Annotated in this window: 47 protein-coding genes and 9 pseudogenes (2 of these 56 running past the window's edge); 29 read left to right on the forward strand and 27 right to left on the reverse strand. The window is 38.4% G+C overall.

The window, feature by feature from the left end:
* From JO40_RS08615 to tpiA, 8 genes are all read right to left on the reverse strand, one after another.
* A protein-coding gene (locus JO40_RS08615; RefSeq protein ID WP_044978983.1) for a tetratricopeptide repeat protein crosses the window boundary here: on the reverse strand, nucleotides 1-638 show its 5' end (the start). Its footprint begins 1,339 nt before the window's first position; 638 of the gene's 1,977 nt are visible here — the first part of the coding sequence; it begins with the start codon at nucleotides 636-638; the stop codon falls past the left edge of the window.
* 11 nt (nucleotides 639-649) lie between these two features.
* Nucleotides 650-1,426, reverse strand: a complete 777-nt coding sequence (locus JO40_RS08620) for a hemolysin family protein (protein WP_044978984.1) — start codon at nucleotides 1,424-1,426, stop codon at nucleotides 650-652.
* 2 nt (nucleotides 1,427-1,428) lie between these two features.
* Complete coding sequence (gene ybeY / locus JO40_RS08625) at nucleotides 1,429-1,896, reverse strand: rRNA maturation RNase YbeY (protein WP_044978985.1); 468 nt, start codon at nucleotides 1,894-1,896, stop codon at nucleotides 1,429-1,431.
* Nucleotides 1,889-4,192: an HD family phosphohydrolase gene (locus JO40_RS08630; RefSeq protein WP_044978986.1), complete on the reverse strand. Its 2,304-nt coding sequence runs from the start codon at nucleotides 4,190-4,192 to the stop codon at nucleotides 1,889-1,891. The genes ybeY and JO40_RS08630 overlap by 8 nt, the downstream gene beginning before the upstream one ends.
* Nucleotides 4,179-5,120, reverse strand: coding sequence for a PhoH family protein (locus JO40_RS08635; RefSeq protein ID WP_044978987.1), 942 nt, complete (start codon nucleotides 5,118-5,120; stop codon nucleotides 4,179-4,181). Before JO40_RS08635 ends, JO40_RS08630 begins: the two co-directional genes overlap by 14 nt.
* 130 nt (nucleotides 5,121-5,250) lie before the next feature.
* Nucleotides 5,251-5,607 carry a preprotein translocase subunit SecG gene (gene secG, locus JO40_RS08640; protein WP_044978988.1) on the reverse strand — a complete coding sequence of 119 codons (357 nt, stop codon included), beginning with the start codon at nucleotides 5,605-5,607 and terminating at the stop codon, nucleotides 5,251-5,253.
* Nucleotides 5,608-5,686: 79 nt separating this feature from the next.
* Nucleotides 5,687-6,055 carry a hypothetical protein gene (locus tag JO40_RS08645; protein WP_044978989.1) on the reverse strand — a complete coding sequence of 123 codons (369 nt, stop codon included), beginning with the start codon at nucleotides 6,053-6,055 and terminating at the stop codon, nucleotides 5,687-5,689.
* Nucleotides 6,056-6,226: 171 nt separating this feature from the next.
* On the reverse strand, nucleotides 6,227-6,979 hold the full coding sequence (tpiA, locus tag JO40_RS08650; protein WP_044978990.1) for a triose-phosphate isomerase: 753 nt from the start codon (nucleotides 6,977-6,979) through the stop codon (nucleotides 6,227-6,229).
* A gap of 133 nt (nucleotides 6,980-7,112) precedes the next feature.
* Here tpiA and JO40_RS08655 point away from each other — a divergent pair, with 133 nt between their 5' ends.
* The 3 genes from JO40_RS08655 (at nucleotide 7,113) to JO40_RS08665 (ending at nucleotide 11,673) form a co-directional block, all read left to right on the forward strand.
* On the forward strand, nucleotides 7,113-8,255 hold the full coding sequence (locus JO40_RS08655) for a glycosyltransferase (RefSeq protein ID WP_044979768.1): 1,143 nt from the start codon (nucleotides 7,113-7,115) through the stop codon (nucleotides 8,253-8,255).
* A gap of 76 nt (nucleotides 8,256-8,331) precedes the next feature.
* Nucleotides 8,332-9,900 (forward strand): hypothetical protein, encoded by a 1,569-nt coding sequence (locus tag JO40_RS08660; RefSeq protein ID WP_245608819.1) that lies wholly within the window; start codon nucleotides 8,332-8,334, stop codon nucleotides 9,898-9,900.
* A gap of 36 nt (nucleotides 9,901-9,936) precedes the next feature.
* Entirely contained in the window at nucleotides 9,937-11,673 is a 1,737-nt protein-coding gene (locus JO40_RS08665; RefSeq protein WP_044978992.1) for a hypothetical protein, read from the forward strand.
* A 3-nt stretch (nucleotides 11,674-11,676) separates the two neighbouring features.
* Here JO40_RS08665 and JO40_RS08670 read toward each other — a convergent pair whose 3' ends face one another.
* The 4 genes from JO40_RS08670 to JO40_RS08685 are packed head-to-tail and all read right to left on the reverse strand — an operon-like array spanning nucleotide 11,677 to nucleotide 13,778.
* Nucleotides 11,677-12,099 (reverse strand): hypothetical protein, encoded by a 423-nt coding sequence (locus JO40_RS08670; protein ID WP_044978993.1) that lies wholly within the window; start codon nucleotides 12,097-12,099, stop codon nucleotides 11,677-11,679.
* Nucleotides 12,100-12,101: 2 nt separating this feature from the next.
* Nucleotides 12,102-12,689 carry an MBL fold metallo-hydrolase gene (locus JO40_RS08675; RefSeq protein ID WP_044978994.1) on the reverse strand — a complete coding sequence of 196 codons (588 nt, stop codon included), beginning with the start codon at nucleotides 12,687-12,689 and terminating at the stop codon, nucleotides 12,102-12,104.
* Nucleotides 12,686-13,213 (reverse strand): pentapeptide repeat-containing protein, encoded by a 528-nt coding sequence (locus tag JO40_RS08680; RefSeq protein WP_044978995.1) that lies wholly within the window; start codon nucleotides 13,211-13,213, stop codon nucleotides 12,686-12,688. Before JO40_RS08680 ends, JO40_RS08675 begins: the two co-directional genes overlap by 4 nt.
* Nucleotides 13,206-13,778: a GNAT family N-acetyltransferase gene (locus tag JO40_RS08685; RefSeq protein WP_044978996.1), complete on the reverse strand. Its 573-nt coding sequence runs from the start codon at nucleotides 13,776-13,778 to the stop codon at nucleotides 13,206-13,208. Before JO40_RS08685 ends, JO40_RS08680 begins: the two co-directional genes overlap by 8 nt.
* Before the next feature lie 215 nt (nucleotides 13,779-13,993).
* On the opposite strand from JO40_RS08685, the gene JO40_RS08690 reads away from it, so the two are divergent.
* Complete coding sequence (locus JO40_RS08690) at nucleotides 13,994-15,385, forward strand: aspartate ammonia-lyase (protein WP_044978997.1); 1,392 nt, start codon at nucleotides 13,994-13,996, stop codon at nucleotides 15,383-15,385.
* On the opposite strand, the gene JO40_RS08695 is transcribed toward JO40_RS08690, so the two are convergent.
* Nucleotides 15,382-16,689 (reverse strand): OmpA family protein, encoded by a 1,308-nt coding sequence (locus JO40_RS08695; protein WP_044978998.1) that lies wholly within the window; start codon nucleotides 16,687-16,689, stop codon nucleotides 15,382-15,384. The genes JO40_RS08690 and JO40_RS08695 overlap by 4 nt on opposite strands.
* A 161-nt stretch (nucleotides 16,690-16,850) precedes the next feature.
* Between JO40_RS08695 and JO40_RS08700 the strand changes: the two genes are divergently transcribed.
* The 5 genes from JO40_RS08700 to JO40_RS08720 all read left to right on the forward strand — a co-directional run bounded on the left by JO40_RS08700 (nucleotide 16,851) and on the right by JO40_RS08720 (nucleotide 21,378).
* Nucleotides 16,851-17,615 carry an Rpn family recombination-promoting nuclease/putative transposase gene (locus JO40_RS08700; RefSeq protein ID WP_044978999.1) on the forward strand — a complete coding sequence of 255 codons (765 nt, stop codon included), beginning with the start codon at nucleotides 16,851-16,853 and terminating at the stop codon, nucleotides 17,613-17,615.
* 137 nt (nucleotides 17,616-17,752) lie between these two features.
* Nucleotides 17,753-19,882, forward strand: coding sequence for an ATP-dependent DNA helicase (locus JO40_RS08705; RefSeq protein WP_044979000.1), 2,130 nt, complete (start codon nucleotides 17,753-17,755; stop codon nucleotides 19,880-19,882).
* A 32-nt stretch (nucleotides 19,883-19,914) separates the two neighbouring features.
* Nucleotides 19,915-20,670: a lysophospholipid acyltransferase family protein gene (locus JO40_RS08710; protein WP_044979001.1), complete on the forward strand. Its 756-nt coding sequence runs from the start codon at nucleotides 19,915-19,917 to the stop codon at nucleotides 20,668-20,670.
* A 100-nt stretch (nucleotides 20,671-20,770) separates the two neighbouring features.
* Nucleotides 20,771-20,953: a type II toxin-antitoxin system HicA family toxin gene (locus JO40_RS08715; protein ID WP_044979002.1), complete on the forward strand. Its 183-nt coding sequence runs from the start codon at nucleotides 20,771-20,773 to the stop codon at nucleotides 20,951-20,953.
* A gap of 20 nt (nucleotides 20,954-20,973) precedes the next feature.
* Complete coding sequence (locus tag JO40_RS08720; protein WP_044979003.1) at nucleotides 20,974-21,378, forward strand: type II toxin-antitoxin system HicB family antitoxin; 405 nt, start codon at nucleotides 20,974-20,976, stop codon at nucleotides 21,376-21,378.
* A gap of 29 nt (nucleotides 21,379-21,407) precedes the next feature.
* Here the strand turns inward: JO40_RS08720 and JO40_RS08725 are convergent, their stop codons facing one another.
* Both JO40_RS08725 and JO40_RS08730 read right to left on the reverse strand, forming a co-directional pair.
* Nucleotides 21,408-24,149, reverse strand: coding sequence for a hypothetical protein (locus JO40_RS08725; RefSeq protein WP_044979004.1), 2,742 nt, complete (start codon nucleotides 24,147-24,149; stop codon nucleotides 21,408-21,410).
* A gap of 25 nt (nucleotides 24,150-24,174) precedes the next feature.
* The gene (locus tag JO40_RS08730; RefSeq protein WP_044979005.1) at nucleotides 24,175-24,585 is read right to left on the reverse strand and encodes a hypothetical protein; all 411 of its coding nucleotides are present in this window, start codon (nucleotides 24,583-24,585) and stop codon (nucleotides 24,175-24,177) included.
* A gap of 239 nt (nucleotides 24,586-24,824) precedes the next feature.
* Here JO40_RS08730 and JO40_RS08735 point away from each other — a divergent pair, with 239 nt between their 5' ends.
* From JO40_RS08735 to JO40_RS15345, 5 genes and pseudogenes are all read left to right on the forward strand, one after another.
* The gene (locus tag JO40_RS08735; RefSeq protein ID WP_044979006.1) at nucleotides 24,825-26,735 is read left to right on the forward strand and encodes an adenylate/guanylate cyclase domain-containing protein; all 1,911 of its coding nucleotides are present in this window, start codon (nucleotides 24,825-24,827) and stop codon (nucleotides 26,733-26,735) included.
* Complete coding sequence (locus JO40_RS08740) at nucleotides 26,689-29,466, forward strand: FecR domain-containing protein (RefSeq protein ID WP_044979007.1); 2,778 nt, start codon at nucleotides 26,689-26,691, stop codon at nucleotides 29,464-29,466. The genes JO40_RS08735 and JO40_RS08740 overlap by 47 nt, the downstream gene beginning before the upstream one ends.
* A pseudogene (locus JO40_RS08745) lies at nucleotides 29,456-30,672 on the forward strand (fibronectin type III domain-containing protein). Before JO40_RS08740 ends, JO40_RS08745 begins: the two are co-directional and overlap by 11 nt.
* Before the next feature lie 41 nt (nucleotides 30,673-30,713).
* A pseudogene (locus tag JO40_RS08750) lies at nucleotides 30,714-32,953 on the forward strand (hypothetical protein).
* Between the two features lie 353 nt (nucleotides 32,954-33,306).
* A pseudogene (locus JO40_RS15345) lies at nucleotides 33,307-34,008 on the forward strand (hypothetical protein).
* A gap of 118 nt (nucleotides 34,009-34,126) precedes the next feature.
* On the opposite strand, the gene JO40_RS08765 reads toward JO40_RS15345, so the two are convergent.
* On the reverse strand, nucleotides 34,127-35,293 hold the full coding sequence (locus JO40_RS08765) for a haloacid dehalogenase-like hydrolase (protein ID WP_044979009.1): 1,167 nt from the start codon (nucleotides 35,291-35,293) through the stop codon (nucleotides 34,127-34,129).
* 162 nt (nucleotides 35,294-35,455) lie between these two features.
* On the opposite strand from JO40_RS08765, the pseudogene murG reads away from it, so the two are divergent.
* The 6 genes and pseudogenes from murG (at nucleotide 35,456) to JO40_RS08795 (ending at nucleotide 41,643) form a co-directional block, all read left to right on the forward strand.
* Nucleotides 35,456-36,633: pseudogene (gene murG, locus JO40_RS08770) on the forward strand (undecaprenyldiphospho-muramoylpentapeptide beta-N-acetylglucosaminyltransferase).
* A gap of 32 nt (nucleotides 36,634-36,665) precedes the next feature.
* Nucleotides 36,666-37,133, forward strand: a complete 468-nt coding sequence (locus JO40_RS08775; protein WP_044979010.1) for a CvpA family protein — start codon at nucleotides 36,666-36,668, stop codon at nucleotides 37,131-37,133.
* Between the two features lie 18 nt (nucleotides 37,134-37,151).
* Entirely contained in the window at nucleotides 37,152-38,441 is a 1,290-nt protein-coding gene (locus JO40_RS08780) for a DNA polymerase III subunit gamma/tau (RefSeq protein WP_044979011.1), read from the forward strand.
* A pseudogene (locus tag JO40_RS08785) lies at nucleotides 38,438-39,639 on the forward strand (two-component system sensor histidine kinase NtrB). Before JO40_RS08780 ends, JO40_RS08785 begins: the two are co-directional and overlap by 4 nt.
* Nucleotides 39,636-41,057, forward strand: a complete 1,422-nt coding sequence (locus JO40_RS08790) for a sigma-54-dependent transcriptional regulator (protein ID WP_044979012.1) — start codon at nucleotides 39,636-39,638, stop codon at nucleotides 41,055-41,057. Before JO40_RS08785 ends, JO40_RS08790 begins: the two are co-directional and overlap by 4 nt.
* Nucleotides 41,044-41,643, forward strand: coding sequence for an SAM-dependent methyltransferase (locus JO40_RS08795; RefSeq protein WP_044979013.1), 600 nt, complete (start codon nucleotides 41,044-41,046; stop codon nucleotides 41,641-41,643). The genes JO40_RS08790 and JO40_RS08795 overlap by 14 nt, the downstream gene beginning before the upstream one ends.
* Here the strand turns inward: JO40_RS08795 and JO40_RS08800 are convergent.
* Together JO40_RS08800 and JO40_RS08805 are read right to left on the reverse strand one after the other, a co-directional pair.
* Nucleotides 41,633-42,529 carry a P-loop NTPase family protein gene (locus JO40_RS08800; protein WP_044979014.1) on the reverse strand — a complete coding sequence of 299 codons (897 nt, stop codon included), beginning with the start codon at nucleotides 42,527-42,529 and terminating at the stop codon, nucleotides 41,633-41,635. The genes JO40_RS08795 and JO40_RS08800 overlap by 11 nt on opposite strands.
* Before the next feature lie 6 nt (nucleotides 42,530-42,535).
* The gene (locus JO40_RS08805) at nucleotides 42,536-43,810 is read right to left on the reverse strand and encodes a S1C family serine protease (protein WP_044979015.1); all 1,275 of its coding nucleotides are present in this window, start codon (nucleotides 43,808-43,810) and stop codon (nucleotides 42,536-42,538) included.
* Nucleotides 43,811-43,984: 174 nt separating this feature from the next.
* Here JO40_RS08805 and JO40_RS08810 point away from each other — a divergent pair, with 174 nt between their 5' ends.
* Nucleotides 43,985-45,241, forward strand: coding sequence for a cation:proton antiporter (locus JO40_RS08810; RefSeq protein ID WP_044979016.1), 1,257 nt, complete (start codon nucleotides 43,985-43,987; stop codon nucleotides 45,239-45,241).
* Between the two features lie 115 nt (nucleotides 45,242-45,356).
* Complete coding sequence (locus JO40_RS08815; protein WP_044979017.1) at nucleotides 45,357-47,006, forward strand: Na/Pi cotransporter family protein; 1,650 nt, start codon at nucleotides 45,357-45,359, stop codon at nucleotides 47,004-47,006.
* Nucleotides 47,007-47,062: 56 nt separating this feature from the next.
* Here JO40_RS08815 and selB read toward each other — a convergent pair.
* Nucleotides 47,063-48,834: pseudogene (gene selB, locus JO40_RS08820) on the reverse strand (selenocysteine-specific translation elongation factor).
* 134 nt (nucleotides 48,835-48,968) lie between these two features.
* Here selB and JO40_RS08825 point away from each other — a divergent pair.
* The 4 genes and pseudogenes from JO40_RS08825 to JO40_RS15250 form a co-directional block, all read left to right on the forward strand.
* Complete coding sequence (locus JO40_RS08825) at nucleotides 48,969-49,220, forward strand: hypothetical protein (protein WP_044979770.1); 252 nt, start codon at nucleotides 48,969-48,971, stop codon at nucleotides 49,218-49,220.
* Nucleotides 49,198-49,371 (forward strand): annotated as a pseudogene (locus JO40_RS08830) (pilus assembly protein); the annotation flags it as partial. The gene JO40_RS08825 and the pseudogene JO40_RS08830, both read left to right, overlap by 23 nt.
* Before the next feature lie 57 nt (nucleotides 49,372-49,428).
* On the forward strand, nucleotides 49,429-50,379 hold the full coding sequence (locus tag JO40_RS08835) for an acyl-CoA thioester hydrolase/BAAT C-terminal domain-containing protein (RefSeq protein WP_245608825.1): 951 nt from the start codon (nucleotides 49,429-49,431) through the stop codon (nucleotides 50,377-50,379).
* A 165-nt stretch (nucleotides 50,380-50,544) separates the two neighbouring features.
* A pseudogene (locus JO40_RS15250) lies at nucleotides 50,545-50,742 on the forward strand (pilus assembly protein); the annotation flags it as partial.
* 229 nt (nucleotides 50,743-50,971) lie between these two features.
* Here JO40_RS15250 and JO40_RS08845 read toward each other — a convergent pair.
* Entirely contained in the window at nucleotides 50,972-51,370 is a 399-nt protein-coding gene (locus JO40_RS08845; RefSeq protein ID WP_044979019.1) for a type II toxin-antitoxin system HicB family antitoxin, read from the reverse strand.
* A gap of 2 nt (nucleotides 51,371-51,372) precedes the next feature.
* Entirely contained in the window at nucleotides 51,373-51,555 is a 183-nt protein-coding gene (locus tag JO40_RS08850) for a type II toxin-antitoxin system HicA family toxin (RefSeq protein ID WP_044979020.1), read from the reverse strand.
* A gap of 155 nt (nucleotides 51,556-51,710) precedes the next feature.
* On the opposite strand from JO40_RS08850, the pseudogene JO40_RS08855 reads away from it, so the two are divergent.
* Both JO40_RS08855 and JO40_RS08860 read left to right on the forward strand, forming a co-directional pair.
* A pseudogene (locus JO40_RS08855) lies at nucleotides 51,711-51,929 on the forward strand (alpha/beta hydrolase); the annotation flags it as partial.
* 31 nt (nucleotides 51,930-51,960) lie between these two features.
* Nucleotides 51,961-52,479, forward strand: coding sequence for a GNAT family N-acetyltransferase (locus JO40_RS08860; protein ID WP_044979021.1), 519 nt, complete (start codon nucleotides 51,961-51,963; stop codon nucleotides 52,477-52,479).
* A 62-nt stretch (nucleotides 52,480-52,541) separates the two neighbouring features.
* Here JO40_RS08860 and JO40_RS08865 read toward each other — a convergent pair whose 3' ends face one another.
* The 6 genes from JO40_RS08865 to JO40_RS08890 all read right to left on the reverse strand — a co-directional run bounded on the left by JO40_RS08865 (nucleotide 52,542) and on the right by JO40_RS08890 (nucleotide 56,966).
* Entirely contained in the window at nucleotides 52,542-53,522 is a 981-nt protein-coding gene (locus tag JO40_RS08865; RefSeq protein ID WP_245608827.1) for an alcohol dehydrogenase catalytic domain-containing protein, read from the reverse strand.
* A gap of 84 nt (nucleotides 53,523-53,606) precedes the next feature.
* A complete protein-coding gene (gene acgM, locus JO40_RS08870) occupies nucleotides 53,607-54,692 on the reverse strand; it encodes a radical SAM/SPASM domain protein, ACGX system (RefSeq protein ID WP_044979022.1) in 1,086 nt (361 codons plus the stop codon).
* A 60-nt stretch (nucleotides 54,693-54,752) separates the two neighbouring features.
* Nucleotides 54,753-55,019: an ACGX-repeat peptide gene (gene acgA, locus JO40_RS08875; protein ID WP_044979023.1), complete on the reverse strand. Its 267-nt coding sequence runs from the start codon at nucleotides 55,017-55,019 to the stop codon at nucleotides 54,753-54,755.
* Between the two features lie 82 nt (nucleotides 55,020-55,101).
* A complete protein-coding gene (locus JO40_RS08880; protein ID WP_044979024.1) occupies nucleotides 55,102-55,434 on the reverse strand; it encodes a winged helix-turn-helix transcriptional regulator in 333 nt (110 codons plus the stop codon).
* A 91-nt stretch (nucleotides 55,435-55,525) separates the two neighbouring features.
* On the reverse strand, nucleotides 55,526-56,143 hold the full coding sequence (locus JO40_RS08885; RefSeq protein ID WP_044979025.1) for a 4Fe-4S binding protein: 618 nt from the start codon (nucleotides 56,141-56,143) through the stop codon (nucleotides 55,526-55,528).
* A 373-nt stretch (nucleotides 56,144-56,516) separates the two neighbouring features.
* The gene (locus JO40_RS08890; protein ID WP_049992354.1) at nucleotides 56,517-56,966 is read right to left on the reverse strand and encodes a GNAT family N-acetyltransferase; all 450 of its coding nucleotides are present in this window, start codon (nucleotides 56,964-56,966) and stop codon (nucleotides 56,517-56,519) included.
* Between the two features lie 106 nt (nucleotides 56,967-57,072).
* On the opposite strand from JO40_RS08890, the gene JO40_RS08895 reads away from it, so the two are divergent.
* On the forward strand, nucleotides 57,073-57,671 hold the 5' portion of the coding sequence (locus JO40_RS08895; protein ID WP_044979027.1) for a ribonuclease Z. It continues 328 nt past the right edge of the window; 599 of the gene's 927 nt are visible here — the first part of the coding sequence; its start codon is at nucleotides 57,073-57,075; its stop codon lies off the right edge, out of view.

Raw genomic sequence — 57,671 nt, forward strand, 5'->3', positions numbered from 1 at the left:
CCTTCGGCCTCTTCAAGTTTTCCGTCAAGAGAATGTAAATAGGCTGCAAAATAATGAACCTGAGGATTATCGCCATGGTATTTTAAGGCTCTGTTTATGTAATCTTCGGCCTGCTTAACATTTCCGGCCTCATAACTTACAAGGGCTAAAGAAAGAAGAGCCTTTCTGTTTTCGCCCTGACGCTGAAGGTTTTGCTTATACATCTCGGAAGCAAGATAGAGCTTTCCTTGGGAAACCTCTATTTCTGCCAAACCGAAACGGGCTTCGGGATTGTTGGGATATTTTTTTAAAACCCCATTAAAAAGGGTCTTAGCCGCATCTATCTTTCCAAGACCTACCAAAATAAAGCCGTGGAGGTTTTGTAAATCGGGATCATCTTTTTTATATTTTCGGGCTGACTCTACAAAGGATAAGGCTTGGTCATATTCGTCGAGAGCATAAAAACATTCGGCTAAGCCCTGATATACCAAATTATAGGAGGGGTTTTCCTTTAAAGCGGATTGATACATTTCAATAGCACCGTACCAATCTTCATTAGCCTGATATTCGGCACCCTTTTGATACAAATCCGCAGGGTTGCAGAATAAAGAGGCCGAAAATAAAACAATAAACATAAATCCGAAAAAAGGCTTTTTCATACATTCCCTCCCTAATTTTGCATAGAATTCTTGTTGTGAACAATTTTAACGGTCTTAACCTTGTGGCCGTCCATATCTTGAACAATAAAGTCAAAATCATTCCAAGCTGTTTTTTCATATTTGGCAGGTATTTTTCCGAAAAGATCGAACACAAAACCTCCCAAGGTTTCAAACTCGTCTACAGGCAAGGCATCGCTTTTAATGGTTTCGGCGAGGTCGTCCAAATCGACACGGGCATCGCAAAGCCAAACCCCCGGGGCTATTTCGGTAATATCCTCACCCTCATTGTCAAATTCATCCTGTATATCGCCTACAATCTCTTCTATGATATCTTCCATACATACAATGCCTGAAACACCGCCGTATTCATCAACAGCAACGGCAATATGAATATGGCGTCTTTTAAATTCGGCTAAAAGAGCGTCAATTCTTTTTGATTCAGGAACAAAAAAGGCTCGGCGTACTATCTTATCAAGCTCAATTTTTTGATTTTTTGTTAAAAGTTTAATAATATCCTTAACATAAAGAATACCTATAACGTTATCAATGGATTCATCATAAACAGGAAAGCGGGAATGGCCGCTTTCAGATATCCTATCTAAAATTTCATCGCTCGGCGTATCAAGGGCTAAAAAATCAACATCAATGCGCGGAATCATAACTTCTTTTACTGCCGTATCGGATAAGTCTACAACGCCTCGTATCATATCCCTTTTTTCGTCATTTAAGCCTTCTTTTAAAATATTGTTTACATTTCGCTTCTTTTTAAATAAGTCTATTATACCCATAACTATGCCCGATAAATATCTATATTTTTATATTGAATAAGCAATTCTTCCTGAAACTTAAGCATTTCCTGTTCTGGAGAATTATCCTCATGATCCATTCCGTTTAAATGCAAAATACCGTGTACAATAAGCCTTTTTAGTTCTTCATTTATTTCTACATTAAATTCGCCGGCATTAAACTTAAGGCTATCAAGGCTTATAACTATATCTCCCGCCATAAACCTCTTTTCTCCGGCTTCGTCAAAATATTCGTCCCCCTGCTCAAAAGAAAGAACATCTGTCGGCGAATCAATATTTCTATATTGTTTATTAAGATTTTGAATAAAAGCGTCATCACAAAACAACAACGAAATATCCCAATTTTTCAAGTTTAGCCCGTTTAGAACCTCAGATATAAAATTTTCAACTTTTACAGGGTCTATAGACCCCGGAGGTTCATCATTAAATGACACACTAATCGAATTAGACATTATTATTTTCCTTTTGAGGCTGTTCCTCATTAATTTCGGTCTCCGTTTTTTGGCCGTTTTTATTCTGAGGCTTTGTTCCATCATCATCATCAATATTTTTTTGATTCGGATATTCTATCCTGGAATGATAGTAACCGGCTAAAATTTTTACAAAGGCAGCTTTGATTATTCTGACTTCACGGAAAGTAAGCTCCGAGTTATCCAGCTGACCGGCCTTGATTTTTCCTGAAACAAGTTCATCTATAAATTTTTCCAAACGGGGAACGGAAGGTTTTTCCAAGGTACGACATGCTGCCTCAACTACATCAGCTAACATTACAACAGCAGACTCTTTTGAGCGGGGCGGTATGCCGGGATAACAAAAGTCTTCTATATCCACATTCGGATCAATTTCTTTTGCCTTTGCGTAAAAATAGGATATACAACTGTTACCATGATGCTCGGCTATGATATCAATAACAGCCTGAGGCAAATGCAGCTGTTTTGCTTTTTCAATACCTATTTTTACATGACTTCTTATTACCGTAGCCGAAAGGCGAGGATTTATGTCCAAGTGCTTGTTATAATTTGTTTGATTTTCTACAAAGTATTCGCCCTGTTCCATTTTCCCTATATCGTGATAATAAGCTCCTACACGGGCTAAAATTGAGTTTGCCCCTATTTCACGGCACGCACTTTCGGCCAAGGAAGCAACCATCATTGAATGGTTATAGGTTCCTGCAACGGTTATAAGCATTTTTTTCATAATGGGTGAATTAAGGTCGGATAATTCCATCAATCTAAAATTAGTCGGCACATTCATCAAGGTTTCCAAAATAGGCAAAAAACCTAAAACAAGAATTCCGCTTATAAAGCCGTTTGCCGCAGAACCAAGCAAAAGAAGCGATTTATCTCCTGCCGAATCCGGAAAAATCAAAAGCATACAAAGAAAAATTAAAGGCTGCACCAAAATTAAACTTGAGGCAGTCTTAATCAGGTCCATCCTTCTGCCCTTAATGTTTACCATACCCGCTCCCACAAGACCCGAAAGAATAGCAAACATGGTCGGCTGAATTTTAAATCCTGTTGCACCGAAAACGGCAAGAGAAAACACAAAAACGGAAAAGACCGAAATTTTTCTTGAAGTTAAAGCCGTAAGCAACATAGTAAAAAAGGTAACAGGTAATATGGGAACAATATCAAGAGGATATGAAAACATTGAAAGTCTTGAAATAAAAAGAACCAAAATATAAATCAAATCGAAAGAGATTAAAACAAGTAACCTAAATTTAAAGTCCAAGTCCTGCCCTATAATTTTTTGAGAAAATAAAAAAAGGCTTGTTATGAGAGATAAACTTAAAAAGACTAAGGCGGCTGCAATCTGTCTAAGGTCTACGTATCTGCCGTCAGCCGCATAGACTTTAAGGCGTGTATAGGCATCTTCAGATATTATAAAACCTCTTTTTATAATCTTTTGATTTTTTTCTATATTTATTTTTACGGGCACAACCTTTTTTAAGGCTTCTTCAACTCTTTTCTCCGTTTCTTTTGCATCAAATAAAATATTAGGGTGAGCAAAGGGCTGTATAATGTTAAAAACATCAATTTCAAAACCTGATTTTTTAACGCTGAAAAGAAAAGTTTTAATTTGCTCTCTCAGATTGTCCGGTAAAACAATATCATTCAAAAATACGCTTATATAGGACTGTTCTTGGTTGACATTTAGACCCAAACTTATCTCAGTATCATTTAGATCCTCAATGCCTGTAAGAGGCATTTCTATAATTCCCGTGTCAAAAAGCTGTTTTAGCACGGTCAACGCAAGAGAGGTAATTTCATCAAAATCCTTAGAATTATATATACGCTCCAAAGCATCTTCCGAAAGAATAACTGGATATTTTTCCATAAACATGAATTTAAAAGCCGTAAAGCTCTTTGACGCATCTTTTACTCCGATTGTATAGCTGACAAATTCGGAGTATTCTCTTATCATTTGTTCGGAAACCGAATTATCTTTATAAAAAACAGCTCTAACGGAGTGTTTAGCTGCAAGTTTTTTTATTTCCGTTGCTTTTTCGTCGACAGCTTCCATATTCCGGTTTGATATTATATCCCTGTCAGCTACCATTCCGATCTCAAAATCTGAAATTGTCAACTTTGAAAGGCCCGAATTTTCATAGGCATTGATATAAATCAATACCGATAAAATAAAAAAACTCACCAAAAGCGAAATTACAAAGGCCTTGTTTTTTTTGAATATAAGGCTTACGGAAGATAATTGTTCTTTTAACTTATTTTGTTTTTTATTCTTTATCATAGGCTGTAATTATTTTTTGAACCAGGGAATGACGGACAACATCTTCCGAAGAGAATCGAACAATACCGATTCCGCGAATTTTCGATAGAAGATTTGCAGCATGGACCAAACCCGAATTCTTAGCCGAACTTATATCGGATTGAGACGGATCCCCGGTTACGATGAGCTTTGAACCTTCACCCATCCTCGTCAAAAACATTTTCATTTGCTCTCTAGTAGTATTTTGAGCTTCATCCAATATTACAACGGCATTATGAAGGGTTCTTCCCCTCATATAGGCCAAAGGTGCTACCTCTATCATATTAGATTCCTCCATCTGGCGTATCAGCTCGAAAGGCATTAAAAGCTCTATAGAATCATAAAGAGGTCTCAAGTAAGGTGTTATTTTTTGAACAAGATCACCAGGTAAAAAGCCTAGACTCTCTCCGGCTTCTACTACGGGTCTTGTAAAAACAATCTTGCGCACCTGTCTCGACATCAACATTTGAAGGGCACAGGCTACAGCTAAGTAGGTTTTTCCCGTACCGGCAGCTCCTAGGCCGAAACTTATATCGTTATTACGGATAGAATGTATAAATTCCAGCTGATGAGGGTTTTTAGGATATACGGAACGTATTCCCCTAGGTATATGAATACAACCTGAAGAAATATCCTGCTTATCGGAAACATTTATTGTGGAAATCAAAGATTCAATATATTCCGATGAGTTTTCGGACTTGATTTCCGAAGAATTCACAGCCTTATCAACCACATGCTGAAACTTCTTACAAACTTCATCATCTGCACTTAGCACGCTCACTTCATTGCCTCGGCACACGACCGGAACGCCAAGATACTGCTCAAGAAAATTCAAATTTCTGTCATTGGCTCCGCAAAGAGCGGAAAGCACTTGTTCATCTTTTAACACTATTGTATACGCTTCTTCCAAATATAAACCTCTAGTAGTCTATTTTAAATGGAAAAAACCGATTCCGTCAAGAGCTTGAGCTTATATTTAAAGTTTTTTCCTTAATTTTAAGCTATAAAAAAGAGGTACCTAAGTCAGGCACCTCTCTCAATTACTCACCGTCTTGTTTGTCTTCACCGCCGGCATTATCCGTACTACCGCTGTCGGTTTTCCACCATTCGGTTGAAGTTTCGGTTTGTTTTTTCATTGCCTCTTCTGATAAACCTGAATCTGATGGGGTTTTTGTAATCAGAGCCAATAAAAAGGTTGTTACAAAAAACAAGGCAACAACGACGTATGTAGCTCTTGTTAATACATTACTCGATTTTGATCCGAAGGCTGAGTTACTTCCGCCCGAAAAAAGACCGCCCAAACTATCGCCTTCTTCATTTTGTAATAAAACCAAAAAGATAATAATCGCACAAATTATGACAAAAAGTATCAACAAAGCAATACCTAAACCACCCATAGTCTAACTCCAAATTATAAAAATACGCCCTATAGAATACAATAAAAACGGAAAAGTTTCAATAGCTCTTGTTAAGTTTTTAGCGTCCTTTTCTAAAAATAACGCGTTTTAGTACGATTGTGTTTGTTTTTCCTACTGAAGCAGCTTTTAAATCTTCAACTTCAAACTTGGAAAAAACATTAGTTCTTTTGTATTCGGCGATAAATTCCATAATAATTTTTTCGCAGTCGGCTTCATTATAGGTATCGTTACTTTCCTCATAAGTGAGATAAAACTCAACCTGATTTTCCAATCCCGGGACATCCATCTTTGTCCAATAAATTACGGCAGTCGGCCTTCCTTTAATCTCAAATTTTTCGGTCTTGGGCTTTACAAGTGCCGGATTTTCGGCAAAAACAGCCAAAACCAATAAAGCCATAATACTAATTGCAAAAAATTTCTTTTTCATGTTAATAACCCTCCAATTTAAGTTATTTTATTATACTGTAAGTATACTGTAAGGTTAAACAACCCTCACAGTCGTTAAGATACTAGCATTTTATGCTCATTTTTTCAAGTAGACGGTAGAAAGCTAAAGCATCAAAAGTAAAAAAGGTTGTTTACTCAATCGTCTTATCTTTTACTCGGAAAATAAGGCTATGGGCAAAAATGTTTTCGCTTTAAGGCCGGCTCCGCCTATTAGTCCACCGTCAATATTAGGCTTTTTTAAAAGGCCTTCGGCATTTTCTGGCTTCATGGAGCCTCCGTACTGGATTATCATTTCTTTAGCTGATTTTTCACCGTAAATACCTGCTAAGGTTTTTCTTATTGATGCATGAATGGAATCTGCATCTTCAGGGCTTGCATTTTTTCCGGTTCCTATTGCCCAAACGGGCTCATAAGCAATTGTTACCTTATTCAAATCTTGTGAAGAAACCTCTGCAAGGCCTTTTTTAATCTGCCTTTCGCATACGGCTTCGGCATGGCCGGCTTCACGTTCTTCGAGAAGTTCACCGACACATAGGATAACCTCAAGGCCGTGTTTTAAGGCAAGTTTTACCTTTTTATTGATAAGATCATCGGTTTCTTTATATATGTGGCGCCTTTCGGAATGTCCCAAGATGACGGTTTGAACACCTACATCTAAAAGCTGAAGAACAGAAACCTCTCCCGTATGAGCACCTTTTTCTTCCAAGCCCATATTTTGGGCACCCAGCAAGATATTGGAGCCCTTAAGTACGGCTGCAACATCTTGCAAAAGAGTAAATGAAGGAGCTATCATGTACTTGTTCTTGCCGTCTCTTAGACCGGCCTTCATTTCTTCTGCAAGCCGCTTGGCCTCAGCCCTATTCATATTCATCTTCCAATTTGCCGCAATGTAAAACTTTTTCACTTTTCCTCCTAATTAATCGAGGTTAAAAGACCTCATTCTTCTTAGAACAGGTTATCCCTTTACGGAGGAGTTGTCAAGAAGGTAAAAAATGATCACACTTGCACCTTTGCCTATTTTTGAGTATAGTACATTTATGAAGCAAAGAATCGCATTTCTATACCTTAAAACGGGAGCGGGCCATTTGTCAGGAGCAAAAGCGCTGTCGAACAAATTAATGGATTTATATCCTGATAAGGTTGAATGTCTTCTAAAAGACGGCTTTGACAAGGGTGTTCCGCTTTTTAAGTTCTTTTTTGAAAAGGGTTATCTTGGCACTACAAATTATTTTGAACCGGGATATGTGGCCTTTTATCAATTTAACGGTTTGGATTTCGTTATGAAAGGGTCTAAAAAAATTATAGCTCCATATATTGTTGGAAAATTAGTAGACTTTTTAAAGTCAAATGAAATAACAAAGGTAGTCTGCTTACATCAAATTCTTATAACTCTTTGCCGTGATGCCATAAATAGGGTTAATCCCAATATTTCCTTAATAAGTATCGTTATGGATCCTTTTACCATACATCCTGTATGGTTTTTTGAAAAAAATACCGAGCTTGTAGTTTTTTCTCAAAAAGCAAGGAGAGAAGCTATAGAAAAATACGGTCTGGATGCTAAAAGAATACATCAATTTCCTTTAATGCTTTCTGAACAGTTTGATACCGCTTATAGCAAAGAGCAAATATCTGACACAAAAAAAAGGTTGGGAATTCCTCAAGATAAAAAGATTGTACTTATTGCAGGGGGCGGAGAGGGACTAAAGCAGGCAACCCCTATTGTGCTTTCATTTATGAAAAAATCTACAGATGTATTTTTAATTGTAGTATGCGGAAAAAATCGTCCTCTTAGGCATAGCCTTGAATATTTGATTCAGTTTTCATCTTTTAAAAATATTAAAATATTCGGCTTTGTTTCTTTTATGCCTGACCTAATGAATATAGCAGATTGTGTTATAACAAAGGGAGGTCCTGCAACTCTTATGGAAGCTATTTCCATAGGAAAACCTGTTATTATTTCTACATATATACGGGGGCAAGAACTTGGAAATATGCTGTATATTACGCAAAATAAACTCGGATGGTATATTTCAAAACCTAATGACATTGTTGAAAAAGTATCTGAAATATTTTCAGATGATAAAAACCTTGAAGAAATACAAAGCCGAATAAAAAAAATGAATATAAAAAACGGTCTAAAGGATATAGCAAATTTTATATATAATTTTGGTATCTATTGAAAAAAAGGAGCTTTAAATATATACTTAAAAAATGAAACGATTTAAAATCCTTTTCTATTTTTTAATATGTTTGAATTTGTTTAATCTTCAAGCACAGGATATAACTTCTTATGCTAAAATACTTTACGATCATGATTCGCCTTATTATGATGATTTATATCTTATGTCGCTTGAAAACGGTTCAGTACTGCTTTCTTATAAAAAGCCTCTGTCTCTTGCCGAGATTGCAATATTCTATAAAGAAATAGATCCGGCATATTTATCTAAAAACGGCGAAACATTATACGGAAATCTCGGCACCCTCCTTTTAAAAAATAATATGCTTTTTTCCCATGATAATTTTAATTTTAATACAAATCTTATTTTAGCGCTTCAGGGGCAATACTTTTATAATTCTGATAAAGTACCTGCGGTAGATAAATTTATAAAATACAACCGAATGCCTGCCCCTATTACCGTTCCGATAGAACTTGGGTTTTCCAAATATGTTTATTCTTACACAGATCTAATAATTGGAAAAAATTTTAGCGGATTCCGCTTATCCTATCCTTATACAAATCTACCTCTAAGCCAAACGGCCTTAGACTACCATTTCCCAAAAAAAGCCGGTATATCCGTGGGAAACAGTTTTTTTAATGTACATATGGGAAGAGGACGGCTGAATGTAGGAAAGACCTTAAGCGGCAGTATGCTTATTTCTGACCTACCGGACAGGCATGATTATATAACAGCATCTTTGTTTTCAAAGCATATAAAAATTGATACAACCATTGCAGAATTAAAACCTATGCGTTTTTTTATAACACATGCTCTAAGTTTTAAACCTGTAAAGCAATTTTCAATAACCATACATGAAGGAATAATTCTCGACTCTCTCTTTGATCCGAAGTTTTTGAATCCTCTGGTGGTTTTCCATAATTACGCAGCATGGAAAGAACCATACGTAAATCATACTAATGATGAAAATTCTATGGGCTGTCAATTCGGTTTTGATATTAATATCGTACCGATTAAGGGTTTAAGACTTTACGGACAATTCGGCATGAATCAATTCCAGACCCCCTCGGAACTAAAGGGCGGATACTCTTATATTCCTAACAGTATGGGCGGAATAGCCGGAGCGGAATACGCATTTTCCCTGCCTATAGGTTATCTTATACTCACGGGAGAGTTTATGTATGCTGACCCATGGTTATATATAGGCATGGCAAAAAACATCAGCTTTTACACCTACCGAAAAGAAAATGTCCATGCAGCGGAGGATTATGATAAATCTCTGATAGAGTATTGGCTTGCAAATCCTTACGGGCCTGACAGTATTACAGCATTTTTAAAAGCATCATTAATTATTCCGCACAAATATAAGGCAGACATTACTTATAGATTTGTATCTAAGGGAGAAAATGAAGAAAAGTTTTTTAAGGCAACGGGAGACTACTATCCTTTTGAAAGTAATCCCGAGCCAGCTAAGTACAAAACGCCGTCAGGAAATCCTACATATTTTCACACCTTACAATTGACAGGGGAATATAGTATTTTACAGAATCTTCATATCAATGGAGGGCTATCATGGACAATAGCACACGGAAAAATTAAAGGGTATTCGGTTGACTTTTTATGCGGCATTATTTACTCTATACGATGATTAGATAAACTATTTTAGCAATTAAGGAAATAAATTATGAAAAATAAAATTTTTATCGCTATTTTTATCATTATGGGGCTTTGTGTTTTTTCTCAAGCTGCAGTGGACATCTTTGATCCCTTATATGAAGATATAAGGATATGGGAAAATATAGGCTTACTTAATGATGTATCTTCATTACGGCCTTACCCCTTACAAGAAATAGAAAGAATTTTAAACATTGTTATTGAATCAGGAGCTGAAAAACAAATAAAAAAAGCTCAAGAATATAAAAAACGCTTATTCGGATGTGTATTTCACTATGGAGGTGAGGCTGAATTAGGCATCAAGATTCCTAAAAAACAAAGAGATATTTTGATTGCTCCATTATTGGAGATGAATATTTCCATAAATAGATTACTTACGGCTTCAGCTCATGCCGATTTTAGTTTATTAAATAAATTGCCCAAAGAAGAAGGACAGCCTGCTTTTCAATTTTCTAAAAAAGATATTATGAAAGACAGTACTTCAGTCGGTTCATTTTATCTATTACCTATGTTTAACTCAGGTATTGCGGTAGGTACGCCTGAATATTATTTTACGGCAGGGATGGCTAGAACATCCTTCGGCCCATTTGATGAAAATAATATTCTGATAGGAGAACAGGCCTTTCATTCGGGACAATTTATATTTGTTGTCAACAAAGAAAAATTTACATATAATCAAGCTTTACTGGCTATATCTGCATCAAATGACCGAGGAGGTTCTTATTTTCCTCAGAAATTTACGGCAGCACATTCAATAACATACAGGCCCATTCCATGGATATCTATTGGACTTGTTGATATAATCACATACGGAGGCAGATTCGAGCCTATTTACCTTCTTCCTCTTTCAGTATTTTTTGTAGGTCAGAGCATATACAACTTTGCTGACGCCAGTATGCTGGGCTTAACATTCACAGTCAAACCTATAAAAGGCTTAAAAATAGATGTTGTACTCTTGGCTGATGACATAGGATTTAATGAGATAGTCAAATTCAAAAAAGATGCAAAATGGAGGATGGCAGGCCAATTCGGAGTTTCTTATGCAATGCCTCAAGATCATTGGTTCAGTTTTGCAGATATAAACTATACTCTGGTAACACCCTACTGCTACACAAGTGTTCACGACCTTGATAGAAAAAATCCTAACTATGAAAATTATACACACAATGGAGAACCCTTAGGCAGCAACCTGCCTCCAAACTCCGACAGAATAAAAGTTAAAGCTCAGTTTAGACCTTTAGAAGGTCTTGCAATAAATGTATCAAATACCTTTATCCGCCATGCCAACGTTACGGAAAGTGTCTATGATCCTGTAATACTAAGAGAGTATCTCAAAGAAGGAAATTATTCGACTGACGGCTCGGTCTTTAACCATTCGGCAATAATAGAGCTAAAAGATAATAAAATTAATACCGAACATTCATTCTTAAAGTCCACTCCATTTCTAACCCAACAGACAATTCAATATGTCAATCAGCTTGGATTAGAGGGAGTTGTTAATCTCCCAATCTTAAAATCCGGCGGTTTAATACAATTTAAAATGGGCTATACCTTTGAAGCAAATATAAATCCTGGTGTAAATAACCATATTTATAATGAAAAAATTGATTTTTCGGGTTTAAACGAAGAACAAATAAAAAATAAAACTATAAATGAAGCCAATAGGCAGTTAAAAAAATGGAGAGAGCAAGCGGTCGGAAAAGAGTTTAATCATTACTTTAACATAGGCGTAAAAATCTCTTATTAAGAATCATTTAGCGGTCTTTTGCCAGACTTTATTTTTAATTTTCCATGTGCATAGACCGCTTTTTTCTTCTTTAAATTCGACATCGGCGTAGTACCGGCTGCGGCAGCTCAAAATTGAAAAAACAGGCAGGTTTGTTTTTTGTTTTAAGTTTTCAAGTTGTAAAAATATTGTTTTTGCCTTTGCACCTGCATCACCCAAGATAAAGCCTCCGTTAGCCTCAAAAGAATCGGGAGAATTACAAGGTCTTACAATTAGAGAGCCTGACAAAATCGGCGGATAAATTATAAGGGAGTCAAATTTTTCCCTTGTTTTAAAAATAGGAATAATTTTACGAAAAGGAAAAGGCAAAAGACTTTGAATAAGCTTTTGCTCTTCATAGAGAATGGTCATTAGATTGTCAGGTAAAAAAATACAAGTTTCCGTCATATTTAAAAAGTTCTATTTTCAAAATTTTGAAAAAGCGAAGCATTGAATTTGAGCTCTGTACCTATTGAAGATGGAGGACCGTAAAAGGGCATAATAATAAGACTGTTATCCAAACCCATGAGCTTTGTTTTTAAAATATTTCGAAGGGTTCGCTCCGCATACACATTTGAAGTTTGACCGATCATGCCGGCAGATAAGGAGTTACCTGTAAATACAATATTCTCAATTTGAAATATGTAAGAGTATGATGAGTGTGCAGGAATTGCAAAATATCTTACAGGATAAGCGGCTAAATCTATGCAGCCGTCTCCTCTCAGTGTATTTATTGTTACATTTTCCGAAAAGCAGCTTCCGGCATAAACCTTTGGACTGTAAATTTTTAAAATCGTATTGAGACCCGTTTCATACGGATGCTCAAGGTTATGAGTCAATAAAACGGCTTTAAGATTAAATTCGTTTTTTTCAATTTGATATATCATCTTTTCCGTTATCTTTGCAGGATCAATTATAACAGCTTCTTTTGTAATTTCATTTCCGATAAGATAGGTGTTTGCAAAAAGTTGCGGCGAAAAATGGAGATAAACTTTCATACAAATTCATCTCCTTCCGTAAAAACCGCCTCACGGGTATTGGATGACTTATAAGAAACGCCGTCTTCTTCCGAATATAAAAACAGGGTCTTTTTAAGGTTGCAGTTTTGAAAATAAACGTTTTTTAAAAACGAAAACATAAAACGTGAACTGTATAAATCCGAATCATTAAAGGAAACCTCTTCAGCCCTTATTCCGTTAAAATTATTTTGCAAAAGCTCGGAATTCTTAAAATCTGTGCGGATAATTTTTGCTCCGCCGAATGAGGAAAACTGAATATCGGAATTTTGAAAATTACAGGATTCTATTTCACAAAAATCAAAAAAACACATTCTAAGATGTAAACCACTACAATTACAGTTTTTAAATTTGCTGTTTGAAAAACTGCATCCTGTAAAAGATTTTTTTGAAAAGTCTAAACCTTCAAATTCCAAACCGGATAAATTTAAACTATTCAAAGAATCGGATTTTTTTAAAAGCTCGAGAAAATCTTTGTATTCCGTTTTTTTGTCAAAACTAAACATCTGCTCCTTTTACAGGTTTGGACATATCGTAACCCAGTTCATAATAATGATTATTATTATAATCGAATTTTTTTATTACCTCAAAACCGACTTTTTTTGTGTGTGCAGCAAAGGAGCGTGGATTTGCTTCATTTATAAACGTAATTAAAACAGGGAAACGTTTACTCATCTCCCGTCGGGAGGTTTCAAATAAATTACGTACTACATTTTTTCCACGATAAGCTTTGTCAATGCAAACAGGCCCGTATTGAAACGAGTTTTCGGTTGTCAGCTGTTTGCCAAGATAGTTTACATTCGGAAGGTCTTTAATCATAAATTGGAACATTGGCCATGCCGACCAAAAGTCCCAAGAAGCAGCCATAGCATAGGCCGCAACCTTTCCGTTATCACAAGCTATAGTCAATCCGTTTTCTTTTTCGATAATAGCCTTAAATTGTTCATGGGTAAATTCTGTAGTTACAAAACCGTCCTTTTTATCTTCTTCACTTACAGTAGATACATGATATCTTTTTTGGAGCTCGGCCACCATTTTAATATCTGCGATAGTTGCATTTCTATATTCCATAACTTCTCCTTTGATTTTAATATTTTAAACTTAAAAAAAATATGTTTCAAGTAGTTTTTTAAAACATATTAAAATTTTATGTTTTAAAAAATATAGTTTTGACAAAATAGTCTCTTATAAATTCTTACACGTGTGTATGAGGTAATGCGCCCCCTTGTTCCTTTTTTGTTTTAGTACTATAATGCTTGTAATTATCAATAAAATAGGAGTTTTTTATGCGAAGGGAACATGACTTACTCGGAGAATTGGATATTCCGGAAGATGCTTATTATGGAATTCAAACATTCCGCAGTGTTGAAAATTTTCAAATTACAGGATTAAGGCTCTGTGATTTTCCCGATTTTATTAAAGGGCTTGCTTATACAAAGCAGGCTGCAGCCGAAGCCAACCATGAACTCGGCTATTTAAGCGATGAAGTTTACAAGGCTATGATTCAGGCTTGTAAAGAAGTTGCCGAAGGCAAATTCGATAAGGAATTTGTAGTCGATATGATTCAGGGCGGAGCCGGAACTTCTACCAATATGAATGCAAACGAGGTTATCGCCAACCGTGCAAACGAAATTTTAGGAAAGGCTAAGGGAACTTATTCGCCCTGCCATCCCAATAATCATGTAAACTTTGCCCAATCTACAAACGATGCCTATCCTACAGCTGCAAAACTCGGCATCTCGTTAAATACACCGGCTCTTATAGATGAGCTTAAAGCTCTTGTATCTTCTTTTAGAAAAAAGGCGCAGGAACTTGGAGACAATATAAAGATGGGAAGAACTCAGCTTCAAGATGCCGTGCCCATGACACTCGGCCAAGAGTTTGAATCCTATGCCGCTTCTTTGGAAAACGAAATTCCTCAGATTCAATTTGCAAGGGAAAATCTTCATACCATAAATATGGGAGCTACCGCAATCGGAACCGGTATCAACTCGGATCCTAACTATACACCGAAAGTTACCTCTCATCTGGCAAAGATTTCGGGTCTTAATCTAAAAGCTGCACACAACATGATAGCCGCCACAAACGATACGTCCGACTTTGTAACATATTCTTCCGAGCTAAAACGCCTTTCTGCAAAGCTTTCAAAGATATGCAGCGATTTGCGCCTTCTTTCTTCGGGTCCCAGAACAGGACTTTACGATATAAGCCTTCCTCCGATGCAGCCCGGTTCTTCTATCATGCCCGGAAAGGTAAACCCGGTTATTCCTGAGGTTGTCAATCAGGTTTGCTACAGGGTTATCGGAAACGATACGGCTGTTATCTTGGCTGCAGAATCAGGCCAGCTTGAGCTCAATGTTTTTGAACCTGTTATGATTTATTCTATCTTTGAGTCGATTAAGCTTCTTATAAATGCAATGAAGACTTTGAGGGAAAGATGTGTTACGGGCATTGTAGGAAACTATGAGCATTGTAAGGATAGCGTTCACAGAAGTATCGGCTTGGTTACGGCCTTAAATCCCGTCATCGGTTATGAGGCTTCTTCGGATATTGCAAAGACTGCCTTGCGTGATAACCGCAGTGTTTACGAGCTTGTTTTGGAAAGAGGGCTTCTTTCAAAAGAAAAATTGGATGAGGTTTTAAAACCCGAAAACATGACAAAGCCCAGAAAGCTTTAATCCACGATAGTAATTTCGACGCGTCTATTTTGGGCGCGTCCTTCTTCGGTGCCGTTAGGAGCAATGGGTTTTGTTCCTCCGGCACCCTGATAAATAAACTTTTCCGCCGGTATACCCCTGTTTATAAGTTTTTCGATGACTGTTTTAGCCCTTTCTTGGGATAGAATTTTTTCTTCTTCAGCCTTACCGACATCGGCTGTGTGACCTTCTACAAAAAAGAATTCACTTTCCGATTCTTTTAAAATCTTAGCTATCTCATCGAGCTTTGCCTCTTCTCCTTTTAAAAGAATTGATTTATCCGGTTCAAATTGAAGATTTTTTAGCCTGAGCATTGTACCCCGTTTTGTTTTACTTACCTCAATGTCTTTATTTGGTTTGATTTCCGGCTTTTCTTTTTGTAAAGAAGATTCTTGTGAAGTAGCCCCTTGTAAAGGTGTCTCTTTTGAGGTTCCACCTTGTGCAATGGTACTTCCCGTGTAAGAATAAAAATGAAGCAAAAAGCCTCGGTGTTTTAGCCTTTTTCCGTCCGCATAAAAAAACTCTTCATCTATTTTTTCCCGTATTAAAATAGGCCTATTTGTACCGTCAAGGTAGATGTCTGTTTTTCTTCCGCCTTCAGATCTTATAAGTTCATCATCGCCTAGGTTGTCGCTGTGCTTGTAGCGGAGGCCGAAGGCTGCTTCTACATGATGAACGTTTTGGCCGTTTAAAATAGTTATTCCCATATATTTAAAACCTGCGTTTACGGGTATCCTTGTAGCAGCTTTTTCAGGCTTGGGCCTTACGGCGACGGTACATTTTCCTTCCCAAGTTTTTCCTATGTCCGTAGCCGTAAAAGCTCTTTCGGGCAAAACAGGAAAATTTCTCAAAAGAGGGTAACCCGAATCTTCATTGAAAATTTGAGGCTGGTAAGGATTTTCAATATCTTCTTCCTCTTGTTCGGGAATAAATTTAAATGAAATAGGTAAGATCGAATCGATCGGCAAAGCAGCTTTCAGCCCGTCTTTGCGTGTTTTTTGAAGCACAAAGGCTTCTCCTTCGTAAAGATAGGCATCTTCATTGCCGAGCCTTGTTTCGCTCATGTAGAGCCGTGTTTCTCTGGAAGTAAGCCCTGCATATTTTCCGTCAATGTAGACGGAGTAATCGGCTCTTTCCGTAATGAGTATTTTGCCTTCGGATAAATTTTCTTGCCCTAAAAGAAGATTTAAACAAAAACTAAAGAGAAAGCAGATTAAAAAAAGTTTTTTTACGAAAGTGCGGTTTTTTGATGTATAGTAATTTTTAGCTGTTTGAATATTTATCATGCTAATAATTATACCACAAGAGAACTCGTTTTTCAATTAAGGAATGCAGGAGTTAAGCCTGTGTTAATAATTAGAAGTATTTTTATAATTTAGTATTTTTTTCGAATAATTCCTATAAATATAATGGAGAGGGGAAATTTGAAAAAATTAGGAGAACACAAATGATAAAAAAATTTGAAGATTTGACTTTACAAGACGATTTTATGTTTTGTAAAGTTATGCAAAATCCGGATTTATGTAAAAGACTTATCGAAATGATACTATCCGATACAATAGGTAAAATTACATATATTTCGATACAGCATAATCTTAAAAATTATGAACAGGCAAAGTCAGTGAGATTTGATGTTTTAGTACAGACAGAGAACGGTAAATTTTATGATATTGAAATGCAAGTAAGTAACGAAAAGAATATACCCAAAAGAATGAGGTTTTACCAAGCAGCCATTGATATTTCGTTCTTGGATAAGGGCAATTCCTATAATAATTTAAATGACAGCTTTATAATTTTTATCTGCACTTTTGATGCTATCGGTAAAAATAGACCTATTTATACCTTTGAAAACATCTGCATTGAAGATAAAAATATATCTTTACAAGACGGAACAAAAAAGGTTATAATAAATTCAGAGGCTTTTAAGGACGCCAAAGACAAAGAATTAAAAGAGTTTTTAGAATACCTTAAAACGGGTAAAGCAAAAAGCGAATTTACAAGGAGGATAGAAAAAATGATACAAACAATAAAACAAAATGAACAGGCAAGACAAGAATATAGATTAATGTCTACCTTTGAAATGGATGCTAGGGATAAAGGTTTTTCAGAAGGCTTAAAGCAAACGGCCAAAAATATGAAAATGGAAAAACTGGATATATCTTTAATTAAAAAAATAACCGGTCTTTCCGAATCCGAAATCGAAAAACTGTAACTTTATCAAGATATTTATTATTAATTCCTCAAATCTCTATCTTATCAAGATATTTTACAATAAATAGTAAAATTCCGCACTTGAAATCGGCAGGGAAATATGATAAAATCGCCGTCTTGAGCAATAGGTCTTAAAGCATGGAATACTTTGATGATGATTATTTTGACGACGAAAAAATATACCCCCTGGACCCTAAAATGGTTTCTTCTCTTTTGGAGGAGGACGGACCCCTTGCTTCATTTTTTGAAAAATACGAGGCAAGGCAGCCTCAGCTTGCATTAACGGAATCCATTTGCCGCTGCTTTAATGAAGAGGCTATCGGCGTCTTTGAGGCGGGAACAGGGGTAGGGAAGAGCCTTGCCTATCTTTTGCCTGCAATGATGTGGGCAAAACAAAATAAAAAACGTGTTGTAATTTCGACAGGGACTATTAACTTACAGCAGCAGCTCATCGAAAAAGATGTTCTTACGGCAAAGAAAATTCTGGGAAAGAGTTTTCAGGATATAAAGGCCTGTCTTGTAAAGGGAAGGCATAATTTTTTGTGCCTGCGCCGGATGAGTCAGGCATTAAGGGAGAACGATTTTTTTACTGAAGGGCAGGAAGAACTTGACAAGATAAAAGAATGGGCTACGGAAACTAAAGACGGCAGCCGCTCTGACCTTGATTTTATGCCGACTGAAAAAGTTTGGTCTACTGTTTGTTCCGAACCCGACAACTGCCAGATGAACAAGTGTCCCTATTTTTCGGGATGTTTTGTGATGAGGCTAAAAAGGGAAGCGGAAAACTCCTCCATTCTTGTTGCAAACCATCATCTTCTATTTGCTGACCTTTCCGTGAGGGCCGAAGGCTTCGGGTATCAGGGTACGGCCGTTCTTCCCTCTTATGAGAATATAATAATCGATGAAGCCCACGGAACAGAAGACGCTGCACAAAGTTTTTTTTCGAGCGATATTTCCCGATTTGCCTTACACAAGCAAATCAACTTACTTTACCGATTTAGGAGGGGAAAGCAGGCCGGCATTTTAAGCGGCATAGTTTCAATATCCAAAAAGGCGGAACTCTTTACCGAAATCATAAATCTTCTCGAAGTTGCTGCAGCTTCTTTTAATATTCTTGAAGAACAGGCCTTGCAAGTTCTGCAAACCTATCAGTCAAAAAGCCTCGCACAAACTTCAAGCGATGAAAAAGAAAAGCTCTTATCTTGTGTAGACAATTTTTTTAAAAACATAAACAACCTAAACATAAAACTTGAAAACATTATCAATGCAGCTGATGGAGAAGAAGATGAAGAAGGCTATATAAGAGACGGCCTTGTAGTATTGCGCCGCTTAAAAAAAATGGCTTCCGTAATGGAAAACTTTTTAAATAGCCGTGAGTTCCCGGACGATGTTTTTTGGTTTGAAAAAATAAAAACCTCTCAAGGGGAGGCTGTCCGCTTTATTCAAACACCGTTAAATTTAGCCCCGATAATGCGGCGTTCGGTTTTTATGCCCATGGCAACCGTAATCTGTGTTTCCGCTACCTTAAAAATCGGAGATGATTTTAATTTTTGGCTTAACAGAAACGGCCTTTATGACTTTACCGAAAAAAAGATTATCAAAAATTTTTTCCCTTCTCCTTTTCCGTACGAAAAAAATGTTGTCTTCAATATTCCGACGGATATGCCCATGCCCGATGAAAATAATTTTCAAGATGCCGTAAACGAAACCGTCCTCGCCTTATTGGAGATAACTCAAGGTAAGACCCTTATTTTGTTTACGTCTTATGATTCTCTTCAAAAAACTTGCGAATATGTAAGGGAGAATATTGATGAAAAAATAAAGATTTTAAAACAGGGAGAGGCGGATAGGATGCAGCTCTTATATGAATTTAAGGATGATGTTTCAAGCTGTCTATTTGCCGTTTCATCTTTTTGGGCAGGGGTGGATGTTCCCGGGGAATCCCTTTCCCACGTAATTTTGGTAAAACTCCCATTTGCGGTTCCGACCGAACCCATATTTAAGGCAAGAGCCGATTTGATAGAAAGATCGGGCGGAAATTCCTTTATGCATCTGAGCGTTCCGGAAGCTGTCGTACAATTTAGGCAGGGCTTTGGGCGGCTCATGCGTTCCAATACGGACAGGGGCATAGTTACCGTATTAGATAAAAGAATTTTGGTAAAGCGTTACGGTTCAATATTTATTCAAAGCATTCCGCAGACGATTCAATGTTTTTCCGAAACAAAAGCCGTATTGAACAAAATAGAAGATTTTTTGTATAATGAGTAGATTGTTTATATGCGTTATTATAGGGGTAGGAAATGAGTGCTATTATTGCGATTTTATGTTGTTTGGTAATCTTATCATGGAGGGCAATGCTGATTGGCCTATGTCATTCCGTTTACAGACGGGGCTGTGATTGGGTTAATAGCGAAGTAATTGTAAGACCTGCTCCGAGATTACTGTTTGCGGTTTTTAAACAATATATCGGTTTTAAGTTTGAAGGAGATTATACCCTTACGGATCAGCTGCCTGAGCAGTATTTGGTTATATCCAACCATCAAAGTCTTTTAGACATAGTGGTTCACATGAACTATTATAATGGAACGCGTCTCCGCTTCGTTTCAAAAGAAGAACTCGGGCGTAATGTTCCCCTGGTTTCTCCTATGCTTAAAAGCGGAAAACATTGTTTGGTAAAAAGAACAGGAAGTCCGATGCAGGCTATGAAGGCTGTCGATAAATTTGCAGACTATGTTGCAAAAAACAATCTTATTCCCGTTATCTTCCCCGAAGGTTCCCGCTCAAAGGACGGTAATTTAAAAACTTTTCATGCGGCCGGGTTCCGCCGGTTTTTAAATGCGGCTCCAATGCCTGTAGCAGTCTGTGCCGTTGACGGAGGCTGGAAAATATCTTCGCTGACCCGTATGGCAAAAAACCTAAAAGGCGGCGCATACAGGATTAAACTTTTAAAAATTTATGATGCTCCTCAAACAAAGGAAGAACAGATTAAGATTCTTGAAGAAGGGAAAGCCCTCATACAGGCCCAGCTTGATGAGTGGCGTAAAGCCGATAAATAGAGTTATGCTCACGGCCCTTAAGAAGTGATATTTCAGAAATAAAAATATCAAGTACTTGATAATTATGCGCATAATGTGTATAATATAATTTAGATATAAAATGACGGTAAAAGAAATAGAAAAAATACTAAAGGCGGATGGTTGGTATTTTGTAACGGCAAAAGGTTCTCATAATCAATATAAACATGCTGTAAAATTCGGAAAAGTTACGGTACCAAATCATAAAGGAGATATACCGATAGGAACCGTGAGAGCAATTCTAAAGCAGGCAGGATTGAAATAAGGATAATGGAGGAATATAAAATGAAATTAGCATATCCGGCAATAATAACATATTGTGAAGAAGATAATAGTTATAGTATTGAATTTCCCGATTTGCAAGGCTGTGTTTCCGGAGGTTTTTCTCTTATAGAAGCGATAGAGATGGGAATAGATGCTGCATCAGGGTGGATATTAACGGAAATCGAGGAAGGAAATGCTGTTCCAAAAGCAAGTGATCCGACAAAAATAAAACTGCCTGATGATAAAAGTTTTATAAATATGCTTATTTTAGATATGGATTCGTATAGTGAAAAATATTCAAGTAAATGTGTAAGAAAGAATATAACGCTTCCAAAATGGGTGAATACACTTGCAGAAAAAAATAATGTGAATTTTTCACAATTATTACAGAATACGATAGTAGAAAAATACGTAGGGGCTATGTAAAATCACCTAACACTCGTTTAAGTCTTAACCTAGAATTTTATTTGTATAATAGCTTTAAATTTTCCTATTTTTACATTTTCAATAGGATGGGCATATTCTATACCGATATTTGCGGCTGTGCTTATGGTCATATAAAGTTTGCCGTAAACCGACTGATAAATATCGGCCGTGTTTTTTTCTGCGTCTAAAAAGTTAAAGATTGCTCTGTATCCTGTTGTAATATTTAGCCTGTTAAAAAATATTGGAAGCCATGAACTTCCTGTTTGAATATCGTAACTTAAAAGATTTACCTCTCCTTCAAAGCCGAAGCCGTAATTTAATTTTCCCGGACGGATAAGTTTTTTTACGTTTTCATATTCGCTCATATCCGGAAGATAAGATGCCATACCCATCATAGCCGTATTGTTAAAAAATCCGTAACTGCCGGTATGAGGACTTGCAAAAGAATTATATCCTAAATATGAACTTAAATTTAATTTAACCGGAACTACCGGCGGTCTAAAGCCGGCAAAGACCTGAAAAACTGTGGCATTTGTTTTTGAAGGAAAATGAAAGCCGTGTTTTAATCCGGCCGCTGCCTGAAACATTATAAAGTCTTTTGTAAAAAAATTCGTATTTAATTTTTGAGAAGATTTTTGATAAGTATAAACAGCCGACAATTCTTCGGATAGGACGGGGTTTCCTAATTTTTGTTCATAGAGAGTTTTTGCTCTTTTATAGGAAGAATCAAAAAAGCTGAACCCCTCAATCGATAAACCGGCTTTTCCCGAAACATTATGATAAAAAGAATTCAAAGGAAAAAACAATTCGCTTTCTATGCCGCTTCCGATTTTTCTATATTTAAAAGATTTATTTTCATCATAAAATTTAATCCTGATATCGGCAGGCCTTGTTTTCGCTTTGAGCAAAACGGATGTTTCATAAAAGAAAGGTTTAAAATAAAAAAGAGAAAGATTTTCAAAATATAAAAAGTTAGTAGGATCATTCCAATATAATTTTATACCGATAGGTACGGCTTTGCTTTCTTCTAAGAGCCCCGAAAAATCAATGATGGGCAGGGGAAAGGGTTTATGCATCCACGAAAAATAACTGTATTTATTTTTAGTTAAAATCTCGGTATTAGGAATTTTTGTTTTAGTTTCCTGAGCTGAAATATCAAAGTCCTTTAACGAAACTTTTCTGCCGGTATAAAGGGAAGCATCTGTTTTGTATAAGGAATTATACTTCGTAAAAATACCTACATAAATAACTTCGTATTCTTTAGTATCTTTTTTTCGGCTTACAATCGGAAAAAAAGTACCTCCGGAAATATCTTTTTCTAAAACGTTTAATTCATTTGTTTTTAAATTAAAAAAAGCCGACCTATAAAGATTATTTTTACCCGCCCATGAAAAACTTAAAATAGGTTCTTCTTCCGAATTGTTGCTTTGCAAATACCTTATTGCAGGAAGCGGATTTTCGAATTCAAGTTTTTGTATTTTTTTTGAAACCGTATCGATTATCAGAATATCGCGGTTTATTCCGTTGGCGGCAATGAGGGCAATTTTGTTTTTGCCTGCAAATACCGGATTATAAAGTGCCGAATAAGGAAGTCCCGGCCCGGCCTTTAAAAGGCCGGTCTTTTCAAAAGATTTTTGATCGATTAAAACAAGCTCCGAAAACTGACTCTGTATTTCGATTCCGCAAATAGTTTGTCCGCAAAAAGATGCGTATCTTAATGACTGATATTCTTTACCTAAAAACTTTTTTTTCTGCATATCGAAGATGATAGCCCTATTGTGTTCGCCGAAAGGGGTATCTACTAAGTCGCTCACTAAAAGAAATTTTCCGTCTTGTGAAAAATTTAAAAAAGAAAGAGTCGGGTTTGCCGTAAAAAGTTTTTCTTCTTTTCCCGAATTATCAAAAAATATTACGTTTTTTGTTGTAAAATCAAAACAGGCAAAGCCCTTACTTGTTCTTGCCGTAATATTAAATCCAGATACTTCTTTAATCGGCTCTTGCGGCATGATAGCCTTTTCGGGAAATTGAATGGATTCCAAAAAATTGTTCCAAAGTTTATCAAGTTCCCTGTCAAAAATTTTCTTTGTCTTACTCTTTGGGAAAGACGAAAGAGGATTAGCCCAGTATTTTGCATAGGTTTCCATTCCGTAAATTTTTTGAAGATATTCGGCAAATGCTCCGCCGTAAATATAAGGCCAAAGTCCGCCGGGGTAGACATCTCGCGCTCCGGCTGCTTGTTTCCATGAAGGGTTTGCATTTTCAATCCTGCCCTGCATTAAGCTGTGCATTATTAACGGATCATTCAGCCTGCCTTGGTCATCATTCATACTTTCGTAAGAAACTGCAACACCCTCAGTAAAGGACATGGGGAGAAGGGGTAAAAAATATGTGAGCGAAATTGCATGGGTTAATTCATGATAGAGAACTTTTAAGATTATATCGCTTAAATTGCTTAGCTGCCCCTCTTCCGGCAAGGTATCAAAAAGAACAATCCGGCGGTATGGAAAAAAGGTATAATAACCGTTTAAGGCCTCTTTTCCGGCTTGAATGTAGACGGGCATCCTTTTTGGAATTTTACGGTTTAGTTTTTTAGAAATTTCCTCGGCAAAGCCGTCGCCGTATTCTGCAATTAGGGCTGCCGTTTTTTCCGATACGGGAGAATAAATTATATCGAAGTACTTCGTTTTTTGAACAAGAAGATTTTGAGCATTTAGGTGTATAAATATACCGATTAAAAAGAAAATAAAAACGGTTTTTGTTTTGAATTGCATATTTTGCAATTATGCGTAAAAAAACTTAGGCTGTCAAGTCGAGCACGGCAGCAGGAAGAGGATTTCCGCCATAGCCGATATTTTCGGTTTGTATCATAGTGTTTTTGATCTGATTGTGGTAGTAATCCAAAAGACCGTCTATTTGATTTTCGGTTATCTCCGATTCTACTTGGGCTGCTGCAGATTTTGTAAGTTCTGCCTTTTGGGCCTCGTTGGTTTTCATAGATACAAGCTGGTCAATTATGGAGTTTAAGATTCTAAGCTTGTCGATACTCATGCCCGATTGGCCCTGGTTTTGGGCAAAACCCGAAACATATTTAAAGTGGGCATAGAGGACTTGGCTTGGTTTGACGGGCACATAGGCCCTTCCGCCTGCCGAAATCTTGGGCATTGCAATTTGAGAAAGAGCTTGAAGCGGTGAACTATTCGAAACCATCTATCCCTCCAATAAGCTATGTTTTGCATCTTGTGTGCAAAACTCGGCAGATAAACATGAAGGCTTGTATTTCAAGCCGAAATGTTTATCGATTCCTCCAATACTTAGATTATCGGAATTTTTAAAATCGGCTTTAGTATCGATGATTTTTTTATTTTTTTACCATAAATTTATTGAAGATTTTGATTTTATGTGATAAAATATATAACAACTATTATGCTGATTTTTTTGGAGAAATTATGTTAAAAAATGAGGGCTCAAACGAGAAGGTTAAATTCTCAATCGGTGCTAAGCTGATAATTATTATTTCGATTTTGGTTGTGTTTTCTCTGGGGACTATGACAGGCCTCGTTACATGGTTTGTAGGAGAAGATATTCAAACTATGTCTGAGGAAAGCAACAGAACGGTAAATTTTCAAGCAGGGGCTGCGGCAGAAAAAGAGCTTTTGTCTATAAGGGCCAATGCCTTTTTGTTCTTGGATGTTCTTAACTCGACGGAAAGCGGATCAGGCATAGCAAAGCAGACTGCCGACTTTTATTTTGAGAGAAATCCTCAAGTTGCAGCCGTTTTGGTTACAGATGCAAGAATGGATAAACGCCTTTATAGGAAACTCTTGAGTACCAATTTCTTCCTTTCGCATGAGCTTGATTCTTCCATTATTGATGAATTTATCGAAAACGAAATGGATACGGCCATTCAGGCGGAAAAGGGAATAGCGCAGGTTATAAATGCCTCTCCGTTTTTTGGGGATTCTATTCTTGTTCTTTTTTACCCGTATAAGGAGAATGGCTTGGATCAGGGCTTGGTAATCTTCTTTTCTTCCGAAACATTATCAGAGCACTTAGGTTCCGGAAAACTTCAAACAACCTATCTTGTAAATAATTTGGGAGACATCTTAATTCATCCCGACTTTGAACTTACCAAAAACGGAGTTAATGTAAGGGACTCAAAACTCTTTATGGAAATGCGCGAAAAAGGAGACATGAACAGGCAAATTCTTTTTACCGACAAAGAAGGTAAAAAACAATTCGGAGCCTACAGAAAACTTTCGATAGCTGATCTTGCAGTTCTTACCACAGCCGAAGCCGATAAGGTTTTGGAACCGGTAGTCAGGTCAACCTTTAAAAATGTTACCTTGGGTGTTGCGGTCTTGGCTCTTGCAATCCTTTTTATCTGGTTTTTCTCCAAATCGATAAGCTCTCCGGTTAAGGCTCTTGCCTCGGCAGCAGGCGAAATAGAGCAGGGCAATTATGAGCTTGATCTTAAAGCTAAGACTAAGGATGAAATAGGCCTTTTAACGAACAGCTTTGTAAGAATGGGTAAGGGCTTGGCTGAAAGAGAAAGACTTAAAGATTCGTTCGGACGCTTTATAAATAAGGAGATTGCAGAGCTTGCTATGAAGGGTGAGCTTGCACTCGGAGGCGAAACAAAGAATACAACTATCTTCTTTTCGGATATCCGTTCCTTTACGGCTATTTCTGAAAAACTTGAACCGAATGAGGTTGTAGAATTCCTAAACGAGTACATGACCCAGATGGTAGAGTGCGTAAACGATACCCACGGCGTAGTAGATAAATTTATAGGCGATGCAGTTATGGCCGTTTGGGGTGCGCCTACAAGTGCGGGCAGTCCCAGAGAGGATGCGCTTAACTGTATAAGGGCTGCTTTGAGGATGAGGGCAGCCTTAATTATATTTAATCAGGGCAGAGGAGGCGATAAAAAGCCTATAATCCGCATAGGCTGCGGTATTAACTCAGGTCCCGTAGTTGCAGGCCAGATAGGTTCAAAAAAGAGGATGGAATATACGGTAATAGGCGATGCCGTAAACTTAGCATCCCGTACCGAATCCTTAAATAAGCCTCTCGGAACGGATATTCTTATTACCGAAAACACTTATAAACTTGTAAAAGATAAGGTATTGGTTGAAGAAATGCCGTCCGTTACGGTTAAAGGAAAATCGGATCCTTTAAGAATGTTTGCGGTTATAAATATGCCTGAAGAAACAGGTATCCCCGGAGCCGGAGAAAAAGGGCCTAAGAGCTTGGCTCAAATTAGAGCAAAATTAGGAATTCCTACTCCCGATTTAAATAAGGTAGATGTAAATGAAGACGAAAAGAAATACAACATTCAATCCCAAAACAAACAGTAATTTTTTAGACCTTGTTGTGGTCATTGTTTCTCTGACGGTTATATTTTTTGACTTGTTTTTGTTTGTAAAGGAGCTAAACAGAACATTTGAACGCACGGATACTCCCATAGCGACCATTGAATATAAATACAAAACCGTTCAGCGTAAATTCAACGATAGAGCCGTATGGGATCGTCCCGTTCAAAATTCCTATTTATATAACGGAGATACTATAAGAACTGCAAATGAAGCCTTGGCGACCATTCATTTTTTGGGAAATGAGGATGCAAGCAATGTAGTCGAAGTTGACTCAAACACGATGGTTCAGATTTTTACAAAAAATGAAGAATCGGAACTTAATTTGAATTCGGGCTCGGTTTCGGCAAAAACGGCAAACAATAATTTACGCTTAAAATCGGATAATGCTGACATAAACATCGAAAAAGGCTCGGTATTGCATGTTCAAAAAGGCGATGCTGAAAGTCTTCAGCTTGCGGTAGAAGAAGGTTCCGTTTCAGTTACAGGCGGAAAAAACGGAGAAACGGAAGTTTTAGAAGCCGGTTCCGTCTTACAGCAGGGCGAACAGGCAAAACTGGTTATGATAAGCCCCGGAAAGAGCCTGAGACTTTTAAATCAATCGAGGGATGATTTAGGTGTTGATATTAAATTTAAGTGGCAATCTTCCTTTCCCAATAACGAAGAAATTTTCCTTGAAACTTCTCCTTTGAGCAATTTTAGCGTAGATACTAAAAAATATGATGTCCGCGGTTTAAAAGAATTTACCGTCAAGCATGACAGCGGTGCCCTGCACTGGAGATTGTATGCAGGTAAGGCAGGAGCTGAAAGCGAAGATGCCGTATCCGGAAAAGTAACGGTTATCAAAGCTCCGGCTCCGGTAACTCTTCTTCCTGAACCGGATACTGCCTTTGCCTATAATACGAATCCGCCCTCTATCAGATTTTTATGGGAAGGTAATGAGCTTTCTTCATACTACACGGTTGAGATTGCAGACAATAAGAATATGGAAAATCCTAAAGTAGTCAAAAATTCGAGCACGGAATCTTTTTCGATTTCGGAATTGACGGAAGGAACTTGGTATTGGCGTGTTCTTCCAAAATACGGATTCGATTCTTCATTTAAAGCCCAAGCCTCCGAAGTTTCGGCTTTCCGTGTAAAAAAGACGGAAGATGCCGAAAAGCCCGAACTTCTTCATATGAAAAAAGTTATGGATACCTCGAAAGGAAAGGGCATTACTTTTTCTTGGAAACCTAATTTGGATGCGGCAAAATACAGGGTGAAAATAGCGAGAGATAAGGATATGACCGATGTTCTTATAAACAATATAGTCATAACGAGCTATTTGGACTTAAAAGAAGCTTCAAAACTTTTGCCTAACGGCGAGTATTATATGACTGTTGCCTCTCTTGACGCAAAGGATAACGAAATAGGTATAAGCGATCCGGCTTCTTTTAGAACTATGGACTCAGAGATTATTTTGCGTGCCGTTTTTCCGCCTAATGATTATAATTTGCTGCAGCCCTTGACGGGAGACACCTTTTTTACATGGAAGAGCAATTTCGATTCGGAACAGATTTTTCAGATCGCAAATACCGAAGACTTTAAAACTCTTACCGTTAATAAGACCGTCAAAGGTTTAGGAGTTGACGGCATTATCTTACCTGAAGGCAAATGGTATTGGCGTGTGTGCACCGAATTAGACGGAAAGCAATATACATCCGATATAAAAAAATTAAATGTTATTCCTCTTCTCGATAAGCCTGAAATGGAAAATACAAAAAAGAGTATTGTCATAGTACCCGGACGTAAAAGCGAATTTAACTGGAAACCGGTAGAAGGTGCGGATTACTATCAGGTAAAACTGACGGACAGGATTCCCGGCTCTAAACCTTTTTATGAAGACCTTTTTGCCTCAAAAACCGAAATAGAAATTTCTATGGATAAATTTGAAGACGGGGATTACATATTGAATATACAGGCCTTTGCAAATGCAACATTGACTTCAAGCCGAAAGTTTGGAAAATCTCAAGCCTACGGATTTACCGCAAAACATTTGAGGCCTGTAGAGCTGCTAAAACCTGCCGAAGGCGAAAAACTTGACGGTATAGAAGCCGCTTTAAATCCATATCAGGCAGAGTGGTCTTCCGTTCATCCGCCTTTAGGTGTAGAATTTATTTTGGAAAAGGTAGGCGTCAGGACTCCGGTTTTTACTTTAAAAGATGCAGGGTATAAGGTTCAGCTTCCGTCTTTAATATCAGGAAAATACCGCTGGAAGGTAATAGCCGAAACTGAGGACGGCTTCGATATTTCATCGGAAAAATATTCCGCATTTACGGTTTTGCCCATACCGCCACTTCCAAGAACACAGTTTATATTCCCGGGCGAAAAAGAAGTCTTAGGTATTCCGTTCTTTTCTTCACATAGAAGTATAGCCTTTAAGTGGAAACCCGTTGAAAAGGCGACCCACTATGTTGTAAAAATATATAACGAAAAAAACAAGGTAATTGCAAGCACCGAAATTAAAGCAAAGGGAGCAGGGGAACTTGTTTATGAATTTAAGGATTTAAGCCGGTTATCGCGCGGTGCATTTTCTATAGAAGTTATTGCCGAAAGGCGTTTGGACAGCGGATTGGTGTTTCAAACCGGAACTCCTTCAAGAAAGCGCTTTGACATCGATTTACCCAAAAAAGATAATGTAGAAACCGATGAAACGGGAGTCCTTTATGGAAGATAATGGAATATTTACTAGGCATTTAGTGATTTTATTTTTGTTGCTTTTGTTCCCTTTAACTATTTTTGCTCAAAATGCCGAAGATAAAAGTTCAAATACCGAAGAGAGCAATGCCGTAAAGAAAAATTATGTTATTGAAACGGAAGGAAAAAAACGGTTTTTTATCAAACTCTTTCTTGGGAAAAGGTAGAAAGTATATTGCATTATGAATTCGAGCTTGAAAAAAAAGAAAAGAACGGCAAGTGGGTTGTTATAGATAAAAAGAAATTAAATAAAAATTCTCTTGAAGTGTCCCTACCTGCCGGGAATTACCGGTACAGGATAAAGGTTATAAACCTTTTAGGTCAGGTAGATGCTGTAAGTGCAGACCGTTATTTTGATATTCTTTTGGCTTATCAGCCTGAAACTTTTTCAGTTTCGCCGGAGGCAATATATTTTGACGAAGAATACAGCGATGTTGTAAGCCTTTCAGGCAAGAATTTTAGGGAAGAAACTACCTTTGCTCTTAAAAAGGAAGACGGTTCTCCTATTTTGGGCAAAATTTTAGAGATAAGCCCTGACGGAACTAAGGCAAAAATAAGTTTTAATATGTTGAGAATTAATCCGGGGCAGTATGAATTTGTTGTTACCGACCCAAGCGGTTTAAAAGATTCAAAACAAAAAATGACATTTAAGTTTCAAAAACCTGTTGATATTTATCTGTCGGGCGGCTATGCCTTTAACGGCTTTGCAGGGAACAAGGTTTTTAAAGAATACTTTGGAAAAGATTTTGCCGCCTTAAGCGGCGTTTTAAGGTTTTCTTTTGTGCCTATAAAGCGTTCCTACGGAAATTTCGGCTTTAATCTTACCGGTTCGGGGATGTACTTAAAAAATAAAAACACCGATTATACCCTGTCTGCGGGTCTTCTTTTAGCCGGCATACAGGCTGTTTATATGAAATCTATAATAAGGCACCGCCTTAATTTTGATGCACACTTAGGTTTCGGTTCTGCATTTATGGTAAATACACAATTTATTTTCGACGATTCCGATTTTAGAAGCGATCAAGCTTGGTACTGGGGTTTGACAATGAATTTCGGAACAGCCTTGCAGGTTTATGTTTATAAAAAATTATATATAGAATTAAATGTCGATCATATAATTCCGTTTAGAAAAAGTTTTCCCAAATACATAGTGCAGCCCTCGCTTTCAGTAGGCTGGGAATTTTAGTATTGGAAAGCTCGCCCCCAAAATTAAGGGAGTAATCAGTGATGAAAAAACTTTTAAAGATTTTAACAATTGGAACGGCAGTATTGACAGCTGCCTTATTTACAACTTGTAAACAGTTCATTGACTATCCTGAAGAATTTTTAGGCTACTGGTCGAGTGAAGTTGTTCCTACAGGATTCAGTATTGATAAGCCGCAGCAAACAAACACTGACAGCGTACAGTGCATACCGTCTACAAATGAAGTAACGCTTACGATTAAACTGCATAACCCGAGAAAATTTACCTTAATTACGCCTACATCAACGTCCTCAGCCACAGATGTGCAGAAGATTATAAATTTTTCCGGGCTTTCAACGCAGCCGGTATATGACAGTACTAATGGCTACACTTTAGAGCAGACACCCGACAAAACGGTATTGAAGCTCACGTACAAGCCTGGCTTTTTAAAAGCACACGAGTGGAGTAACGGTAACATCAGCCCGGAAATTACGCTTATGTCTACAGACGGCAGAAAATTCAGTAAAAAATTCAGCCTGACCTAAAGGCGGACACAGCGCCGCCTCAGCCGTCCGTCACTCTTGCGCAGACAAAGCTGGGGACAAAGTATTACGTTTTATGTTTGCAAGTCCCCAATATGGCCGATGAGGTTAACGGCACGAAGCTCCATAGAGATATTTTACACCTCATAATCAATGAAACAAAATACGACCTGAAGATAAATAGCGCAGGCACCGATTTTATAAAACCTACAGACCCAGCTTTTATTGAAGCTTCTGAGATTGAAAAACTTCTCATACCTGATGCACCTGCGTTGCCTACAGGCAGTTGGGCATTGTACTACAAAACCGATGTTAAAGCGGAACATGAAGCAGAAAAAGACTATACAATTAAACTTACAGACAAACAGGGTTTGACTTCAGAAGAATTGAAGACAACTGCAAAGGCGATTTTTCCCGTTTTCTATGTTCGCGGAACAGGGGCCAATTGGTATACCAGTAACGTACCGGAAGCTGCCTTTGGTAATGACAGCACTGGAAACGGTACAAAGCAAAAACCGTATGCGACTATTGCAAAGGCACTGATACAATGTACAGCAAGCAACATACCGTACATCATTCTTGCAGACGGCACAGTTGAAGAAACGTCTACCCTCAATATTGAAAACAATAAGATTATTACAATCGTATCTTTACGAAAAAATACACCTGCGATAATATATGATAACCGCAACGACCCAACCGCCGAGCAGTATCTTCTTGCAACAGCAGGAACACTTACCCTCGATTCCGTCATTTTAAAAGCTAATAAAACTGGCACTCATGCACCTAGTGCTAACACATTTATTTGCGGTATACAACAAAACGGCGGAGCGGTAACCGTTAAGGGTAACACTACAGAAATTAGAAACTTTGCGCATGCCGTAAAAATTACCGGCGGTACTTTTACGATGGAGGCAGGTTCAATCTGCAATAATTATGTAAACGGCGGAAGCTCCGGCGTAGATATACGAGGAGGAAAGTTTATCTTAAAAGAAGGTTCTATCAAAGATAATGAGGCTACCAACATGGCAGGTGTGTATGTAAAAGGTACTGACGCAACCAACAAAGGAATATTTACAATGACAGGCGGTGAAATATCGGGTAATAAAGCATGGTGTTTTGGAGGCGGTATTTATGTTGACGAACACGGACAAGCAGATATTTCAGGCGGAACAATAAAAGCCAATCATGCGGCTCAAGGCGTCTTTAGCACTCCGCCCAAAGATGTTGGGGGCGGCGGTATTTGTATAAAGGGAGGAACCGTTAATTTTACGGGCGGCACTATAGAAAAAAATATTATCCACACAGTGGAAAAAAACTGCGGCGCAGGGGTCTTTATTGGCGAAGGAGGAACTTTCAATATGTCGGGCGGTACCATTAAGGATTGCACAACCCAAGCGACGGATATTCCTCAACCGAGCCGAGGCATAGGCGTGTATGTTTCCTCAGGCACTAGTGTAATGAAGATGTCCGGCAGTGCAAAAATAGATACAAACAACGACGTGTATTTGGACAATGATGCAAAGATAAAGCTTGACGGAGCCCTTACCGGTACGGCTCCTGTTGCGCTCATTACGGTACCGAACTCAAATTATCAGACGACAACTCAAGTGCTTACAGGCAGCAATATAACAAGCGGCTCACCGCAAAACTACAAGAAATTTGAGGTAACGCCGCAAACAACGCCGTCTCTTAAGAAATGGGAAGTAGATAGCAACGGCAAGCTAAAAATAAAGCCGTAACAATAATGAATAATTGGTAATTCAAGGAGCCATAGCTCCCGACACTGCGGAGGGAACCGCTAAGGCCACGAAGTTCGCAACGAAAAAATTAAAGAATATCTTAACAAAGCTCCTCTAAATTCCCTTGCGCTCTCTGCGTTCCTTGCGGTTAAATTAAAAAAAACTGCCCTTTTAAAATTGCTGCAAGTATGGTATAATATGACAAGGAGGGCATATGAGTACATCAAACAGAAAATTGATAAAAAATGTACATCCGTGTACATTTTTTATCTTAGAGTTTTGCCTTAGCAAAACTCTCGAAGTTGAAACTACCGCCATCCGTAGCGGAGTATAAAAGTATAGGGTGTAGAAAAATGAGTAAACAGAAGCGCAATTATAAAGATTCAGTGTTCGTTGACCTTTCCAGCGAAGATAAAAAGGCGAAGGAAAATTTCTTGTCGCTTTATAACGCTTTGCACGGAACAAATTTGCAAATTTCTTGTCCCGTAGAAAATATAAGACTTGAAAATGTTATGTACATGAACATAATAAACGACGTTTCCTGCCTTGTAGACGGTAAAATCATTGTATTGGCTGAATGTCAATCTACGATAAACGAAAATATGCCCCGTCAAGGAATGTACTTCCGTATACATTCCTTGACTTCGAGTTTTGAGCAAAGCTCAAAACATCGTGAAGTTAAAACCACCGCCATCCGTGGCGGTACTGAAGGACTTTTGCAAATAGGAGGAGTAGATGCTAGGAGCTAGTCGAAATAAAGCGGAGACGTATCGGGTATACGTTGAGCATTTATTTCGGCGTAGCGACAACACAAATGCCCGCATATTTGCAAAAGAGAGGTAATCAACATGTTAGTAGCAGAATACGACTATGATACAGACATTGCAGTACAGAGGGAAGAAAGTTTAAGGATAGGCATCCAGCAAGGCTTTGCCGACGGTTCGTACAAAAAAGCCTTAGAGGATGCAGGCAATTTAAAACAGCTTGGTGTTTCAATTGATATTATCGCTAAAGCCACCGGTCTCAGTAAAGAAGAAGTGGAAGCGATTAATTAATTGGTAATGTGTAATGGGGAATTACATATAAGTTTAGCTGTTTCTTTCTTAGTTTCATAAAAAAAATCACTTTGCGCTCGCTGCGGTTAAATAAAAAGTAAACTGCAGAGAGGGTAGATTACTTTTCAGGGAGGCTGTCCAGCGGCTTTTCTTCTTCCGGTGCAGTTGAAATAAAACAGCCTTTTTTGTTATCTCTGTGCTGGACAATTATCCTAGCGTCAGGATTGCCTCTTTCTTTAATTCCTTTCATTAAAAGAGGATATATTTTAGCCTCTTTTTTGGGGCTTCTGTTAAGGATTAGGATTAGGGCTTCATTTTTAAAAGCATCCATCATATAAAAATCGCCGTCTCCGTCTCCGGCTATTAGAACAGGAGCCTTGTTTTGATGTTTGGGGGCAAGGACTTTTTTTATAGCCTCGGCTTTTCCTTCTTTCCTTGTTGCAGGGATAGAGGTGTCGTCTATAACTGTAAGTTTTTTATTTTTATCAAAGAGCCTTCTTCTTCCGAAAACGTTTTTAGTGTCCAGCTTATATCCGTACTTTGGGAGGGTGGCAAAAACGCGGACATTGTCTTCTTGGGAAGCCGAGCAAATATAGACTTCGATTCCGTTTTTCCTTAAAGCCGAAAACAAGTCTTGCATTTCTTCTTGAACACGCAAACCCTTTCTATATCCGCCTTCTACTTCTCCTGACCTTCCTTTTAAGACCGATGATGAGCGTACTGTATAAGTTTTTATTTCGTCTTTTAAGCCTTGGTCTATCGCCGTTTCCGTAAGGGCCGATATTTCTTCCAGTGTCATACCTGTGCTTACGGATTGGCCTATATCCACACCGCAAAGTGAGGCGGCTCCTCTCATTAAGACAAGCATCTTAGCCTTAAAATCTATGAACTCTTCAGTTGAAGTAATTTCTGAAAGGCTCATTGTTCCGCTTAGGCCTGAATAATTTTTATATAGAAACTCATAGCGCTCGTTTAAATCGTCGGAAAGCTCATCGGCAGTTAAGACCCTGCCTTCAATGTTTACCGTATGGGGTAAAACCTCATCTTGGGGAATCCCCGCCCTTATGGTTTGATTAAATTCTTTGGGGCTTAAATTAAAACAAAGGTTTTCAATCTGATATACAAAAAGATTATCCTGTGTGTCATAAAAAATTGAAGTAAAATCCCAGTCAAAAACGGCATAATTTCCGTTAAAGGCTTTTTCCCTTATCAGTTTTTCGAGCCTATTTTTATTTTGAGGCTCCCAATTTCCCGTCTTTAAAATTAAAGCATCATCGTTAAGCATAAGACTTATTATGAATAAATTATAAAATAAAGTCAATCGGAAGGGGAAAAAATTGAAACTCTTTAGGATATGCTCTATAAGTAGTCTATAAAAATGTCAATTTTTTGAGAACCTTATAAATAGCTCTTTTCAAAATTGTGTCATTGTGATACACTGAATTCCATGAAATGTGTTGTTTTTACCGGAGGCGGAACGGGGGGGCATATTTTTCCCGGACTGGCAGTTGCCGAGGCCTTGAGCTCTTCTTTAGAATGTAGAATAGTTTGGATCGGCTCTGCTAAGGGCATTGACCGCAAAATAGTTGAATCTTCCGAGCTTTACTCGGCTTCTCCTTCAGTTCTTGAATTCATAGGTATTCCTGCCGGAAAATTGAGGCGGTATTTTAGTTTTCAAAACTTTATAGATGTTTTTAAGGTTGCGGCAGGCTTTATAAAGTCCTTTTTTATTCTTTTAAAGTTAAAACCTCTTTTTGTTTTTCTAAGGGCGGCTTTGTTTCGGTGCCTCCCTGTGCCGCTGCAAAATTCTTAAAAATTCCGGTTATCACTCACGAGTGTGATTTTTCGCCCGGCCTTGCAACAAGGATTAATTCTAAATTTGCAAATCATATTTTGGTTTCATATCAAGAAACGGCGGAGCTCTTACCGGCTTCTCTCCGCTCAAAAGTTATATGTACGGGGAATCCAGTCCGCTTAAGTTTTTATTCGGGCAGGCCTGAAAAGGGACTCTCCTTTTTAAACATAAAATCGGACTTACCTGTTTTGTTTGTTTTAGGTGGAAGTCTAGGTGCAAGACAGTTAAACGATTTGATTTCCGATTCAATCGAATATCTTGTAAAGCATTTTGTTGTGGTTCATCAGATTGGGGAAGCCAATATGGATCAGGGACAAAAAATTAAAGATAGTCTTTTAAACTCCTCTCCCGAATTTGCAGAAAACTATAAACCCTATCCCTTTATAAAAAAAGAGATGGCCGATGTTTTAAGCCTTTCTTCAATTGTGGTGTCGCGGGCAGGTGCCAATACGGTTTGGGAATCGGCAGCTGCCGGTAAGCCTATGATTTTGGTTCCTCTTGAAAAGGGAAGCTCCCGCGGCGATCAAATAGAAAATGCCGAATTCTTTAAGAAAAAAGGTGCCGCAGAAATTCTTTTGGGTGAAGATGTAAGGCCCGATATTTTTATAAGGCTTTTACGGGAGCTTGGGTTTGAAGAAAGCGTAACCGGAAACGAGAGGCTAAAAAAGATGGCTCAGGCCTCAGCTGCCTTGGCCGGTGAAAAACCTGCCCTTGTAATTGCCGATTTTTTAAAAACTTTTTTACCGTTAAGGATTAGGAGTTTTAAATAGATGGAGATAATTAAATGGTGGAGAATAATTAAATGCGGATAGGAAGTGCCGATATAGTTTTTTTGATTATCATGGCTTTTTTTGTTATTAAGGTTACTATTACAGGATTTATAGACGAGTTTTTTTCAAAAGCGGCGGTTATTGTCGGCGGGCTTGTAGCTTTTTTGTTTTATAAATTACTTACTCCCGTAATTACCGAGCTTTTAGGCGAAAAGTCATTATCCGCTATAATATCATTTTTGATTTTATTTTTATCCGTTTATTTGGTTATAAAATTGGTGCAAGTTTTTTTAGGCTCTCTTTTTTCAAGCGAGTCCTTAAAAAATTTGGATAGGTCATTGGGATTTTTTTTAGGTCTTGTAGAGGGATTGATTGTAATAGGAGTTATCCTAATGCTCATCAATATACAAACCTTTGTTTCATTTGATAAAATATTGAGTGAAAGCATTTTTGCTAAAATTCTTTCTCCATTTATTTTAGATATAACCAAGCAGTTGTAGTTTTTATAGGGGGTATAAATGTTTGAAAATCTCATAGATCAAGAAGCTGGTCTTAGGCTCATTCAAGATATACAACAAAAAAAACTTCCGCCTTCGATTTTGTTTTCGGGGCCTGAGTGTTCAGGAAAACTGACCGCAGCCCTTGAGCTTGCCCGTTCCGTTTCTTGTACGGGAACAGGAAATTGGACTTGTACTTGTTCTTCATGCTTAAGACAAAAAGAAATGATTTCTCCCGATGTTCTTATTTTAGGAGCACGGGACCACAGCCCCGAAATAAAGGCTGCCTGCGAGACCTTATTAAAAACAAAAACCATTTCTTCGCGATATTTATTTTTGCGGGCTATTAGAAAACTTACCTCCCGATTCGATTCCCGTCTTTGGGATACGGATGAAACAAAATTCGTCAAAGCCGCTCCCGTCATTGCAGAGATTGAAGAGCTTCTAGCCGATCTATGCTCCTGCCCTATCGAAACTATAGATGACAAGGTGCTTAACAAAACTGCGGAAGCTCTTGTCTTAAAAGCCGCAAAACTTCAAGATGAATGTATGTACGATACTATTCCCATAAATCAGGTTAGAAAGGCTTCATCATGGGTACGCCTAATGCCTTCGGGAATAAAAAAAGTATTGATTGTTGAAAATGCCGATAAAATGCAGGAAGGCGCAAGAAATGCCTTTTTAAAAATTTTGGAAGAGCCGCCTTCTTATGCGGTTTTTGTTTTAACTACGGCTCACCGTGGCGCGATTATGCCGACAATACTATCAAGAGTCCGCACTTATACTTTTAAAGAAAGAGAAAAAAAATCCCAAGAAGAAGTTATAAGACGGGTTTTTAAAGGAGAACCTTGTCATGAGCCCTTCGGTAAGTTTAATCTTTTAAGCTCTTACCTTTACGGTTTTTTACCGGTGAGTTTCCTGACAATTCAAAATGCTGCATCCTTATTTTATGAATATATTTTTTTGCTCATAGACAGGCAAAATAAAATTCTTCCTTCAGCTCTTTATAATTCAATCTCAAATTACAAAAATAAAAATAAGTATGACAATTCAAATTGCACGATCGCAAACATCGTAAATCTTTTAAATAAATGTAAGCCGCATACGATTTATATTTTATTCTTAAACAGCCTTTTATTTTTTTTACAAGACGGATTAAAAAATGAAGTATGTTCGGCATTGGAAGTTGAGTCTTATTTTAAAATAACGGTATTGATAAAAAGAGCCGAAGCCGGTGTAGATATTTTTAATATTTCACCTCAAGCTGCTTTAGAAAACTTGGCAGAACAAATTAAGGAAAAACTTATATGAGAGAATTTATGAGAAGGGGAATACAAAAGTCCTCAAGTATGAATGAAGCTCAACTTAGAACTTTTGTCAAATTAATGGCAAGCGAATATTCTCTTTTGGACTCTATGATGGACTCACTAAATGACGGAGTTGTAGTTGCCGACTCGGAGAATAAAATAGTAAAATCCAACAGAGCTGCTGAACGTATTTTGGAAAGTCATTTAAGCGATAATCAAGAAAAAAACGTTTGGGAGTATATAAACTCGTCTGATATTTCAGAATTTGTAGCTTCGGTTATTCAAAATGAAAGCGGGCAAACTTCAAAAGAGTTTAATCTAAAAGCCGATAAGCCCGAAAGTAAAAATAAATATATTGAAGTTTCGGTTCTTCCCTTGGTAAACGAAAAAAAATTCAAGGTACGATAATTATGATTGCGGATATTACCGAAAAAAGAATTGAAGAAATTAAAACCCGCCGCCTTGAAAGTCTTGCAAGTCTAACAAATGTGGCAGCCGCCGTTGCTCATGAAATAAAAAATCCTCTTGCCGCAATCAGTATTCATTTACAGCTTTTAAAGAAAAATTTTACAGCCTGTAATTTATCGATAAACCAAAAAGCTCAAAAACATATAGATGTTATTGAAGAAGAAATTGAAAGACTCAATAAAATCGTGGTGGATTTTTTATTTGCCGTGCGCCCATTAAAATTCGAATTTGTTCCCGTAGATATAAATGTTTTATTAAAAAATTTATACGATACATTTTTTGACGAGTTTAATGACAGCGGTATAACTATTTCTCTTAGTTTTTCAAAGGATATGCCTAAGATTCAAGGTGATGAAAGATTCTTGCGGCAGGCATTTATGAATGTATTAACTAATGCAAAAGCCGCAATGCCAGGCGGCGGCTTTTTGGATATATCGACAAAAGCAGTAAACGATTTTATTGTTGTAATCATTTCGGATTCCGGGCAGGGTATCTTACCCGAAGATATGCATAAAATTTTCGAACCTTATTTTACAACGAAGCATGACGGAACAGGTTTGGGGCTGACCATGACTTATAAGGTCATAAAAGAACATGGAGGAGACATAAACGTTTATTCCGATTACGGTATGGGAACAAGTTTTAAATTTTCACTGCCCATAGAGCGAAAGGGTTCACAGCTTTTACTCTCCGATAAAACTTCAGATTTTGATGCGGTAAAGGATATAAAATGAAATTTAATATTTTGATTATTGATGATGAAAAAAATATTCGTGAAGGCCTTGCGATGGCCTTGGAAGATGAGGGGTATGGAGTAATTACTGCCGATAACGGAAGAACAGGTTTGGATATTGCCTTAAAAGAAGAAGTCGATCTTGTAATTACCGATTTAAAAATGCCTGAAATCAGCGGTGAAGAAGTCTTACGTGAAGTTATTTCAAAAACCCCCGGAGTTCCCGTAATTGTTTTAACCGGCCACGGCACGGTAGAAACTGCTGTTGAAGCCATGAGAATGGGAGCCTACGATTTTTTAACCAAGCCCTTGGATTTGGAACGTCTTTTTCTTTTAGTAAAAAGGGCCTTACAAAACAGAGCTCTTGTTCTTCAAAACCGTGCTCTTTTACACGATATTGAAACCAAACAAAGTTTTGAAAATATTATAGGCAAAAGTCCTCTTATGGAAAAGGTTTTTGAAAATATAAAAAAAGTTGCTCCTACAAAGGCAAGCGTCTTAATTACCGGAGAAACGGGAGTTGGAAAAGAACTGATAGCTCGGGCTATTCATAATCTTTCAAACCGCAAGGATAAGCCCTTTGTACAAGTCCACTGTGCTTCCTTTGCCGAGAGCCTTTTGGAATCCGAACTTTTCGGCCATGAAAAAGGGGCATTTACAGGAGCCGTACAACGCAGCCGAGGCCGTTTTGAGATTGCAAACGGGGGGTCTCTTTTTTTGGATGAAATAGGCGAAATCAACCAAATGATACAGGTAAAACTCTTGCGTGTTCTTCAAGAAAAAAAGTTTGAGAGGGTAGGAGGTACTGAAACTATTAGCATAGATACAAGGATAATTGCCGCAACAAACAGGGATCTGGTAGAGGAAATAAAAAAAGGAAATTTTAGAGAAGACCTTTACTTTAGATTGAATGTTGTTCATATTCACGTGCCTCCCTTACGCGAACGCAAAGAAGATATTCCTCTTTTGGCCGCTGCCTTTATAAAAGAATTTGCCGAGGAGAACGATAAAAAAATAGATTCTATTGAACCGCGTGCAAGGACTGCAATTTATAATTATGAATGGCCTGGAAATATAAGGCAGCTTCAAAACTGTATTCAAAGTGCCGTTGTAATGAGCTCCGATAATGTAATTCATTTTGACGACTTGCCGGCAAGTTTACGCGAAAAAGCCGAGCCTTCTTCAATCCGTATACCTATGGGAGTAAATATGGCCGAAGCCGAAAAGCAAATTATTTTACAGACTCTTGCAAACCAAAATAACAATAAATCAAAGACAGCCGATATTTTGGGAATAGGCAGAAGAACCCTCCATCGAAAACTTGATGAGTATGAGGCGGAGATTAAAGATGATACTTCCCGAATGTTGGAAGAAAAAGAAAATCAATCCAAAAAGGAAAAATCGAATGGCAAAAAATAAATACAGCGAACCCGATTATTGGTCAAAAAAAGCTTTTGCCGAAAATTATCCTGCGCGTTCCGTATACAAACTTGAAGAGATGAATAAAAAATTTAATCTTTTTTCTCCTAATGATAAGGTACTGGATTTGGGAGCGGCTCCCGGAAGCTGGACCGTCTATGTTTTGCGCTTTTTAAATAAGGAGGGAAGGGTAACTGCCGTCGATTTAAAGCCTCTGGATTCTTCAGTCTATGATGAGAGGCTTAATTTTTTTCAAGGCGATATGTTCGATAAGGGAATCATAAAATCGGTAAAAGAATTGGGTCCTTATGATGCGGTTATCTGCGATGCAGCTCCTTCAACAACAGGAAACAAAACCGTTGATACGGCGCGTTCTTCAGGTTTGGTAGAGCTTGCGCTTTATTATGCTCAAGAGCAGCTAAAACAAGGCGGTTCTTTTGTCGTAAAGATATTTCAAGGAGGAGATCAACAGATTCACTTAAATAACTTAAGGAAATGTTTTAAGACGGCAAGAGCCTTTAAGCCGGAAGCATGCCGCAGTTCAAGTTTTGAAACCTATTTAATAGGTTTGGATTTTAAGGGTTAGAATCTTCCTTGCTGATTATTTTATCGATTATAATATTTATCTGAATAATCAATATACCCGTGTACCGCTCTATCTGTTCGATTATATATTTTTGGAGCTGATTGATTTTTCCGGTCAGCTGAGTTCCGAAAGGAATATCAACAGTTATGTCAAGTCTGTATCCGCTTTCTTCTTTTTTGATGTTGAGTTTTTTGATAACCACTTCTTTATCGTACTCTTTAAGACAATTAAATACCATTTGAGTTAAAGCGGATTCGGATATTTCAACTGTGCCGACTTTTGAGAATTCCGGACGGACTACGGATTTTTCAAAAAGTTTTGATTGTTCGGTTCCTACGAAGGGCGTTTTTTTCTTTTTGAAAAAAAGCCTTATCTTATCATAAAATATTTTCGGATAGTTTCTTTGAACTTCCAATGAAGGAACAGGTATTACATGCTTACCTTCAACACGCCTTGACCTCATGGCCGTTTCGATTTCTTCTCTGCTTGCAATGTCTTCAATTTTAATTATTTTTTGAGGCTGCGGAATTTGAAGACGGGCGGCAATCTTGTTTACCATTTTTTCGGAAGTTCCCAATATTAAAATCTTTTTAAAACTATGGGATTGCAAAGCCTTTGCCGCCCCGTCTCTATGTTTTTTATCGTCAAATAAGGCAACCTTTACGGCAGCTAAAAAAGTTTTTTCTCTTTTTGCAGATTGACCTGCAATTATCTTATCGTTATAGATTAAAAGCCCGTCATCGATGATAAGCTTGATGCCGTATTTTTCGGCAAGAAGTTGAGCTCTAAAACTCTTTCCCGTTCCGCTTTCACCGACAAGGGCATAAACTGAAGTACCTTTAATCTTCCGTAAAATTTTTTTTAAAAGTCTTTTTAAATCAAACATCGGCTCTTAGTTTCGTTCCGATAAAGTTAAGTTTAAATCAACAAGATTTTTTCCTCTGATAATTTTAACCTTTACCGTTTCACCGGGTTTTTTATCCTCCAGTACCGAATAATAATCGGTTATATTATTTATCTTTTGTCCGTCTATTTCGACAATGACATCTCCGCCTATGTAAAAGACGGAACTGTATCTGCCCATTCCCGAACGTACCGCTTCATTCCCTCCGCGAAGGCCTGCCTTTGCCGCATTGCCTCCTTTTTTTACTTCGGAAACAAGGAGGCCGTAAGAAACGGGAAGTTTTGCATAAGAGGCAAGCCTTCCGGAAACTTGAACCAATTCCGCATCGATAGAACCGCGGATAACCTTTCCGTATTTTAAGATATCGGCAACTACTCTTTTAGCGGTATTTACAGGAACTGCAAAACCGATACCGGCCGAGCTTCCCGATGTGGAATAAATCATGGTGTTTATTCCTATCATTCTTCCTTGTGTATCTAAAAGAGGTCCGCCTGAGTTGCCGGGGTTAATTGCCGTATCGGTTTGAATCATATTTTTGATGATGATATTTTTATCGTTTTGAATCGGGCGCTTCAGTGCCGAAACGATTCCGTCTGTAAGAGTTCTTTCAAGCCCGAATGGGTTTCCTATAGCTAAAACTCTTTGGCCGACTTTTAAATTGGCTGAGTCTCCGAATTTTATTACAGTAAGTTTTATATTTTTAGGCGGGTCAAATTTTAAAACCGCCAAATCGTTTTCGGCATCTGTTCCTACTACTTTTGCCTCATATTGACTTCCGTCATAAAGAGAAATAAAAATTTTCGAGGCTTCTGCAATTACATGTGTATTGGTCAGTACTAGGCCGCTTTCGTCGATTATTGAGCCCGAACCTGAACCGCCTTCGACGGGAACGGGTTCAAAAAACCAGTTTACTCCCATAGTTTCTGTGGTTATGTTTACGACAGCTTCATTGGTCGATTCGTATACCTGAATATTCTGCGATTCGGCAGGACTATAGCTCATATAACCTGTTTCATTTGAAATACTTAAGGCCGCCGTGTTTCCATGCTGCATATTTAAATTTTGCGAATTTTCCGTCTGAGCAAATCCGCCTTCTACATTTTCTTCAAAACCGGCAAGGCTCGCTGAGGTTTCGTTTTGAATTTCATTCAAGCTGCCGTTTCCCTTATTAAGTTTTATACCGGCAAAAAAACCGGCACTTGCAAAAATAACCGCTGCAATAAGCGAAAATGCTAATGTTTGTCTTCTACTGTAAAGTTTCATAATGCTTAAAATTCTCCTATAATTATAGTCTATTAAAAATACCCCCTATTTGTCAAGCGTGGATGTAAAAATCTCATCGCGTGTCTATTTTATATTGGATTTAAGATGAGGCAAATCTGGCACTATACGAATAAATGATACTGTGATATAATGGACTAAAAATGGGAGCTGTTTATGTCTGCTGGTGAAATACCTATTGGCGAAATTGCTTTGCAAATAGTCCTTTCCGTTGGAATTATCGTTATTGTTGCAAAGTACCTCGGCCTTCTTGCAAAAAAACTGAATATTCCGCAAGTTGCGGGTGAAATTGTTGCAGGGCTTTTATTACGCTGCCTGCCTTTTTTCCGTAATTTCGGCGGAGTTGAACCGAACATTATCTATGCCGAAACCAATCAGTTTATCGGATATATGTCTGAAATCGGCGTTATCCTGATTATGTTCTCTGCCGGATTGGGTACTAATTTAAAATCACTTGTTGCATCCGGTATCAAATCCACAGTGATCGCTGCCTGCGGCGTTATCGTCCCATTGGTTTTAGGTACGGCTATGGCCTTAGTTTTTTGGGGCTTCGACGGTTTTGGAACACCCGTATTTTATCAAGCCCTATTCATCGGGACTATTTTGACGGCAACTTCGGTGAGCATTACCATTGCTGCATTGAAAGAGCTGGGAAAGATAAATTCGGAAGTCGGACAAACAATTATCAGTGCCGCAATCATCGATGATGTCTTAGGCATTATTGCATTAACGGTTGTACTCGGTGCAAGTTCCGGTAAGGGCGACTATCTCGGACTTATTATAAAAACGGCAGCGTTCTTTGCCGCTTCGCTGGCAGCGGGGTATGTGATTTACCGAATCTTCAAATGGTATGATAAAAGGCATCCTCATACCCACCGTATTTCGATTTACGGGCTAGGGCTTGCCTTGATTTTTGCCTATTGTACCGAACGATTTTTCGGTATTGCCGATATTACCGGTGCCTATGTTGCAGGGGTTGTATTATGCAACTTGCATGATGCTTCCTATATGGAAAAGAAAATAGACATAAATTCGTATATGTTTTTTAGCCCTATCTTTTTTACCTCTATCGGACTTAAAACGGACTTTAGCGGATTGAATATGAGCTTACTATGGTTTTCATTAGCCTTTGTGCTCGTAGGTTGTATCAGCAAAATAATCGGCTGCGGCGGTTCGGCATTGGCGCTGGGCTTTAAGCGTCAGGAATCGCTCCGGATAGGGCTTGGAATGATGGTGCGCGGTGAAGTAGCCCTCATCGTAGCTCAAAAGGGACTTGCGGCCGGGATGGTTAAAGCTGAATACTTTGCACCGGTCATTTTACTGATTATTGTTTCCTCTATGATTGCGCCTATTTTGTTGGGCAAAGCATTTTCTGATAGGTCCGTTGCACCTCCAATGAAGGAGCAGGTATAGAATCTTGCCTTCAATCCGCCTTGATCTAATTGTAGCTTTGATTTCTTATTTTAAAATACGCCCTATTTGTCAAGCGTGGATTGAAAATTCTTCCGTTTTTTGATATACTAGTCACATGTCTGTAGTTTCTCTTGTATTCCAGATGCTTGGAAGTTTAGGTTTAATCTTATACGGAATGAAGATGATGAGTGACGGTATTCAAAAAAGTGCCGGCGAAAGTTTACACCGTACGCTCAATTTTATGACGGGAAACAGATTTTTAGCTGTTTTGACGGGTATAGTTGTTACCGGCATTGTTCAATCCTCCGGTGCTACAACCGTTATGACCGTTTCATTTGTCAATGCAGGGATGTTGAGTCTTCAACAGGCTATAGGCGTAATTTTCGGTGCAAACATAGGTACGACCGTTACTGCATGGATAGTTTCACTTCTCGGTTTTAAATTTTCTATAGCAAGCATAGCCATTCCCGCCTTCGGAATAGGCTATTTTTTAACTTTTTTTAAAAAGCTTAAAAAAGACAATCTGGGTGAGGCCATCATGGGCTTCGGCCTCCTTTTTACAGGCTTGGACTTTTTGGCTTCCGCCGTTCCGAATATTTCGGGTGAACAGATTGCTCTTTTTTCTCTTTTTAGACAGACAGGAATTCATAGTATTATAATTGGTGTTATCCTCGGTTTGGTGCTTACCGTTTTTCTCCATTCGTCGAGTGCGACAACTGCGGTTCTTTTGACGATGGCTCATACCGGAGTTGTCGGCTGGGAATTTTCTGCGGCTGTAATTTTGGGAAGTAACGTAGGTTCTACCGTAGATGCGGTATTGGCCTCAATAGGAACAAAGCTCAATGCGAGAAGGGCTGCGGCCGTACACGTTTTGTTTAATGTTGCAGGCAGCGTTTTTACATTGGCTTTTTTTACGCCGTTTTTATCTTTAGTGGATTTTATTTGTCCTTCAAACAGTCTTATGACTAAAATTGCAGTTTTTCATACCTCATTCAATGTAATAAATACAATTGTAGCTTTGCCGTTTGTAAATCAAATCGCAAAATTTGTGTGCTGGCTTATTAAACCCAGAGAAAATGAAGAGCCTGCCCGCTATGTTCTTGCATTTCAAGCACCAAGCATGAAAGAAAATACGGAGGCTTACGTGCTTAGGGCCGAGGTTGAAATTCTTAAAATGTCCAATATTGTGAGGGAAATGTTCAGTCTCTTACGTTCTATTTTAAGTAAAGAGGAAAATGTTTCAAGAGAATTTGTGATAAAGCAGTTGACCGAAAAAGAAGATTATACCGATCAGATGCAGGAAGAGCTTTCCGTATACCTTATTAAAACTTCTCAGCTTTCTTTATCCGAAAAAAACAGAAAGAATGTACGCCTTATGCTCGGTATTGTAGACGATATAGAAAATATGACCGATCAGATTTTTGAGTTAGGTCTTTTTATAAACCGAAGTATAGAATTAAAGATGCCCATCAGTCAAGACGATATGGATAAACTTTTGCCCTATATGGGAATTGTAAATCAGTTTATTCATTTTGTTCACGAGCACTTAAATAAACCTCTTGCAGCGGAACAGCTGGCAATGGCTCATGAAATGGAAGAATCCATCGATGCGATGAGACAACACTTAAAGCATCTTGCCCGTACCCGTTTGGAAAAAGGTGCAAACGTAAAGGCCGAGCTTTTATACATCGATATGGTACGCAACTTGGAAAAAATAGGAGATTTTGCTTTTAGTATTTCCCGTGCCCTTGCCGAAACCGAATAAGAATTTTATTGGTATTTTTTCAATGAGTAGTAGTTTAGCTCTTTACCACCTACTCCTTACAATACAATTCTGTCGTTGTCTTGTCTTTTTAGCTTGCCTTCTTTTTCGAGAAGGTTTAGAATCGGAAGAATGTATTTGCGGGAAAGGCCGGTTACTTCCCGTGCGTCGGCTATCGAAATTTTATCCCCTGTTTTGTATTTTGCAAATAAGGAATTTACGGTTTTTTGTAAAAATCCGTATGGTAGTGTAAAAAATTTTCAAGGCAGATTAGCTTACCTAATTTTATCAGGTCTCTGGCTTCTTTTCGGGCTTGAGGAAGTTTTATCTTGTCTATTTCGATGCCTTCAAAGCCCGCCTTAAAGGCTGCATCCAAAAGGGCCTTTGCATTTTTAGAAATATCGTCGCCCGTTCTTCCTCTAAGTTTATAAATATGAGCTTCTTTTTCCAGCTTTTTTTCATCGCAAAGTTTTTTTAATACTGTAGTTTTTACTCTTTGCGGAACAGGTAAGTCCACTTCTTCAAGGGTAAAGCCTGCCTGACTTTCTTGAGCCGTTTTTAAAATTTTATTTTCCCAAAACTCAAGCCGCTTTTTTAAAAAACGCCAAGCTCCATACTCAATGACTTCATTCTTATCCGATGTGAGATCTTGGGTTTTGATTTTAGTATCCTCGACAAAGCCTTCAATGTTAAATTTGTAGCTGTGAATGGAAGGAAGTTCCTTATCCCTGTAAACCTCAAAGGCTTCCTTAAACTGTATTCTTTTATAGCTTGGAAAACTTGCGAGCACTCTGGCCGAGGCTAGAATTTCGCTTCCGCCGTGCCTTATTAAAACGGATCTTTGATTCCAAGCTGAAGCAATAGGTTCTTCTAAAGAAAGACGGCCCAAGCTCCTGTCGAATTGGTTTAAGTGAATGCTGCCTATTGCATGAGCACTTCCGAGGGCTATTTCAATTTCGGCATGATTTTTAAAGCCCCCTTCCTTGTTTGTAAATACCTCATCGATTCGTACTAAAAGTTCTTTTCCGCTTAAGACAAAATTTGAATCCTTTTCAGCTAAGAGCATTCCTCTTTCAAGATTTGTTTTTTCTCCCAGCTTTAAGTTGAGGGCTGTCCGCGTGCCTGGGTCTATTTTTTCCACATCCTTATGATGGTTTTGTATCGATTTAATTCTACATTCTTCATTTGAAGGATATATCTGCAAGCTGTCGCCCGTATGCAGACCTTTTCCTCTTAATGTTCCGGTAACGGTGGTTCCTATGCCTTTTAGGACAAAGACCCTGTCTACATATAAAAAGGGAGTAGGCGGGCTTTGTTTTTTTGATGAAGAAAGAAGTTTTGTAATTTCGGCTTTGAGTTCCTCGATTCCGCTTCCAGTAAGGGAAGATACGGCAACGGCAGGAAGTTTTCTTCCAATTATTTTTTCGCATTGGGCATTGGCATCTTCGATTAGAAGTTCAAGCATGTCCTTTTCTGCAAGGTCCGATTTTGTGATTACAAGAAGAATGGAGTCTATCTTCATGGCCTTCAGTACACGCAAATGATCGGAGGACATCTGCATCCAGCCGTCATCGGCTGCCACGATTAAAAGAGCCGCATCCAAGCCCCATGTGCCTGCAACCATGTTGCGGATAAAGCGTTCATGGCCGGGAACATCGACTATGCCGACAGTACCGTGAACAGGATCTTCAAGCGAAGCAAAGCCGAGCTCTATGGTCATCCCCCGCTTTTTTTCTTCAGGCAGATGGCTGGTTTCAATTCCTGTAAGCCTCTTTACCAAGGCAGTCTTTCCGTGATCCACATGTCCCGCTGTTCCCAAAATATACGGCATTCTTTCCTCCAATCAATATTTATCGTATTTGAGTATTTTAGCATAACTAAGGGATTAGGGGAAGTGGGAGATGAGTTATGCGTGTACTTGACAAGCCGATTTTTTTGTATTACACGTGTAATACGGAGGCTGCCATGACAACAGTAAGACTGCCGGTTGAGTATGAACAAAAGATTAATTTTCTATCTATCGTAAAGAAAAAGAATAAAAGCGATTTAATAAAAGAAGCTCTTGATATGTTATTCCGCAATGAAGAAATGGAAATTGATTCATATGAGCTGGGAAAAGAATATTTCGGCAAATACGGTAGCGGAAACTCAAATCTATCGGTTTCTTATAAGCAAAAAATCAAGGAGAAAATAAATGCTAAATACCGTCCTCATTGATACAGGTCCCCTTATTGCTTTGTTTGATAAAGACGATAAATATCATTTAAGTGTTATAGACTTTATCAAAGACGGTAATTATAGATTTGTATCAACCATTGCAGTATTAACCGAAGTAATGTATATGCTTGATTTTAATAGACCTGTTCGATAACCTTTTCAAAACAATAGCAATCGGTTATAATATATTGGGTGATAAAAATGAACAATGAGGAGGATGAGGATGATAAAACAAGTGCTTTTAAAAGAAAATGACGGATTTTATGGGATTTGGTATCCGAATTCCAAGAGAGAAAGTCATTGCGGTATGATACTCATGATTGGTGATTCTTCGGACGGCAGGATGGTTTGCGCCGGGGTAAAATGGGTGCATGGGCAAGGACTTCATGCGCTTTCCCTTTCGCCAGAGAAAAAGGATCTCGGTCGACACAATTATCCGCTCGAATCCGTGGGAAAGGCGATTGAATTCCTTCGAACTCAAGGCTGTGAGAAAATCGGAATTTGCGGGGTATCTGCAACGGGGATAACTGTTCTTCTTGCAGCATCTTATTATTCGGACATCCGTCTTACCATAGCAATGACTCCTGCGGATTTTGTCATGGAGGGGTATTATAGGGACGGTGCGGACGGCGTTCACGAGCGACCGGGAGATCATGAATCTTCCGTGTCATGGGAGGGAAAACCTTTGCCGTATTTGCCTTATGCTTACAGACATCCGGAGTATTGGAAAAAAATTAAAGAAGAGTCCAAAGCGGGCGGTGATTTGATTGCGGCTCGAAAGATGTTTGAGGAATCGGAACGTCGTCATCCCGTCACCGAAGAAGAAACGATTAAAATTGAACGTATTCACGGAAAGGTGGTCTGTATCGGAGCGGAAGATGACGTTTTGTGGGATACCTGCAAATATATTCAAAGAATGCAGCGGAGACTGGAACGGCTCCCACACAACTGTGATTTTGAGGCATTGACTTATGAACACGGTACACATTTTGTGTTTCCGGAGTCCATGTTGAAGCGGATATTTCCGATCGGTTCGGGCCTTCTCCTTCGACTCATGTTCAAGGCGGCACGAGAATATCCGAAGGAATGTAAAGAGACAAGGTTGGATATTGACAGGAGACTTATGCGGATAATCAGTAAATGGTCAAACGAAAAATAAAAGAAAAGCCATTACTTCCCGACTTAATGACATCGGTCTTTAACCGAGGCTGTCGATTTTTTAATTGAATGGATGGTTGACAACGAATATCTTTTATGGCATAATATCGTCGGCACTCATTAAGAAGGAGTGCTAACAATAAAGAGGGGTGAATAAAGATGGAAAAAAAACAGTTTCAAGAGAATCTCCGAATTAATAAATAAATATTCCGACAGGCCAATGGATTTTGCAGCTGCAACATTGGTAGCCGCAGCAGAAGAGCGAGAAATCAATCGGATAATCAGTATAGATTCGGATTTTGATATTTACCGTCTGCACGGTAAATTAAAGATAGAAAATATATTTAAAAAGAGATTGAAATAAGCTCCCACAATTACATATCATATTCTTTGAACTTATAACTAAATGTTCAGCTTCTTTAAAATCTTTTTTGTTGTATGTTATTATAAAAACTTACTGTTAGAATGAATCGCAAGTTCTAATATGTGATCATCATGAGAATCTTTTAAATATGGTTTCCGCAAATAAAAAAGTTTTATCTTCTTTCCGATACAACAAAGGCTTGAATTTGAGAATTTTTAGGGAGAAAAATTTAAAAATTTATAAATTTATAGTCAAATATTTTTTGCAATTTAGCTATTGTCTTTAGGGTCGGATTTGTCTTTTTAGGATTCTCTAAATTCTGATATTGCTGATATGATATATTGAGTTTATCTGCTACTTCAATTTGTGTTTTATTTCCTCGGTTTTTACGCAGCATAATAGCAAATGCAATATTAGGTTCAACTTCAACAGCATATTTAGAGATAAAATTGGGAAGCGGTATTTTGATTCCACGCGATGTTTCACTTTCTAAAACTCCGTTTAATGCTTCTCCGGCCATTTCTAAGGCTTCTTTTTTTGTATTGCCGAAAGTAAAGACATGCGGCAGATCAGGAAAAGCAACATAATAAACTCCGTCTTCTTTTTTTAATGTACAGCAGTATTTCATAATCACTCCTTAATTCCGGCAAGGCGGAAAATATTTTTTACAGTGCCTATCGGTAAGTCTTTGTTTCCGTGAACAGGTACAGGAATAGTTTTGTCATCTTTAATAAAGATATGATGTGAACCTTTTATTCTATCAATAGTCCATCCATTTTTCTTTAATATTTTGGTTATTTCTCTACCTGTCATATTTAAATAATACAATATATAAGTTGTGTTGTCAAGGTATGAGAATAAATTTAGAAGAATTACAAAATGCCCTTAAAGCAAAATTACAGATTGGGGTGTAGACAAATTAAATTGCGGAGGCACTGTGAATGAAAAATGCCGTTATATATACACGGGAGTATCTTTCCTATGTTAGAAAAAATCCTATAACTTGGGACATTTCTACCGCTATTCTTTACGGTAAAAAATATGATATAATCTCTTTAAAAGCTATGACTGATTTTGCAAATAAAATACATGCAGATTTAACGGTTTTTGATGATGGCGAACATTGGTTTCATACGGAAGAACAAATGAATTTTTTAGATAATTGGTTTAAAAAATTTATTTGCTGATTTACGGTTTCTTAATTCAAGGAGAAAAAATATGATTAACATAAGAATAGCAGACCATAAGGATGCCGAACAGGTTGCTCTTATTGCAGAAAAAACATTCAGAGAAACTTTTGGCGCATTTAATACAAAAGAAGATATGGACGAACACTGCAAAAAAAGTTACGGTGCGGAAATTCAGCAAGGCGAAATTGCCGACACAAACAAATGCACTCTTGTCTGCGGAGAGGATAACAAAATCATCGGTTATGCACAAATCAATTGGAACAAGAGTTTTGAAGTCATTCATGGTAGTCCTCAGGCGGAAATACAGCGGATTTATATCGCAAAAGACAGGCACGGAACGGGTGCTGCACAGGAACTTATGCGGGTTATTATCGGTATGGTAAGGCAGCGGAAGATTCGGCATGTCTGGCTCGGCGTGTGGGAAAAAAATCCGCGTGCGATCGCATTTTACAAAAAGTTCGGCTTTGTAGAAACCGGCGAACACGTTTTTTTACTCGGTAGCGACCCGCAGCGGGACATTATTTTGCACAAGGCTTTGGAAGAGTGAATCAGCAGCGGATATCTAACGGAAAGAGCCTTTTACTTGTACCACACGCTAATCAAAAACGTTTACATCTCCACAACGATTTTTCCGTTTACCTTACCGCCGTCACATGCTGCGCAGGCTAGGCTAATATCGCGGAACGCAAAGCGCTCTCCTATAAGCGGCTGCAAGTTATGTTTTGTTAAAAAGCTGAAAATCGAATCGATGTCGGCTTGTACGGGAAAATTGCTATGAAATCCGGTCAGATACACACCGGCGGGAATTTCTTTTATAGGATTAAAACCTTCCATCTCAAACACGCCGCCGAGTACGCCCGTATTGCACACAATTCCTCCTGCGGTCATGCACCACATGGTATCCCGCAAGGTTTTACAGCCTACCAGTTCCAGCGCTTTGGTAAAGCGGCTTTTATATGTTTCGCTTAAATTGCCGGTATCCAAGATACACTCATCGGCACCGGCATCTTGCAGCAGTTGCAGTTTGCTTTCACGGTGTGTTGTCGCTGAAACACGGCAGCCGAGTGCTTTTGCAATTTGGATTGTCGCATAGCCGAGTGCACAGGTGCCGCCGCGGATTAAGAGCGTGTCGTCTTTTTGTAAACGCAGGCAGTGGAACAGCGAACCCCATGCGGTAAAATATGTTTCGGGAACGGCGGCAATATCCGTCCATGCCATATCGGACTGTATTGCAAAAACATGGTGGGTAGGAAGCAGGGCGTATTCTGCATAGCTGCCGTTGAAGCTGCGTCCCATGCCGCCCATCAGAGCAACCACTTTTTGTCCGGCGGAAAAAGACGAATCGGAAGCGTCGGCTATTTCGCCGGCGCACTCGATTCCGGGTATAATAGTTTTTTGTATGTAGTCATGTTTAATTTCAAACTGCCGTAGAATTTGTTCGGAATGATTGAGTCCGAACGCATGGATTTTTACCAGCACCCATCCGCTTTTTACGGCGGGTACGGGAACATCGGTTAGCATAATCTCGTCTGCAGCGGCCGGTTTAGTCAACACAACGGCTTTCATAGTATGGGGTATGGTATTCATCATAAACTCCTTGAAGTATGGGTATTATTAAAAACTAAAATTTTTAGAAATTCTCTATGAAAATTAAAATGCTAAAAAATTTTTTCCTCATGTAACTTTTTTCCAGCATTGGGGATCGGTGGCGTAGAAATCTCCGCCGCAGCTTCCGCTCGCAACGGCAGGGCATCCGCGGCAGTACGGGAGCAGTTCGCATTTTGAGCACTTGCTGAATTTTCCGTAGTCGCGATAAGCTTCCATTCGTGTTCCTGTCCATACATCACTCAGCCGGTCGGTATAGGCATTTCCTACACAGCTGTTTGCAACTCGGCGGCAGGCGTAAATATCGCCGGTAGGTAAAATGGTGATATGACAGTTTCCGCAGTTGCAGCCGCCGTAAATAATCAATTCATCCTGATTGGACGAAGTACCGTTATGTGCAGGAGTGTTAGGGGGCAATGTTAATCGGCCGTGTTCATAGTCGAAAAGCGTCCATAGGTGATCTTTTCTATTAAAATAGGTTTTGCAGTCCCGGTTTTCATAAGCGGTGTAGATATCATCAATCTTTTCAAGAAAATCCCGGTACCGTTCAGGAGCGATATACCAATCGCTTTCTTCGTTGCCCTTGCCGTCACTTGTAGGAACATACCTTGCAAACGCATACACCTGTGCTTCGGCAGCGACAACGGCATCGATTATCGCCGGAATTTCATCGATGTTTGTACCGCTGACTGTTGTCATAATCACACTTGTTATGCCGGCATCATTGATAACTTTGATTTTTTCCAGAGTTGTTTTAAAACTGCCAGGTTTTCTGAACCAATCATGCGTGTGCTCCATACCGTCGATACTCATCTGATATTTATCGCATCCGTACTCACGCATTTTCTTACATACGGCATCCGTCAGATGGAAGGGATTTCCCATAAGGGTAAAAGGAATGTCATGGGCTTTCATAAGCGAAAGCAAATCCCAAAAGTGAGGATGCAGAATCGGATCACCGCCTGTGATATAAAAATAGGGAAGACGATTGAATGTTTTGCAAAATTCCAACGCATTATAAAAAACATGCTCCATCCGTTCACGGTTCATCGTTACTAAAGCGGGATGTCCTTCCGCAAAGATATAGCAATGTTTACAGCGTTGGTCGCATTCGTCGGTGATATGCCACTGAAAGGCAAAATACTGTTGAGCCATGGTAGTAAAAAAAACGGACAGCAGCGAAAAATCTACCGTCCGCTCTAGTCTACAAATGGATTATTTTCCGCCTGCTCCGCAAGCAGAACCGCATGCTGCGGGTTTCTTTTTGGGGTCTGCCGGTTTTTCAGCCCCGCAAGCAGAACCGCACGCTGCGGGTTTCTTTTTGGGGTCTGCCGGTTTTTCAGCTCCACAAGCAGAACCGCATGCCGCAGGCTTTTTTTCCGGTTTTGCAGGTTTTTCTGCCCCGCATGCAGAGCCGCACGAAGATCCCTTTTCGGGACTTGCGGTTGTTTGATTCCAATCAGCCAAGTTTGAAAGTGCCATATTAGCCTCCATTACAAAGTATTATATGAATAATATAGGGTAATTCGAAAAATAATGCAAGAACGCACTTTTTTGTAACCGCCTATTTGGCTATATACTCTTTATAATAATTCCCCCATTTCTGCATTTCGGTGAGGAGAGGGCGTAGGGTTTCTCCTAAAGGAGAAAGCGAGTACTCAACTACTTTCAGCGGCTCACTTTGAATTTCACACCGGATGATAATGCCGTCATCTTCCATTGAGCGTAGACTTTCCGTCAGAACTTTTTGGCTTATGCCGTTAAGGTCTCTCTTTAGTTCATTAAACCGCCAAGGTCTGACAAGCAAGTCCCTGATGATAAACAGTTTCCACTTACTGCCGAGTATTTGTAACGTTGTTGCTACGGGGCAGTCAGGTAAATCTTCTTTCTTTTTCATATCCCTGCCTTTTTCAAATTTGTGATTATCTTTCTTCGGATTTTTATCATGCTGTAAAAGTTAAACGAAATGCTCTGTTTTAGCGCCTCTTTTATGCATTTAGTTTAACTATTGCTTGCACAGGGCAATTTTCGTAGCAGCTGCCGCAGTGGAGGCAATGCTCTTGTTGGATAACAAAGGGTTGGCCCTCCGTAATGCAGTTTTGAGGACAGTTTTGTGTACATGTTCCGCATTCGATACAGGAATCCGTTATGGTGTATCCCTTTGCCGTGATTTTACCGCTGCCGATCACATAGCTTTCTCTGAAAATCGGATTTACGCCAAGATTAAAATATTCAATACTCGTATTGCGGATTTCAAATATAATTCCGATATCCCGTGTGTTTCCGGGGTAGACATTGGAAAGATAGGGCTGCTCTGAAAAAATTGTGTCAATCCAATATTTTTGTTTATCTTGCTCCGCCGGCACGGCCTTTGCCGACAGACGGATCATCTCTTTATATCTTGTATAGCCGAGAATTTGTACCCTGCCATCAGAAAGCAATTCTTTGCAAAAATCCTTTCCTCTGGCAGTAAAAAAATACAACGCATCCGGCTCATAATGAATGGCACTGATATTGCGTACCTGCGGATTTCCGTTGTCATCTACGGTTGCAAAGGCAAGCACACCTACATATTCTAACTTTTCCAAACAAGTTTTTGCATCCATAATTTCTCCTTGTAATTATTTTAAAATAATTTCATACATAAAACAAGAACGCACTTTTTTGTAACCGCCTATTTGCCTGTCATTCTTTATAGATGACATCTAAAAACCTCAGTTTTTACAGATGCCCTATAATACATATCTCATTTACGCATTTTTGTGCAAAAACTAAGCCGCAGTTTACATAAAAGTACATCTGATTTTTATAAGGTTCAATTTCATTTCTCCTTAGGTTTTGTTTATACCATAAACCGGCAGGAGGAACAAGCCTGCTTATATCTCAACAACATGCTGGTGCTGACGGATAAAGACTGCGGCTATTGGATTAAAAACAAAGGCGAATAAATCTAAGACAAACATCGAAAAATTGAGGCTTTTAGATGTTTGTTTCCTTTAAAAATTTTCCCATTGGAATAAAATTATCGGCAATATAAAATCCTGATTTTTTATAGAAATGTATATGTGCTTTATCATTCACACTTGATAGTTCTATAAGTGTGACACCATTTATTTTAACAATATCTTCCATGGCTTTTATTAGTGATGTGCCGTATCCTTTATTTTGATGGTTTGTGTCTATTACTATTTCATCTAAAAAATATGCTAATAAATCATCGAATTGTTTATAATATCCTAAAATAAAACCTATCAATAATTCTTCTTTATACATACCCAGACACATTGAATCGCTAATCGTAATAAGTTGAGAGATTCTTTTACAGGCCTTTTCTTTTGTCCAGCAGCCGTTTTCAATGTTATTATAGTAGTTAATATAAATTTGCGTTATACTGTTAATATCTTCAATCGTTAATTTTTTATATTCCAAATAAGACCTCATTAAGTTCAAAATAATTATTTGGTATTCTACATAAGTCCGGCACTTTTTTCAATGCCTTGCTTTTTTGTAAAAAATAGCTTATAATCGGTTTCCAATGAATCTTGAAGCTTTTATTTTAGGCTGCGGCGGAATGATGCCGCTTCCATATCGACATTTAACATCGGTTTTGCTTCGCCGTGAGGGCGATTTGTTTTTGTTTGATTGCGGGGAGGGGACTCAGGTTGCCCTGCGCCGCCTTAATTTGCGCTGGAAAAGGATTAATGCTATTTTTATAAGCCATACCCATGCCGACCATATAACCGGTCTTCCGGGTCTTCTAATGCTCTCATCTCAAGTTGATAGGGATGAACCTCTTTATATAATAGGGCCTCCCAAGGTTGCCGAATATGTGGAGACTAGCCGGAAAGTTTTAGATATGTATATCAATTATGAGATTATCGTAAAAGAAATAAAGGAGCCGGGTGTCGTTTATTCTACCGGCGAATTTCAGGTACGCTCTTTTTGGCTGGATCATACAAAACCCTGTCTGGGATACACATTTGAAGAGTTTGAAAGGCCGGGGGAATTTAATCCAGAAGCTGCAAGAGCCTTAAATGTTCCATGCGGCCCTCTTTGGTCAAAGCTCCAAGGCGGAAATGAAGTAACCTCAGCCGACGGAAAAACAGTCCGGCCAGAAGATGTTATGGGCCCTAA

This window comes from Treponema putidum, from assembly GCF_000755145.1.
In the GTDB taxonomy this organism is placed as follows: Bacteria; Spirochaetota; Spirochaetia; order Treponematales; family Treponemataceae; genus Treponema_B; species Treponema_B putidum.

Coding starts and splice junctions, on each gene's coding strand:
- JO40_RS08620 (WP_044978984.1), bottom strand. CDS start 1,426: ATGGGTATAATAGACTTATTTAAAAAGAAGCGAAATGTAAACAATATT.
- ybeY (WP_044978985.1), bottom strand. CDS start 1,896: ATGTCTAATTCGATTAGTGTGTCATTTAATGATGAACCTCCGGGGTCT.
- JO40_RS08630 (WP_044978986.1), bottom strand. CDS start 4,192: ATGATAAAGAATAAAAAACAAAATAAGTTAAAAGAACAATTATCTTCC.
- secG (WP_044978988.1), bottom strand. CDS start 5,607: ATGGGTGGTTTAGGTATTGCTTTGTTGATACTTTTTGTCATAATTTGT.
- JO40_RS08645 (WP_044978989.1), bottom strand. CDS start 6,055: ATGAAAAAGAAATTTTTTGCAATTAGTATTATGGCTTTATTGGTTTTG.
- JO40_RS08655 (WP_044979768.1), top strand. CDS start 7,113: ATGAAGCAAAGAATCGCATTTCTATACCTTAAAACGGGAGCGGGCCAT.
- JO40_RS08665 (WP_044978992.1), top strand. CDS start 9,937: ATGAAAAATAAAATTTTTATCGCTATTTTTATCATTATGGGGCTTTGT.
- JO40_RS08670 (WP_044978993.1), bottom strand. CDS start 12,099: ATGACGGAAACTTGTATTTTTTTACCTGACAATCTAATGACCATTCTC.
- JO40_RS08675 (WP_044978994.1), bottom strand. CDS start 12,689: ATGAAAGTTTATCTCCATTTTTCGCCGCAACTTTTTGCAAACACCTAT.
- JO40_RS08680 (WP_044978995.1), bottom strand. CDS start 13,213: ATGTTTAGTTTTGACAAAAAAACGGAATACAAAGATTTTCTCGAGCTT.
- JO40_RS08685 (WP_044978996.1), bottom strand. CDS start 13,778: ATGGAATATAGAAATGCAACTATCGCAGATATTAAAATGGTGGCCGAG.
- JO40_RS08690 (WP_044978997.1), top strand. CDS start 13,994: ATGCGAAGGGAACATGACTTACTCGGAGAATTGGATATTCCGGAAGAT.
- JO40_RS08695 (WP_044978998.1), bottom strand. CDS start 16,689: ATGATAAATATTCAAACAGCTAAAAATTACTATACATCAAAAAACCGC.
- JO40_RS08700 (WP_044978999.1), top strand. CDS start 16,851: ATGATAAAAAAATTTGAAGATTTGACTTTACAAGACGATTTTATGTTT.
- JO40_RS08705 (WP_044979000.1), top strand. CDS start 17,753: ATGGAATACTTTGATGATGATTATTTTGACGACGAAAAAATATACCCC.
- JO40_RS08710 (WP_044979001.1), top strand. CDS start 19,915: ATGAGTGCTATTATTGCGATTTTATGTTGTTTGGTAATCTTATCATGG.
- JO40_RS08715 (WP_044979002.1), top strand. CDS start 20,771: ATGACGGTAAAAGAAATAGAAAAAATACTAAAGGCGGATGGTTGGTAT.
- JO40_RS08720 (WP_044979003.1), top strand. CDS start 20,974: ATGAAATTAGCATATCCGGCAATAATAACATATTGTGAAGAAGATAAT.
- JO40_RS08725 (WP_044979004.1), bottom strand. CDS start 24,149: ATGCAATTCAAAACAAAAACCGTTTTTATTTTCTTTTTAATCGGTATA.
- JO40_RS08730 (WP_044979005.1), bottom strand. CDS start 24,585: ATGGTTTCGAATAGTTCACCGCTTCAAGCTCTTTCTCAAATTGCAATG.
- JO40_RS08735 (WP_044979006.1), top strand. CDS start 24,825: ATGTTAAAAAATGAGGGCTCAAACGAGAAGGTTAAATTCTCAATCGGT.
- JO40_RS08740 (WP_044979007.1), top strand. CDS start 26,689: ATGAAGACGAAAAGAAATACAACATTCAATCCCAAAACAAACAGTAAT.
- JO40_RS08765 (WP_044979009.1), bottom strand. CDS start 35,293: ATGCTTAACGATGATGCTTTAATTTTAAAGACGGGAAATTGGGAGCCT.
- JO40_RS08775 (WP_044979010.1), top strand. CDS start 36,666: ATGCGGATAGGAAGTGCCGATATAGTTTTTTTGATTATCATGGCTTTT.
- JO40_RS08780 (WP_044979011.1), top strand. CDS start 37,152: ATGTTTGAAAATCTCATAGATCAAGAAGCTGGTCTTAGGCTCATTCAA.
- JO40_RS08790 (WP_044979012.1), top strand. CDS start 39,636: ATGAAATTTAATATTTTGATTATTGATGATGAAAAAAATATTCGTGAA.
- JO40_RS08795 (WP_044979013.1), top strand. CDS start 41,044: ATGGCAAAAAATAAATACAGCGAACCCGATTATTGGTCAAAAAAAGCT.
- JO40_RS08800 (WP_044979014.1), bottom strand. CDS start 42,529: ATGTTTGATTTAAAAAGACTTTTAAAAAAAATTTTACGGAAGATTAAA.
- JO40_RS08805 (WP_044979015.1), bottom strand. CDS start 43,810: ATGAAACTTTACAGTAGAAGACAAACATTAGCATTTTCGCTTATTGCA.
- JO40_RS08810 (WP_044979016.1), top strand. CDS start 43,985: ATGTCTGCTGGTGAAATACCTATTGGCGAAATTGCTTTGCAAATAGTC.
- JO40_RS08815 (WP_044979017.1), top strand. CDS start 45,357: ATGTCTGTAGTTTCTCTTGTATTCCAGATGCTTGGAAGTTTAGGTTTA.
- JO40_RS08825 (WP_044979770.1), top strand. CDS start 48,969: ATGACAACAGTAAGACTGCCGGTTGAGTATGAACAAAAGATTAATTTT.
- JO40_RS08835 (WP_245608825.1), top strand. CDS start 49,429: ATGAGGAGGATGAGGATGATAAAACAAGTGCTTTTAAAAGAAAATGAC.
- JO40_RS08845 (WP_044979019.1), bottom strand. CDS start 51,370: ATGAAATACTGCTGTACATTAAAAAAAGAAGACGGAGTTTATTATGTT.
- JO40_RS08850 (WP_044979020.1), bottom strand. CDS start 51,555: ATGACAGGTAGAGAAATAACCAAAATATTAAAGAAAAATGGATGGACT.
- JO40_RS08860 (WP_044979021.1), top strand. CDS start 51,961: ATGATTAACATAAGAATAGCAGACCATAAGGATGCCGAACAGGTTGCT.
- JO40_RS08865 (WP_245608827.1), bottom strand. CDS start 53,522: ATGATGAATACCATACCCCATACTATGAAAGCCGTTGTGTTGACTAAA.
- acgM (WP_044979022.1), bottom strand. CDS start 54,692: ATGGCTCAACAGTATTTTGCCTTTCAGTGGCATATCACCGACGAATGC.
- acgA (WP_044979023.1), bottom strand. CDS start 55,019: ATGGCACTTTCAAACTTGGCTGATTGGAATCAAACAACCGCAAGTCCC.
- JO40_RS08880 (WP_044979024.1), bottom strand. CDS start 55,434: ATGAAAAAGAAAGAAGATTTACCTGACTGCCCCGTAGCAACAACGTTA.
- JO40_RS08885 (WP_044979025.1), bottom strand. CDS start 56,143: ATGGATGCAAAAACTTGTTTGGAAAAGTTAGAATATGTAGGTGTGCTT.